The organism is Rufibacter sediminis, from assembly GCF_014269285.1.
Classification (GTDB): Bacteria; Bacteroidota; Bacteroidia; order Cytophagales; family Hymenobacteraceae; genus Nibribacter; species Nibribacter sediminis.
Map to the genome: position 1 here is coordinate 230,687 of NZ_JACOAF010000022.1, position 57,671 is coordinate 288,357.

42 protein-coding genes and 1 tRNA gene (2 of these 43 running past the window's edge) are annotated in these 57,671 nt (G+C 50.9%); 28 read left to right on the plus strand and 15 right to left on the minus strand.

Translation table 11 applies throughout. The features are described from left to right. The 3 genes from H7U12_RS10110 to H7U12_RS10120 form a co-directional block, all read right to left on the minus strand. On the minus strand, positions 1-1,383 hold the 5' portion of the coding sequence (locus H7U12_RS10110) for a T9SS type B sorting domain-containing protein (RefSeq protein ID WP_186636917.1). It extends 1,686 nt beyond the left edge of the window; only the first 1,383 of its 3,069 coding nucleotides appear in the window; the start codon lies at positions 1,381-1,383; its stop codon lies beyond the left edge, outside the window. A gap of 111 nt (positions 1,384-1,494) precedes the next feature. After that, a complete protein-coding gene (locus H7U12_RS10115; protein WP_186636919.1) occupies positions 1,495-3,318 on the minus strand; it encodes a RagB/SusD family nutrient uptake outer membrane protein in 1,824 nt (607 codons plus the stop codon). 11 nt (positions 3,319-3,329) lie between these two features. Continuing rightward, positions 3,330-6,569: a SusC/RagA family TonB-linked outer membrane protein gene (locus tag H7U12_RS10120; protein WP_186636920.1), complete on the minus strand. Its 3,240-nt coding sequence runs from the start codon at positions 6,567-6,569 to the stop codon at positions 3,330-3,332. 1,186 nt (positions 6,570-7,755) lie between these two features. Between H7U12_RS10120 and H7U12_RS10125 the strand changes: the two genes are divergently transcribed. Then, on the plus strand, positions 7,756-8,790 hold the full coding sequence (locus tag H7U12_RS10125; RefSeq protein ID WP_186636922.1) for a LacI family DNA-binding transcriptional regulator: 1,035 nt from the start codon (positions 7,756-7,758) through the stop codon (positions 8,788-8,790). A 279-nt stretch (positions 8,791-9,069) separates the two neighbouring features. Here H7U12_RS10125 and H7U12_RS10130 read toward each other — a convergent pair whose 3' ends face one another. After that, the gene (locus H7U12_RS10130; protein WP_186636924.1) at positions 9,070-9,501 is read right to left on the minus strand and encodes a hypothetical protein; all 432 of its coding nucleotides are present in this window, start codon (positions 9,499-9,501) and stop codon (positions 9,070-9,072) included. Between the two features lie 610 nt (positions 9,502-10,111). Here H7U12_RS10130 and H7U12_RS10135 point away from each other — a divergent pair. The 6 genes from H7U12_RS10135 to phoU all read left to right on the plus strand — a co-directional run bounded on the left by H7U12_RS10135 (position 10,112) and on the right by phoU (position 16,026). Continuing rightward, positions 10,112-11,314 (plus strand): porin, encoded by a 1,203-nt coding sequence (locus H7U12_RS10135; RefSeq protein WP_241749288.1) that lies wholly within the window; start codon positions 10,112-10,114, stop codon positions 11,312-11,314. 42 nt (positions 11,315-11,356) lie between these two features. Beyond that, entirely contained in the window at positions 11,357-12,247 is an 891-nt protein-coding gene (locus tag H7U12_RS10140) for a phosphate ABC transporter substrate-binding protein (protein WP_186636927.1), read from the plus strand. 25 nt (positions 12,248-12,272) lie between these two features. Next, positions 12,273-13,478: a phosphate ABC transporter permease subunit PstC gene (gene pstC / locus H7U12_RS10145; protein ID WP_241749291.1), complete on the plus strand. Its 1,206-nt coding sequence runs from the start codon at positions 12,273-12,275 to the stop codon at positions 13,476-13,478. Between the two features lie 3 nt (positions 13,479-13,481). Then, positions 13,482-14,366 carry a phosphate ABC transporter permease PstA gene (gene pstA / locus H7U12_RS10150; RefSeq protein ID WP_186636929.1) on the plus strand — a complete coding sequence of 295 codons (885 nt, stop codon included), beginning with the start codon at positions 13,482-13,484 and terminating at the stop codon, positions 14,364-14,366. Between the two features lie 81 nt (positions 14,367-14,447). After that, positions 14,448-15,200, plus strand: a complete 753-nt coding sequence (gene pstB / locus H7U12_RS10155; RefSeq protein WP_186636934.1) for a phosphate ABC transporter ATP-binding protein PstB — start codon at positions 14,448-14,450, stop codon at positions 15,198-15,200. Positions 15,201-15,327: 127 nt separating this feature from the next. Further along, complete coding sequence (phoU, locus tag H7U12_RS10160) at positions 15,328-16,026, plus strand: phosphate signaling complex protein PhoU (protein WP_186636936.1); 699 nt, start codon at positions 15,328-15,330, stop codon at positions 16,024-16,026. Between the two features lie 308 nt (positions 16,027-16,334). Here phoU and H7U12_RS10165 read toward each other — a convergent pair whose 3' ends face one another. Next, positions 16,335-16,496, minus strand: coding sequence for a hypothetical protein (locus H7U12_RS10165; RefSeq protein WP_186636939.1), 162 nt, complete (start codon positions 16,494-16,496; stop codon positions 16,335-16,337). 243 nt (positions 16,497-16,739) lie between these two features. Between H7U12_RS10165 and H7U12_RS10170 the strand changes: the two genes are divergently transcribed. The 10 genes from H7U12_RS10170 to H7U12_RS10215 all read left to right on the plus strand — a co-directional run bounded on the left by H7U12_RS10170 (position 16,740) and on the right by H7U12_RS10215 (position 30,819). Continuing rightward, on the plus strand, positions 16,740-17,699 hold the full coding sequence (locus tag H7U12_RS10170) for a YheT family hydrolase (RefSeq protein ID WP_186636941.1): 960 nt from the start codon (positions 16,740-16,742) through the stop codon (positions 17,697-17,699). Positions 17,700-18,000: 301 nt separating this feature from the next. Next, positions 18,001-18,684 (plus strand): C40 family peptidase, encoded by a 684-nt coding sequence (locus H7U12_RS10175; RefSeq protein WP_186636944.1) that lies wholly within the window; start codon positions 18,001-18,003, stop codon positions 18,682-18,684. A 378-nt stretch (positions 18,685-19,062) separates the two neighbouring features. Further along, positions 19,063-22,350: a TonB-dependent receptor gene (locus H7U12_RS10180; RefSeq protein WP_186636947.1), complete on the plus strand. Its 3,288-nt coding sequence runs from the start codon at positions 19,063-19,065 to the stop codon at positions 22,348-22,350. A 705-nt stretch (positions 22,351-23,055) separates the two neighbouring features. After that, entirely contained in the window at positions 23,056-26,193 is a 3,138-nt protein-coding gene (locus H7U12_RS10185) for a TonB-dependent receptor (protein WP_186636950.1), read from the plus strand. A 245-nt stretch (positions 26,194-26,438) separates the two neighbouring features. Next, positions 26,439-26,512, plus strand: a tRNA-Ala gene (locus H7U12_RS10190). Between the two features lie 261 nt (positions 26,513-26,773). Beyond that, entirely contained in the window at positions 26,774-27,835 is a 1,062-nt protein-coding gene (locus tag H7U12_RS10195; protein ID WP_186636953.1) for a glycosyltransferase, read from the plus strand. A 164-nt stretch (positions 27,836-27,999) separates the two neighbouring features. Continuing rightward, complete coding sequence (locus H7U12_RS10200) at positions 28,000-28,299, plus strand: hypothetical protein (RefSeq protein ID WP_186636956.1); 300 nt, start codon at positions 28,000-28,002, stop codon at positions 28,297-28,299. Positions 28,300-28,462: 163 nt separating this feature from the next. Further along, on the plus strand, positions 28,463-28,732 hold the full coding sequence (locus tag H7U12_RS10205; protein ID WP_186636959.1) for a hypothetical protein: 270 nt from the start codon (positions 28,463-28,465) through the stop codon (positions 28,730-28,732). 298 nt (positions 28,733-29,030) lie between these two features. Beyond that, complete coding sequence (locus H7U12_RS10210; RefSeq protein ID WP_241749292.1) at positions 29,031-29,885, plus strand: DUF3575 domain-containing protein; 855 nt, start codon at positions 29,031-29,033, stop codon at positions 29,883-29,885. A gap of 142 nt (positions 29,886-30,027) precedes the next feature. Further along, entirely contained in the window at positions 30,028-30,819 is a 792-nt protein-coding gene (locus tag H7U12_RS10215) for a hypothetical protein (protein WP_186636961.1), read from the plus strand. Between the two features lie 113 nt (positions 30,820-30,932). Here the strand turns inward: H7U12_RS10215 and cysK are convergent, their stop codons facing one another. Together cysK and H7U12_RS10225 are read right to left on the minus strand one after the other, a co-directional pair. Then, a complete protein-coding gene (gene cysK, locus H7U12_RS10220; RefSeq protein WP_186636964.1) occupies positions 30,933-31,847 on the minus strand; it encodes a cysteine synthase A in 915 nt (304 codons plus the stop codon). 104 nt (positions 31,848-31,951) lie between these two features. Then, the gene (locus H7U12_RS10225) at positions 31,952-32,785 is read right to left on the minus strand and encodes a serine O-acetyltransferase (RefSeq protein ID WP_186636966.1); all 834 of its coding nucleotides are present in this window, start codon (positions 32,783-32,785) and stop codon (positions 31,952-31,954) included. A 285-nt stretch (positions 32,786-33,070) separates the two neighbouring features. Here H7U12_RS10225 and H7U12_RS10230 point away from each other — a divergent pair, with 285 nt between their 5' ends. After that, on the plus strand, positions 33,071-34,924 hold the full coding sequence (locus H7U12_RS10230) for an ABC transporter ATP-binding protein (protein WP_186636968.1): 1,854 nt from the start codon (positions 33,071-33,073) through the stop codon (positions 34,922-34,924). Between the two features lie 500 nt (positions 34,925-35,424). Here the strand turns inward: H7U12_RS10230 and H7U12_RS10235 are convergent, their stop codons facing one another. Continuing rightward, positions 35,425-36,606 (minus strand): MFS transporter, encoded by a 1,182-nt coding sequence (locus tag H7U12_RS10235; RefSeq protein ID WP_186636970.1) that lies wholly within the window; start codon positions 36,604-36,606, stop codon positions 35,425-35,427. Between the two features lie 158 nt (positions 36,607-36,764). Between H7U12_RS10235 and H7U12_RS10240 the strand changes: the two genes are divergently transcribed. Then, on the plus strand, positions 36,765-38,702 hold the full coding sequence (locus H7U12_RS10240; protein WP_186636973.1) for a peptidylprolyl isomerase: 1,938 nt from the start codon (positions 36,765-36,767) through the stop codon (positions 38,700-38,702). Between the two features lie 53 nt (positions 38,703-38,755). Further along, positions 38,756-39,388, plus strand: a complete 633-nt coding sequence (locus H7U12_RS10245) for a hypothetical protein (protein WP_186636976.1) — start codon at positions 38,756-38,758, stop codon at positions 39,386-39,388. A 125-nt stretch (positions 39,389-39,513) separates the two neighbouring features. Here the strand turns inward: H7U12_RS10245 and rsmG are convergent, their stop codons facing one another. From rsmG to H7U12_RS10260, 3 genes are all read right to left on the minus strand, one after another. Continuing rightward, the gene (gene rsmG / locus H7U12_RS10250) at positions 39,514-40,155 is read right to left on the minus strand and encodes a 16S rRNA (guanine(527)-N(7))-methyltransferase RsmG (RefSeq protein ID WP_186636979.1); all 642 of its coding nucleotides are present in this window, start codon (positions 40,153-40,155) and stop codon (positions 39,514-39,516) included. A 393-nt stretch (positions 40,156-40,548) separates the two neighbouring features. After that, positions 40,549-41,157: an RNA polymerase sigma factor gene (locus H7U12_RS10255; protein ID WP_062542709.1), complete on the minus strand. Its 609-nt coding sequence runs from the start codon at positions 41,155-41,157 to the stop codon at positions 40,549-40,551. Continuing rightward, positions 41,148-42,278 carry a glycosyltransferase gene (locus tag H7U12_RS10260; RefSeq protein ID WP_186636982.1) on the minus strand — a complete coding sequence of 377 codons (1,131 nt, stop codon included), beginning with the start codon at positions 42,276-42,278 and terminating at the stop codon, positions 41,148-41,150. The genes H7U12_RS10255 and H7U12_RS10260 overlap by 10 nt, the downstream gene beginning before the upstream one ends. A 171-nt stretch (positions 42,279-42,449) precedes the next feature. On the opposite strand from H7U12_RS10260, the gene tgt reads away from it, so the two are divergent. The 3 genes from tgt (at position 42,450) to H7U12_RS10275 (ending at position 46,128) form a co-directional block, all read left to right on the plus strand. Then, positions 42,450-43,580, plus strand: a complete 1,131-nt coding sequence (gene tgt / locus H7U12_RS10265) for a tRNA guanosine(34) transglycosylase Tgt (protein ID WP_186636985.1) — start codon at positions 42,450-42,452, stop codon at positions 43,578-43,580. Positions 43,581-43,693: 113 nt separating this feature from the next. Then, on the plus strand, positions 43,694-44,770 hold the full coding sequence (locus tag H7U12_RS10270; protein ID WP_186637052.1) for an LptF/LptG family permease: 1,077 nt from the start codon (positions 43,694-43,696) through the stop codon (positions 44,768-44,770). A 434-nt stretch (positions 44,771-45,204) separates the two neighbouring features. Continuing rightward, on the plus strand, positions 45,205-46,128 hold the full coding sequence (locus tag H7U12_RS10275; RefSeq protein ID WP_186636988.1) for a DMT family transporter: 924 nt from the start codon (positions 45,205-45,207) through the stop codon (positions 46,126-46,128). Here H7U12_RS10275 and ispE read toward each other — a convergent pair. After that, positions 46,105-46,917, minus strand: coding sequence for a 4-(cytidine 5'-diphospho)-2-C-methyl-D-erythritol kinase (gene ispE / locus H7U12_RS10280; RefSeq protein ID WP_186636991.1), 813 nt, complete (start codon positions 46,915-46,917; stop codon positions 46,105-46,107). The genes H7U12_RS10275 and ispE overlap by 24 nt on opposite strands. 198 nt (positions 46,918-47,115) lie before the next feature. Between ispE and H7U12_RS10285 the strand changes: the two genes are divergently transcribed. The 3 genes from H7U12_RS10285 to H7U12_RS10295 are packed head-to-tail and all read left to right on the plus strand — an operon-like array spanning position 47,116 to position 49,501. After that, on the plus strand, positions 47,116-47,712 hold the full coding sequence (locus H7U12_RS10285) for a sugar transferase (RefSeq protein WP_317170759.1): 597 nt from the start codon (positions 47,116-47,118) through the stop codon (positions 47,710-47,712). Further along, positions 47,709-48,368: an acetyltransferase gene (locus tag H7U12_RS10290; RefSeq protein WP_186636996.1), complete on the plus strand. Its 660-nt coding sequence runs from the start codon at positions 47,709-47,711 to the stop codon at positions 48,366-48,368. The genes H7U12_RS10285 and H7U12_RS10290 overlap by 4 nt, the downstream gene beginning before the upstream one ends. Beyond that, the gene (locus tag H7U12_RS10295) at positions 48,365-49,501 is read left to right on the plus strand and encodes a DegT/DnrJ/EryC1/StrS family aminotransferase (protein WP_186636998.1); all 1,137 of its coding nucleotides are present in this window, start codon (positions 48,365-48,367) and stop codon (positions 49,499-49,501) included. Before H7U12_RS10290 ends, H7U12_RS10295 begins: the two co-directional genes overlap by 4 nt. Positions 49,502-49,901: 400 nt before the next feature. Here H7U12_RS10295 and H7U12_RS10300 read toward each other — a convergent pair whose 3' ends face one another. Together H7U12_RS10300 and H7U12_RS10305 are read right to left on the minus strand one after the other, a co-directional pair. Beyond that, positions 49,902-50,537, minus strand: a complete 636-nt coding sequence (locus tag H7U12_RS10300) for a 50S ribosomal protein L25/general stress protein Ctc (protein ID WP_317170760.1) — start codon at positions 50,535-50,537, stop codon at positions 49,902-49,904. A 113-nt stretch (positions 50,538-50,650) separates the two neighbouring features. Beyond that, positions 50,651-51,583, minus strand: coding sequence for a ribose-phosphate pyrophosphokinase (locus tag H7U12_RS10305; protein WP_186637002.1), 933 nt, complete (start codon positions 51,581-51,583; stop codon positions 50,651-50,653). Positions 51,584-52,246: 663 nt separating this feature from the next. On the opposite strand from H7U12_RS10305, the gene H7U12_RS10310 reads away from it, so the two are divergent. Both H7U12_RS10310 and H7U12_RS10315 read left to right on the plus strand, forming a co-directional pair. After that, positions 52,247-55,207, plus strand: a complete 2,961-nt coding sequence (locus H7U12_RS10310) for a SusC/RagA family TonB-linked outer membrane protein (protein WP_186637004.1) — start codon at positions 52,247-52,249, stop codon at positions 55,205-55,207. A 21-nt stretch (positions 55,208-55,228) separates the two neighbouring features. Next, positions 55,229-56,827: a RagB/SusD family nutrient uptake outer membrane protein gene (locus tag H7U12_RS10315; RefSeq protein ID WP_186637007.1), complete on the plus strand. Its 1,599-nt coding sequence runs from the start codon at positions 55,229-55,231 to the stop codon at positions 56,825-56,827. Between the two features lie 272 nt (positions 56,828-57,099). On the opposite strand, the gene H7U12_RS10320 is transcribed toward H7U12_RS10315, so the two are convergent. Then, positions 57,100-57,671, minus strand: part of the annotated coding region (locus H7U12_RS10320) for an MFS transporter (protein ID WP_186637010.1) (this coding region is incomplete at its 5' end). 159 nt of the annotated region lie beyond the right edge of the window; 572 of its 731 annotated nt are in view.

Below are 57,671 nucleotides of genomic sequence, written 5' to 3' on the forward strand. Positions count from 1 at the left end.
GGATTTGTATTGTGCCCAAAACACCTTTGCAGGCGCTAAGTATTTTGTTGCAGAACTATTATCTATGAAAAAAGAAGAACCTTCTCTCTCAGGATTGCCGTTATCTACAGAAACAGTCAGCTTGCCTCCATTATCAGTTAAATCCACCATAGCACCACTATAATTTAGCGTTCTGGTGCTACTCACGACAGAATAGCTAGAATTTAGCTCTGCTCCTATGGTTCTGACCCGATAGTAGTATTTGGTGTTTTGCGTTAAGTTTCTATCAAAGAATACTTTTGTGTTTGCGGTTACAGTGGCTATTTTGGCAAAATTAGTCCCATCTAAAGAGCGCTCGACTTCGAATCCTGTTTCGTTTACACTAAAATCAGTCCAGGTCAGATGAACTTCATCACCAGCCGTACTAAATGCAGTCAATGCTGACGGTGCTACAATTGCATCTCCCTCAAAGAGCCGCCACTCGGCCAGCTGGAAAGTGCCACCACTTTTAATGGCACTTATATTTAACCGATAATAGGCGTAAGCAGTGTTATTGGCAATTGTATATGCTTTGGTTTGAAAGCGTTCAGTAAACATTTCTCCGGTACGGGTGTCTAATACCGTCCAGTCAGTTCCGTTTTGTGAGCCCTCTAGTTTCCAGTCTTTAGGGTCTCTATTTGGATCATCGTTAGCTGAGATTAGTATATATGTTCCCACTGTGGCGGGTGCGGTTAACTGTAAGCGCATCCATTGTTCGCCTGGCCAATTCGATAGAAACTTTGAGCCAGAATTGTTGTCAATTACTTTGGGAGACCCCTCATCGGCTGTCTGGCCTCTATCGTTTTCCTTAAATACAGTCAGAACACCACCTCTGGCGGTAATATCAGGATTTTGAACCGCCTCAAAGAGCCGCCATTCGGCCAGTTGGAAAGTGCCAGCTCCATTCAGAGCCGAGATGTTCAGGCGGTAGTACGTGTAAGGAGTCGTATTACCTATATGGTAGGTTTTTGTTTGGAAGCGCTCCGAAAATGTCTCGCCTGTACGTGAATCAAGTTCTATCCAGGTTGTCCCATTGTTAGATCCTTCCAATTTCCAATTCTTCGGATCACGTTCTGGGGCATCATCTGCAGAAACGAGGGTGTAAGTTCCAACTGCAGCTGGTTCTGTTAGTTGGTACTGTAACCACTGGGCATCTGGCCAGTGCGACAAAAACTTTGTGCCTGCATCATTATCAATGACACTGGGAGATCCTTCCTTGACATCTTTCCCCCCATCATTCTCTCTAAATACCGTCAGAATCCCCCCTTTTGCCGTGAGGTCATCCTGTGCGGTGGCTTTATTGATAACGCTGAATGTAAACAGCGCACAAAGTGCCACCCTCACAATTTGTAATAATTGTTTCATATATGATTTTTTAAGGATATATGGAAAATCTAAATATTCTTTTAGAATCCTTTTGAGTTGAGGTGTGGCTAAGTTCAGGTAGGCAGTTCCTGCCTGAACCTAGCCAGTTCATTACCATCCGGTATTTTGCACCAGTAATTGGTTAATGTTCATCTCACTCTGAGGAATAGGCCACAGATAATGCCGCTTGGTAAAAACCCTAACTTCAAAAGGTATTTTGTTATAGAAGTTGTTTATGTCCGGAGCAGAAATATCCAAAGCATAAGTAGGTCCGTTGAAAGCCGTTTCAGCAATTTTCCATCTTCTAGCGTCAAAATACCTTACGCTTTCAAAGGCTAGCTCTACTCTGCGTTCTTTCCTGATGGCTTCCCTTACCGCAGACTGGCCACTAGGTGCCTCTAGCTCAGTTGAACCATATTCAGGGATGCCAGCCCGGTTCCTGATGAGATTGACGTAGGTTAAAATATCTGGGTGGCCTGGACTATATTCATTTAGTGCTTCAGCATAGTTCAGGTAAATTTCTGCCAAGCGTAGCATCACATAAGATCTGTCGTTATTGCGCCAGTCACCAAGGTTCATGTTCTTTCTCACAATGTAACCGGTAGGAGTATAATCGTTTCCGCCCCCAGAATTCTTACCAGAATTGCCGTTAAACCACGTCCTGGTTACTATGTTCCCGGCATTTCTATTTAGCCACAAGCTATTATCATAGGTGATACCCACATAAAAGCGTGGCTCTCTATTTACCCATTGGTTATAGACTTGTCTAGCCTCTATGTCATTTGGAGCCCTGAAGTTTGTAAAACCAGAGGCCATATAGCCTGATCTTGGATCATCAATGGACCTTCCATTTGCTGTAAAGTAAGCATCCACAATGTGCTGGGTAGGCCCTAGCGCTCCGCCACCCTTTGCTTCTGCTTGAGCTCCGGCATGGAAAGGTGTCATTTCATACTGCCTGGGGTTAATACTCGCACTTACTCTTGCAAAAATGACCTCCTTGTTCCAATCATCAAGGAGTACATCACGGGTAGACAGATATGGGTCAAACTGGCCTTGCGCATTATTTTTCCGGTATAAATCATAAGTACCAGGAACGTATGCATCAATAAATGCTTTGGCGGCATCAGCGGCCAACTTCCATTTGTTCACATCATACTGCTGGTTAATCAATTGTTTACCGTCTTTGTTAACCAAAGATGCATAATCAGCATTGCCGTTGAACAATGGACTAGCTGCGTACAATAACACCAGAGATTTGATTGCCTGTACATAGGACTTGGTCATGCGTCCATAATTTTGCTCAGTAGCAACATCTGGAAGATCTGCGGCGGCTGCATTAAGTTCCTCCAGCACATAGGCTACACACTCATCATAGGTATTTCTTGGTTTTTTCAATACGTCTGAGGGAGCATCTACCGGAATTGATTCATTTCCTACTAACACTACTGGTCCATACAACCGCATCAGGTAATAGTAGTAAAGACCTCTTAACGCTCTGGCTTCAGCTTTGTATCGCTTCACCAGCGCTCCATCTGCTCCACAATCTGTACATTGGTCTGCATTTTCTATAAACACGTTGGCTCTTCTAATGCCTCTGTAAAAATTAGACCAGATGGAATTAACAAACCCAGAAGTAGGGTCCCATGCCCCAATGTTGACAGCATTACTTCCCACTCCTCCCCAGACATATTCAGCCTCATCAGAAGCGGCAAGCCAAGGACCTACGTTCCCGTCTCCACCTAATCCTCTCTGGCTTACATCATCCGGAATCTGAGAGTACACATTGGCTAAATACTGCTCAAGTGTATTTCTATTCCTAAAAGTAGACTCCAGCGTTAAACGGTCATCTGGCACCTGATCCAGAAAATCATCGTTACACGAGAAATTCAGGCCTGTAAGCAAGCCTACAAGTATGATTGATTTTATCTTCTTCATTTTTCAGGAAATTAGAATTGGAGATTAAAGCCTAAGGAATAGACTGAAATGTTAGGATATCTTGCCCCGTTTCTGGTAAGCAACTCAGGATCCCATAATTTGAAATTGCTGAAGGTTAGCAGGTTTACCCCTCTCAGGTAAACCCGAGCGTTTCCTATTCCTATCTTACCGGAGATGGCACTTGGAATAGTGTACCCAATCTCAGCAGTTTTCAACCGCAGGAAATCTATGTCTTTCACCCACCAGCTGCTGAACTGATTGTTATTACTGCTTCCAATGGCTCCAGAGCCGTAGGATAATCTTGGGTAAAAAGCGTTTGGATTGGGGTTCTCTTCCGTCCAGCGGTCTAAGGCTATCTCATACAGGTTTTCTCCACCTCCGTCTCCGCTGAATGCTCTGATGCTGCGTCCATCCAGCACAATATCTGCCTCTGCCTGACCTTGGAAGAAAAAACTAACGTCCAATCCTTTATACCCCAGGCTTGTTCCAAAACCATAGGTTAGTGCAGGCACATCCCCTTGTCCAATCTGAGAGATATCATTGGCATCAATGCGGCCATCACCATTTAAATCTTTAAATCTGATGTCACCGGGCTGAATTCTACCAAACTGCACCGGATACTGATCTCCATCTGCAGGCGTGATAAATCCATCGCCGTTCACGTCATCCTCAAAGCCGTAAAGCCCCTCAGCGGTATAACCCCAATTGGCTAACAGAGGAGCGCCTCTTCTTTCTAACCAAGGATAAAGTTGGGCTGGCTGGTCATTCTCTATAATTTTATTTCTGTTGTAAGAGAAGGTACCTCTGAAGCCCATAGAGAAATCACCTATATTTTTATCGTAAGTGATAGTACCATCAAACCCTTTATTCTCTACAATCCCTAAGTTACCAGACGGAATTGAGGTAAGCCCAACATAGGCAGGCACATCACCTCTTGTAACAAAAGCTCCTTCTCTGCGGTCTTTGAACACATCAAAAATAATTCCTAGGCTGCTATTGAAAGCATTGATTTCAATACCTATGTCTTGTTTACGGGCTTCAACCCAAGTAACTGCCACGCCATACGTTTGCTCAAGTATACCCCTAACCCCTGCTCTGTTTCTACCAAAAGTATACCCTCTTATGTTATTGTCAGTAACATTTCCTAAAAAGGCAAACCTACCTGCTCCAGAATCAGAGCCTACTTTACCGTCTGTGTATCTTAGCTTTAAGAAATTGATGGTATTGGACAAGGGCTCAAAGAATTTCTCATTTGACATCACCCAACCTACCCCAAAGGCAGGGAAGAAGCCGTATCTGTTTGCTGGGTCAAAGTTTTCAGAACCATTGTACCCTATATTGACCTCAGCAAAGTATCTGTCATCAAAAGAATAGGTAGCACGAGTGGCAATCCCTTCATTTCTGTAGGGAATTGATGCCGTAAAGTCTCCGGCAAAAGCGTCTGAATAATCTGATCGGTTCCCTAAAATAAGGCCGCTAACCCGGTGCTTGCCAAAAGCTCTGTCATAGTTCAAGGCTCCTTCCATGTAGAACCTTCTATTTCCTCCGTTCTCCCGACCATAAGACAGGAAATTCTGACCTGAGAAGGTTGGCGCAGTTCCCAAGTTCAACGTTCCGTCTGGGTTTCTTGGGTTTGCGGGATCTACAATCCAGGTGTCTTCCCTCTTGCTTCTTCTAATAAAATGCTGATTAAAAGCATCAAAGGCGAACATGGCGGTGGCAGAGAGCCCTTCAGTGACACCGTCCAATTTCTGCGTTAGCCTTAAGTTAGAGAAAAGCTGGTTCTTGTTTTCGTTCTGATATCCCCTAAGTGCTGCATCAGCATATGGATTTCGAGATCCTCCATTAGAGCTTCTGCCTGGCACCAGCCCGCCTGGGTACATAACAGGATATTCAATTGGGCTAATTTCCAGTGCTGCACTATAAATGGTAGCGGCATTCTCTGCGGGGTAATTTCCGGTAGCAATGTATCCCTGAATTCCTAAGTCTACTTTGGTAGACTTTGTCAGGTCCAGCGTTACGTTAGAAGTAACATTGTAGCGGGTAAACCTTGTGGTAGCGTTGTATTGCGCGATAGCATCTGTATTGAACAAACCTGTTTCATCATAATACCCAAGGGAAACATAATATCTTGCTTGCGGAGAGCCGCCGCTCACATTTAAGTTTGCATTACGGTTGCGGCCATATTTCTCAAACACCTCATTTAGCCAGTTTACATTTGGGTAAACAAATGGATCTTCGCCACTGGCAGTTCTATCAATAACTTCCTGGCTGTATCTAGGGGTTGGAATACTTCCGCCCTGCTCACGTCTGGTATAGATTGCCTCATTGGTGAGTTTCATGTAATCTATCCCGTTGATTAGTTCAGGAACCTTGGTGAATTGGGTGATGCCTTGATTGTAATCAAAGGTTACCCGTGGCTTTCCTTCTTCCCCCCTCTTGGTCATAATCAGGATTACCCCGTTTGCTCCTCTCACCCCGTACACCGCCGTGGCAGAAGCATCTTTCAAAATGGTGAAGGACTCAACGTCTTGCGGGTCAATGTTATTCATGGAGCGTTCTACCCCATCTACCAACACCAGCGGAGCACTTGAACCACTCAGAGAGGCAATCCCCCTGATCCAGATGTCTGCACCATCATAACCAGGTTGTCCCGAGCGCTGCACGCCCGTAACGCCCGCTACCCGACCGGCTAACATGGTGCTGATATTGGCAACTGGCTGATCCAACTCTTTCACCGAGACAGAAGCTTGAGCACCCACGTTACTTATTTTACGCTGGGTACCATAAGCAACCACCACTACCTCATCTACTTTGGTCTGATCTTCTTCTAAGGCTATGTTCAGGGAAGCTCTTCCATTAATAGTTACCTCCTGAGGAAGATAACCCAGATAAGACACTACTAAAGTGCTATTGCCATCAGGGGCATTCAGGGTGTAATTTCCATTCACATCAGTGATTGTCCCTAAAGAGGTACCCTTCACGCTGACGGAGGCACCGATCAGGGCATCACCCTTTTTATCGGTCACCTTCCCCTTCACCTGGAATTCAAAGGCAGACGCCGCTTTAATGGACCGCTTAGCCTTGACAGGGTGGCCGGAAGATTTATGAGGGCTTTTTCCGCCACCCGCTAAGGAAGGAACCGCACTTGTCACAAGGCAGAACCCTGCCAGAAAAACCTTAAGCCAAAGCGTACGGCTCCTCTTTGTATAATGACCGAGCAGGAATTTAAGTGGTAAATCTCGTTTCATATGATCCTTTTTAGTTTGAGTATAGCTGATAGAAAGTTTGGCTTAGTAGAAATAGCTCAAAGGCACCTCCCAATTGTCCCTCTCACCTTCCAGAGGAATATTGTCATAAGTAGAACCTATTCTAGTAAATCGTTTTAGCAAATTGAAATAATTCACTTTTCATATCTTAAAATTTATCTATTCAGAATTGTGATGACTGATAAAACCAAATCCTTCTTTTCTATAGTGATTATTGTATAATTCATCCAACTCTTGCCAATCAAACTGATTGACAGCCAAGGCAAGCAGTTTTAAACGAGCTCTTTGTTCATTTCCGCATCTATGAAGATCTATTTGACAACTTCGCTATACAAGTGCTAAAACGTTTTAGCAAAATGTGATAAATAAAGAGCTTTGATTTAAGCATTATGGAATTATAAAACAAAAGCGATACTTGTGGTAAAATCCCCCAGAATAGCTCTGTGGTTAAAGTAAGAAAAGGATGCAGAAGACTATTTGTATAACAGATCAACCACTCCCCAATTTGTTAGGCAAAATATATCTGAACCTGTAATTCTTGTTTGCCTAGAAGCATGTCAATATAAAGAAGAGAATCAATTTTGGCAATCAGAACACCTATGACATTCCCTTCATTAACATTATGATAAAATAACAAACATAAAATTAAAAAAGCAAGAACGTGCTACGAAATTATTTTTACAGTTGTTGCAAGAGTGTTAATTTAGAGAGTTGTTCATAAGAGATACCTTACTATATGATGTCCAAGAGCCACCTCCTCTCTTTTATTATCATGTAAAGAATTCTTAGCCAGAACAGGTAATCCACTTTTTCTTTCAAATCCTCTTCGTTAAGCAAGCGCAGCACTTAGGCCGGTAATAGGCAACTTGTACTAAACTTAACTAGTAATCTAATTCTATGGCTTTCGCTTGCCCTCTTTCTATATTCTTTTGAAGGCATTCTGTTTCTCTGCCATTTTCTTAAAAGAAGGCTTAAAAGGCAACCACATTCACCTCCCGGTTGAGAATCAGCCCCCCTTTACTCCGCTTCACAATAGAACACTAGACCTCCTTTTGATTTCTTTCACCCGTAGGAGTAGTTTTGCCTTTAAACTAGTAGCTTTAAACCTGGATTTGGCATCTCCCCTATTGCCTTCCTCCTTTGCTTACCCTTAACTTTTGAAAACAGGATGAAGAAACGGCTTTCGATCCGGGACATTGCCCAGCAACTGGATATCTCTATTACCACGGTCTCTTTCATCCTGAACGGGAAAGCCAAGGAAAAACGCATCAGCGAGCAGGTAACCGAGCGGGTGCTGAAACTGGTGGAGGAACTGGATTACAAACCCAACCAGATTGCCCGGAGTCTGCGCACGGGCAAATCGAAGATCATTTGCCTGATGGTGGAGAACATCTCCAACGATTTCTTCTCCAGCATCGCCCGCCACATAGAAGAGAACGCCTTTGAGCAGGGCTACAAGATTATCTACTGCAGCACCGAGAACAAGCCCGAAAAGACAAAAGAGTTGATCAAGATGTTCCGGGAAAGGAACATAGACGGCTACATCATTTCCCCGCCGGAGGGCATCAAGGAAGACATCCAGGCCCTGCTGGACGACAACCTGCCCGTGGTACTGTTCGACCGCCTCATACCAGGTCTGCTCACCCACCATGTCATGATTGACAACCTGGAGGCTACCTACAAGGCAACCCAGCACTTAGTGGAACAGGGATATAAAAACATCGCCTTCATCACCCTCAACTCGGGCCAGACACAGATGAACGACCGATTGGCGGGATACCAGAAAGCCATGGGGGAGCACGCCCTAGAAACGCACTTGCTCCAGGTAGACTACGCCGTCACCGGTGAGAAGCACGTCAGCAGCATTGCCGCCTTCTTGAAAGCAAACAAACAGATAGATGCGGTTCTATTCTCCACCAACTACTTAGCCACGCGGGGCATTGAGGCGCTCAACCACGTCAACCTCAGGATACCAACCGATATTGGGGTAGTCGCCTTTGATGACCTCGACTTTTTCAAGCTGTACCAGCCTCCCATCACGGCGGTAGCCCAACCCGTGGAGGAAATGTCCAAGAAGCTGATCGAGATCATCCTGAAAAAGCTGGAAGGCCTGCCGGAAGACCAAGATAGATCAGACGTGATTGTGCCCACCCAGTTAATCATCCGCAGCTCTTCTCCGGTAAAGGAGGAAAAGCCCTCATAGATTCGTTTTTGGCCTGATTTAGTGATTTCAAGCCCAAAACAGATTCAAAGCCATTGCCTTCGTCCACTTTGTTTCTAAAGTAAAAGGAGTCCTATATTTAGAGCCGAGATAGCAGGCGATGCTTCCCGGAAAATGCGCAGAAACCAGCCCTCGCTCATCCTGAAGGCATTCTATTGCCGGCCGCTAGCTTATACAAGCGGACCAAAAGTCTAGCTTTTCGGCTCCTCCAGCCACACCAGGATAAAGACTGTAAACTCTCAGGTATTCTGATTAGCGTTATCAGGCCGCTGCCGCGTCTTTCACCTGACTTGACTTGCCGCGCACGGAAAGGAGCCATTTTTCGGCGGCTAACTGGCTTTCAAAAATAGCCACTTTCACGTTCTGGACCTCCAACCGGATGGCGTACCCCGAGGACAGGTTGCTTTTAGGAGGTTTCACCCAGGCAAAGTAGGCACAGGTGGTTCGGTCAAGTTCCAGAAAACCTACCGAGGCGGTCCAGATGGCCGTTGACTTCCAGTGAGAAGAGACATTCGTGTTGTTGTTGAGGATCATGTTGCATTTTTCCTGGTGCAGCATGTTTAAAACCAATTGACATCCATCTACCACATTCTGTTTGGTGATGTCTCCCCACCAGTCTACATGAAGGATGTCGGTTTCGTTATCTAACCAGATACTAACATAAGGTTCTATTGACAAGATTGTTCTACTCATAGCAGCCACACGTTACGGTTACACACTCCTTTAGAAAGTATTATTAAATCTAAGATACATTACCAGAATCAACAAGTTTATACAACTATTTCTTATAAAAAGACAGACATCTGCTAAGCGGCAGCGCTATCTTTCATTTTGAGGCTACTTTCTCCAAAACGGGCCTAAAACGCGGCCATGGCTATTCGCTCTCACTTGGGGCAGGCACACCCCGCTTCTCAGAAACAAACTTGCGGTGATATAGAAAAGCATACGGGAGTTTCCGGTTTTGAGGTGAAGAATCTGGCTTGTTTCTTCTTAACAATTCCATAACACAGCAGTAATATTCAGGCAATACGCCCCCTCTACTTTTGCAGCATAAAAGGTAACTGCTTCAAACCTGCAGACTACAGTTTTGAAGCAGTTTCTCTTTTATGGCAGAACGAGCAGCATCGGTTCTATCCAGCGCCTTTATGCTACCTGCCGCCCGCCTTTCTTGCAGTCTGACTAACTACAGGAAATGCCACATTTTTAACGATGTAACTACTTTCACTTTTTGCTTATGTTCTCACCCATAAACAAAAAAGTAACAAGAACTTATTTCCAAAAAATAGGTGCAATTGCTGCTTTTATGCTTTCCGCTTCTATGGTCCAGGCACAGGTTGCTGTTCCTTCTGCCCAGGACTCCGTGATTGCTTTGCCTAAACCTCCGGAAGCTCCCAAAGCACACTGGTATGACAAGATATCCTTGCGCGGGTATGTGCAGATACGCTACAACCGCCTACTGGAAACCAACTCCGGTTTGAAAACGGACTATGACCGCTCCGTGGGCGACAATGGCGGCTTTATCATCAGACGGGCTCGCCTGGTGTTCAGCGGAAACGTGCACGAACGGGTGTACATCTACATTCAGCCAGATTTAGCTTCTACCCCCTCAGGAAGCTCCACCATCCACTTCGCGCAGCTCAGAGACGCATATTTTGACCTGTCACTGGACAAGAAAAAGGAATACCGCCTGCGGGTGGGCCAGAGCAAAGTGCCATACGGGTTTGAGAACATGCAATCCAGCCAGAACCGCCTCACCCAGGACCGGAACGATGCCCTGAACAGTGCCTTGCCCAATGAGCGAGACCTGGGCGTGATGTTCTACTGGGCGCCGGAGCACATCCGGAAAAGATTCAGCGAACTGGCCAATAGCCGCCTCAAAGGCTCCGGTGACTACGGGGTGTTTGGTCTGGGTATCTACAATGGCCAGACGGCCAACCGCTCAGAAGCCAACAACAACCAGCACGTGGTAGCCCGGGTTTCTTATCCGTTCGCGTTTAAAAACGGCCAGATTGTGGAGCCCGGCGTTCAGGCCTACACCGGGTTGTACACCGTTACGGCAGACCAGTTAAGCAGCAGCGCCATAAAAGGCGGCAACTTCACCGATCAGCGGGTAGCCGCCAGTTTGGTGCTCTATCCGCAGCCTTTCGGGTTTCAGGCAGAGTACAACGTGGGCAAGGGCCCCGAGTTTGATCCGGCCACCAACTCCATCCAGAGCAAGTCTTTGCAGGGCGGGTATGCGCAGGCCATGTATGCCTTCAAGATAGGCGAGCAGAACTTCATCCCCTTTGTGAAAACTCAATACTTTGACGGCGGCAAGAAAGCCGAGACCGATGCCCGCTCCAGCCTGGTGTACGAGACCGAGATCGGCCTGGAATGGCAGCCCATCCCCAGCTTTGAGTTCGCCACCCAATACACCATCACAGACCGCACCACCAAAGACGGACGCAATCTCAACAACCGCCAGCACGGGCAACTCCTACGGCTACAGGCACAATTCAACTTCTAGACAAATCGTCAAAACAGACGTAAAAGCTTAAAAACCAAAACCATGAACTTCATCAGAACCCAGGTAAGCAGCTTATTGGTAGCCACCCTCTTATTGAGTGCCTGCGGCAAAGGCGGCGATGCCCAAAAAGAAAACACAGAATCTGGCAACGCCACTACTGCGGCCTCTACCTCCATCACCATTAAAGGCAGTGACACGGTTCTTCCGTTGGCGCAGCAGGAAGCCGAGAAATTCATGGCTAAAAATCCAGGCGCCTCCATCACCGTGGTGGGCGGCGGTACCGGGGTTGGCCTTTCGGCCATGCAGGAAGGCACCACTGACATCGCCATGGCTTCCCGCGGCCTCAAAACCGAGGAGAAACTTAAGCTAAAGACCGCGAAAAAAGACGTGAAAGAAGCGCTCATCGCCTATGATGCCCTTTCGGTGATTGTGCACCCAAGCAACAAAGTAAGCCAGCTCACCCGCGAGCAACTGGAAAGCATCTTCACCGGAAAAGTGTCGAACTGGAAAGAAGTGGGCGGTGCCGATGAGAAAATTGTGGCCTACTCCCGCGAGACCAGCTCCGGCACCTATGAGTTCTTCAAAGAGCACGTGATGGACAAAAAGAACTACGCCAACGGAATTTTGATGATGCCCGCCACCGGTTCTATTGTGCAGTCCGTGAGCCAAACCAAAGGCGCCATCGGGTACATTGGCCTGGCTTACGAGACCGATGCCGTAAAAGCACTGTCTGTGTCCTATGACCAGGGCAAGTCCTTTGTGGCCCCCAGCCTGGAATCAGCGAAAGACAAGACCTATCCTATCTCCCGTCCGTTGTACTTCTTCTATGACGCCACCGCCGAAGCCAAGGTGAAACCCTTCATAGACTACGTACTTTCTGCCGAGGGCCAGCAGATGGTGCAGGAGATCGGCTACATTCCTTTGAGCAAATAAGTTCTCACCGCTTACAGAACGTCTCTTGAAACGCTACTTCCACAATCTGGGTGAACGCATCATTGAAGGACTCATTATGATCAGCGGCACGGTGACCAGCATCACCGTGCTCCTGATTGTGTTCTTCCTGTTCAAAGAAGGCCTGGGCATTTTCAGCCAGACGCCGGTAGCGGAAGGCTCCGTGATCTCCGTGCATCCGCAGAACCCGGTACAGGAACTCACGGCCAACGAGGTGAAAGAGATCTTTGACCAGAACATCACCAACTGGAAAGAGGTGGGCGGCGCAGACGCCCACATCCAGCTTTTCCAGATAGACGACATCACCGACTATTACACCGAGGAGCAGATTGGTGCCAACTTTGAGTACCTGCCCCAGCGCCTGAACGAGCTGGTGACCAAAGATCCCAACATGCTGGCCTTTTTCCCCGAGGAATACCTAGCCCCTGATTTCAAAGGCAAACGGGTAGAACTAGCCAAAATCTCGTTAGGCGGATTCCTGGGCGGCCGCGAATGGTACCCTACCATTCAGCCAGCCGTGCAGTTGGGCGTTCTTTCGCTCATTTTGGGTACGCTTTGGGTAAGCCTGGGCGCTATCATCATCGCTTTGCCGTTGGGCCTGGCCACCGCCATTTATTTAGCCGAGATCGCCAATCCTAGAGTCCGGAATATTCTGAAACCGGTCATTGAACTGTTGGCGGGTATTCCGTCAGTGGTCTATGGTTTCTTTGGCCTGGTGGTGATTGTGCCCCTGATCCAGGATGTGTTTGGCTTGCCCGTGGGCGAAACCGCTTTGGCGGGTAGCATCATCTTAGGCATCATGGCGCTTCCCACCATCATCTCGGTGTCTGAGGATGCCATGCGCACCACGCCGCGGGCCATGAAAGAAGCCAGTTTAGCCTTAGGAGCCAATAAATGGCAAACGATCTACAAAGTGATCATCCCGTACTCCATGTCCGGGATTTCTACGGCGGCTATTCTGGGGATGGGCCGCGCCATTGGTGAGACCATGGCCGTACTCATGGTGACGGGAAACGCCTCGGTGATTCCGCATACGTTTCTGGAGCCGGTGCGCACCATTCCGGCCACCATTGCCGCCGAGTTGGGCGAGGCTCCGCAGGGCGGCATCCACTACCAGGCGCTCTTCGCGTTAGGCTGCATTCTGTTTCTGATGACGCTGCTCATCAACCTGACCGTGGATTTTGTATCGGCTAAACGAAAAGAAAACAGGTAAGCTATGGCCTTCGGAACGACTTCTTCTCAGCATAAAAGCAAAAAGCGCTCGCAAAGCGCCGCGTTCTTCATCTTCCGGTTACTCAGTTTCTCGGTGGTCGCCATCCTGATCGTCATTCTGGGCTTTATTTTGATCCAGGGCATCTCCGTCATCAGCTGGGATTTCCTCACCGAGATGCCCCGCGAAGGCATGACTGCGGGCGGGATTTACCCGGCCATCATTGGTACGCTGTGCCTGGTGGCGGGCAGCATGATCTTCGCCTTCCCCATCGGGATTCTGTCAGGCATTTACATCAACGAGTACGCCAAGGACAGCTGGTTTAAGCGGTTTATCAAACTGATGACCAATAACCTGGCCGGGGTTCCGTCCATCGTTTTCGGGTTGTTTGGGATGACTTTGTTCGTGAACCAGTTCGGGTTCGGGGACTCTATTCTGGCGGGATCGCTTACGCTGGGGCTGCTGGCCTTGCCGGTGGTGATCAGGACCACGGAGGAAGCCTTGAAATCCATTGATGATTCTTTCCGGATCGGGTCGCTGGCGCTGGGGGCCACCAAATGGCAGACCACCAGCCGCGTGGTGCTGCCCATGGCGTTCCCCAACATCATCACGGGCTTGATTCTGTCCATCGGCCGGGTGTCGGGCGAGACGGCTCCCATCCTGTTCACGGTGGCGGCGTATTTCCTGCCCAAACTGCCCAACAGCATCTTTGACCAGGTCATGGCCCTGCCGTACCATTTGTACGTTATCTCCACCAGCGGCACTAACATTGAGGCCTCGCGAGCCATGGCGTACGGCACCGCCTTCGTGCTTATCATGATTGTGTTGCTGGCCAACTTACTGGCCAACTGGCTGCGCCGCTACTTTGGCAAAAAAGTAAAAATGAATTAACTTCCTTTTTAGGCCCGTTTTCCTGAAACAGGCTTAAAACTCCCTTTCCATTTCTCTTGACGCTGTCTTCCTTAAATTGATATGAATAGTGTAGAAACCAAAGACGTTCACCTCTACTACGGCGATTTCCATGCCCTCAAAGGCATTACCATGGCCATGAAGAAAAACCAGGTAACGGCTTTCATCGGACCCTCGGGCTGCGGCAAATCTACGTACCTGCGGTGCTTCAACCGCATGAACGATCTGATTGACGGGGTCCGGATTGAAGGCGACATCCTCATAGACGGGGTAGACATCTACAAAACGAACATCCAGGTAGATGACCTGCGCAAGCACGTGGGCATGGTGTTCCAGAAACCCAATCCTTTCCCCAAGTCCATCTTTGAGAACGTGGCTTATGGGCTGCGCGTGAACGGCACAAAAGACAAGAAGTTTATTGAGGAGCGGGTGGAGCGCTCGCTGCACCAAGCCGCCCTCTGGGACGAGGTGAAAGACAAACTCAAGAAAAGCGCCTTTGAGCTTTCTGGCGGGCAGCAGCAGCGGCTTTGCATTGCGCGGGCGCTGGCCATTGAACCATCGGTGTTGCTCATGGATGAACCTACGTCTGCCCTTGACCCGCTGTCCACCGCCAAAACCGAGGAGCTCATCCATCAGCTGAAGGAGAACTACACCATCGTGATCGTGACCCACAACATGCAGCAGGCCGGCCGGGTGAGCGACCACACCGCCTTCTTCTACCTGGGCGAGCTGGTGGAATACGCCAAGACCAAAACCCTGTTCACCAACCCCAAAGACCAGCGCACCCAGAACTACATCACCGGTCGTTTCGGTTGATACCCGTTTTAGGGCCGATTATAGAAAACCGGCCCTAAAACGCAGAGCAGCCCGGCGCAGTCTTCATTCCTCAAAGCAGCACGAAACGTTACTTCAATCATCTTCCCTTAGCAGAACCAGGTTAGACATGAATCAATTAGACAAAGAACTTCTCCGGATCAAAACCAAAGTGGAGGCCATGTGGGATTTGGTGGACTTCCAGTTAGCCGCCGGCAAAGAGGCGCTGCTCACCTCCAACGCCGAGCTGGCCAAGAAGGTGATCAAGAGCGGGAAGAAAGTGAATGCCTATGATATCAAGATTGACCGCATGTGCGAGAACATCTTCGCGTTGTTCAACCCGGTGGCCGTGGATTTGCGCTGGGTGCTGGCCATCCTGAAGATCAACGCCAACCTGGAGCGCATTGGTGACTACGCCGAGAGCATCGCTTTTATGCTGAAGGAAGTGAATCCGCCGCTGGAGCCCACGCTGCTCGCCCAGAGCCGTTTACTGGAAATGTATGACGCCTCCGAGACCATGCTCAGAAACGTGCGGCAAGCGTTTTTGGAAGAAAACACCGAACTGGCCCGGCAGGTGCTCAAACAGGACAAGCTGCTGAACAAAATCCACGCGAAAACCGATCAGGTGCTGATGGCCTATTTCCAGACGCACCCCGATAATATCTACCAAAGCCTGAAAGTATCGGGCATTATCCGGAAACTGGAGCGGATTGGCGACCATACCACCAACATCGCCGAAGAGATTGTATTTTACGTGGATGCCAAGGTGGTGAAACACCAACAGAAAAAGAAGAAAAACAAAGGCTCCGATCAAAAATCTGACGGGTGAGTTTTCCATCAGGCACATCACGGAGTGCTACTGATTCCCGCAGCAATTTCCCGCGGGCTGGAGAAGGTACATTTTAGGGTCGTTTTCCTGAAAACAGGCTAAAAACCCGGCACCGTTATCCAGCAGCCTGTGCCTGTCTGTCCGCTTTTACTTAAAATACCTCTAGAGAGGGAATAGTGGCTCAGGAAACGTCAGTTCCTGCAAAGCGGCTGTGTTGCGATCCAAAGTTTTTTCTCAAAGAGGCAGGCCAGTTATAAAGACCAGAGTTTATCAAAACCAGTACTGCAGGCCTCTGCCCCTGGAAAATACTATCTGTCAAAGCCTAGCTGCTTCCGGTAGATCGCTTTCAGGTATTCCAGTTTGGCGTACGACATTTGTATCAATTGCTCTGGCAAAAGGAAGCCATTCTCTATTTCCTCGGCAAACTGGCTTTGAGGAGTGATATTTTCAACTAAGTCGATGTTCTGCATTTCTTTGATGATTTAGAGGGTAAGTATGCTCTACCGTAAGATTTCTATACAAACATAGCAGCTTATCTCCCTCTAAGCGGGCATTTTAGTTCTACCTTCCTTTGTTCACGGTGAACCCACGAAAAGAACCGATGAATTGTTATATTACAATTCTACCGCCTTCCTCCCCCTTGATTTGCGGCCGCTTTTGAAAAGCCGTACTTTTGTACTCTCCGGCTACTTTTTCAGCTGGCCCAGAAACTTATGCCGCTTCTCCCCTCCCGCTTCCACAAACGCCCGCGCTATCTTTTCAACGGGCACTTGCAGACTATTCTGCCCAGCACGCTGCGGCGCCTGCCCTCGGTTACATACTCCCGGGAACGGATTGTTACCCCAGATCAGGACTTCCTGGACCTGGATTGGTCTACCATAGGGTCAGCGAGTTTAGTGGTGCTGTCTCATGGGCTGGAGGGCGACACCAAACGGCCTTACATGCAAGGCATGGTGCGCGCCATGAACCGGGTGGGCTGGGATGCCCTAGCCTGGAACTTCAGGAGTTGCAGCGGCGAACCCAACCACCTGTTGCGGTCTTACCACATGGGGGCCGTAGAAGATCTGGACCTGGTGGTGCAGCACGCCATGAAAAAGGGGTACCAGACCATCTACCTGGTGGGCTTCAGCATGGGCGGCAATCTTACCCTCAATTACCTGTCTCAGTGGGCCGACAAAGTTCCCCGGCAGGTTGCCCGGGCGGCGGTTTTCTCGGTACCCTGCCACATGGAGAGCGCCTGTGTGCAACTGGCCAAACCCGCCAACCGCATCTACATGAAGCGGTTTCTGCGCTCACTGCACGAGAAACTGAAAGAAAAGGCCCAACGCTTTGACCTGGACCTGACCGACTACGAGAAAATCACCACCTTTGAGCAGTTCGATGACCGCTACACCGCCCCGCTCCACGGCTTTGCCAACGCCGCCGACTATTACGAGCGCTGCAGTTCTGTCTCCCACCTGCACAGCATTCAGGTGCCTACCCTGCTGGTGAACGCCCAGAACGATCCCTTTCTGTCTAAGGAGTGTTTTCCCGTGGAACAGGCCCGCCAGAATCCTTATTTCTACCTGGAAATGCCCAAAGATGGCGGGCACGTGGGCTTCTCAGAAGATTTCCTGAAAGGCCGCTATTATTCTGAAAGACGCGCGGTGGAGTTCCTCCAAGGCATCCTCTAGCCGTTTTGGGCTTCTTTTCTGAAAACAGCTTTAAAACGAAGGACATCTATTTGAATGGGAAATGGGTTGATGGAAAGAAAATTTCAAACTGGAAAGAACTGATGCTCAATCGCCTAGTTAGCCCGCCGGCTTGGGTTGCATTTTTTCAGATACTGCCTTATCATTGTAGCCGTTACCATAGGGGTTAGCTGGTAGTAAGGTGTCTACTGATTACCTTTGAATGAATTTGGTTGAATGTAGGAAAGGGGATAGACTCCGCTTTGTTTGGATGTTAAATGCCTTCTCTTTGATTGATATGGAAATGCGCAGACATAAGACCGCTTTGAACAACGTACACAAAACGTCTTCCCTTCTCTTTTTAAGCCTGGTACTTTTCCTAAGCTCCTGCGGCAAGTCTTCTTACTCCACCTTCAGTAAACCAAACGAGAAGTACCGCTCAGCCCGCGAGATTGCGGAACTGAAAAAAAGAGAACGCATGGAACGCCGCCGTTCCGGTTCCTCTGGCAAACCCCTCAAGGAGATCCATATCTCCAGCCGATCAAAGAAACCTTCCCGTTCTATCCGTATTTCGGGCAACAGCAACCGGGCCGTACGCCGCGACATAGAGACGGTTATCTCCACCGCGCGGTCATTCACCGGCACTCCTTATCAACTGGGTGGTACCTCCCGCGTAGGCATGGACTGCTCCGGCCTCCTGTGCACCTCTTTCCAGGCCATTGACGTGTTGCTGCCCAGGACTTCCTCGGAGCAAAGCCAGTTTGGTCCTGCCATCTCCACCCAGGAGTTACAGGCCGGCGATCTGGTCTTCTTCAGCTCCTCCAGAAGTGAGTATAACATCACGCACGTGGGGTTGGTCACCGAGGTGAAGAACCAGGGCGAAGTCTGGTTTATCCACGCCTCCACTTCTCTGGGCGTGAAGGAAGACAACCTCTACTCTCCTTACTACCAGAAGATATTCGTGAAGGCCGTGCGGCCTGCCATCTAAATTTATTCTTTTTGCGCACCAGCGCACTTTTTAAAAATCGCTAGAAGTATTACGTATTTTTACTAATACTTTAATGATCCTAGGTGTAGGATAAGTGCTAATTAACAACTTGGAAAAAGTGTTAGCAAAACCTTAACTCAAAGGGGCTAACTATATTATTTTCTTGCGGCTAAGTTTGATTTGGCTTGCAAAACAAAGGAATTAAGTCTCTATCTTTGCGGCGTCAATCCACTGACCGCCAACAAAATGTTTTCCTCCTTCAGGAATTTTGCATTTTCTTCCTCTCAAAATTCTGTTAGCATTCTTAATGTTAACTTAACGGTAGCCTTACCTCTTTTTCTTTTCACCTTTTATACTTTTGCACAAAAAAAACCCTTTATGAAGAAGTTTTTACTTTCTGCACTTCTCATGTTACTCTGTACGGCAGGTCTGTTTGCACAGGTAACTACGAGTAGTATCACCGGATCTGTCAAAGATTCAAAAGGTGAGCCGCTGATCGGGGCAACCGTGAAAGCAACTCACCAGCCTTCAGGTAGCCTTTATGGAGCGTCTACCAATGTTGAAGGTCGTTTTACAATTCCTAATACCCGGATTGGTGGGCCTTATACCATTGAAGTATCTTACATTGGATATCAGACCCAAACCTTTGCTAACGTAAATCTGAAATTAGGGGAAACCTACATCGTCAACTCAACCCTGGCCCAGTCTGGTACTGCCTTACAGGAAGTGGTGGTTGAGACTGACAGAGTAACGCTCCTGAACTCTGCCAGAACAGGTGCCGCCACTAACGTGGGTACCCGTGAGATTCAAACCTTGCCTACTATTTCAAGAAGCATTACAGACTACACTCGCCTTACTCCGCAGGGTAACTCTAACGGTAACAGCTTTGGTGGACGTGACAACCGTTACAACAACCTGCAAGTAGACGGCGCTAACTTAAACAACAACTTCGGGTTATCCAGCGATCCGCTTCCCGGCGGTGGCGCCCAGCCTATCTCAATTGAAGCATATGATCAGATTTCTATCAACATTGCTCCATTTGATGTAAGACAATCCGGCTTTACTGGTGCGGGTATTAACGCCGTAACCAAGAGTGGTACCAACACTTTCCATGGCTCTGCTTATACATATTACAGAGACCAGAGCTTCTTAGGTACTCACGTGGGAGACCAGGATATCAGCAGCCAGATCGTAGACTCAAAAACGGTAACGTATGGTGCTACATTGGGTGGCCCAATCATTAAAAACAAATTGTTCTTCTTCCTGAACTATGAGCAGGAAGAAGGTACCAGACCAGGAGTAACCTGGAACCCTACTGGTGGCACAGGCTCAGGAAACACTTCTGAAGTACCTGTAGCTGACTTGCGGTCAGTTTCTGAATATCTTTCCTCTAAATTTGGGTATAACACTGGGGCATATCAGAGCTTCCCTAACTTCCGGAGTGAGAACAAGAAGTTCTTGGTTAAATTAGACTGGAACATCAACCAAGCCCACAGATTAACGGCCAAATACAGTGATTTAAGTGCTCTGGAAGATGTTCAATTGAACAACACCAGTGTGCCTAATGGCGGTGGTTTCTCTGTAACAGGCAGAACGGGTACCCTCTCCAGATTACCTTACAACCGTTTCAGTACGCAGGCGATGAGCTTTGAGAACTCAAACTACTACTTTGACAACACTGTAAGAACTGGAACCCTGGAATTGAACAGCACCTTTGGTAGCCGGTTTTCAAACCAATTATTGGGTGCTGTTACTAAGACGGGTAGCCCACGTAGCTGGAACAGCAACTTCTTCCCATCTGTTGACATCTTTGACGGAGAAGGAAACAACTACATCCACGTAGGTACAGACCCTTACACCTTGAACAACAATGTTAGCAATGATACTTACAGCATCACAGATAACTTCACGTACTATGCGGGTAATCACACGTTCACTGCTGGCGGTACCTATGAGTACCAATATGTAGGAAACCAATACATGCCTGCCGCGGGTGGTTATTATGTCTTCAATAGCCTGTCTGACTTCTTAACCGATAAGTCTCCTGTCTATTTTGCGCAGACTATCTCACAAACCAGCGACCCGGCTCCTTTTGCCGCTGAGTTAAAAATTGGTCAATTGGGATTATATGCTCAGGATGAAATCAACTTCCAGAAAGGCCTGAAAGTAACAGTAGGCATCCGGGCAGATAAACCTTTTTATCATGAAGATCCATCAGAAAACTCAGCGGTATCTGCTCTGAGTTTCTATGACCAAGATGGTAACCTTAAAAACTACTCAACTGGTATTTGGCCAAAAAGCCGCATGCTGGTTTCACCTAGACTTGGTTTCAGATGGGATGCCTTTGAAAACAACAGCCTTATCGTTCGCGGGGGTACTGGTATCTTCACTGGTAGAATTCCTTTTGTATTCCTCACCAACATTCCTTCAAACTCAGGTGTAATCCAGTACGGTGCTGCCATCACAAACGCAGCAACTTTGGCAAAGATCAAATTGAGCTCTGATCCTAACGCGTACGCCAACTTATTGACTACCCCAGGTACTCCTTCTGTTCCATCTAACGTAGTTTTTGCTGATCGCGACTTCAAATTTCCACAGGTTTGGAGAAGTAACTTAGCCATAGAGAAAACGTTTGGCAACGGCTTTAATCTGACCTTAGAAGGTTTATACACCCGTGATGTGAATGGCGTTAGAATGCGCAATGCCAACATGAAAGCTGCTAATGGTGTTATTGTAGAGGGAGATCATACCCGCGAGCGTTTTGTAGCTACTGCAGATAGAAGCTTGAACCCTAGAGTGACCACTGCCATTGTACTGGAAAACACAGACAAGCCAGGCTATGCCACTTCATTAACTGCTCAATTAAGCAAAAACTTTACGAGCGGCTTCTATGGTATGCTTGCTTACACCTACACCAATGCCAAAGACATCACGGCCAACCCAGGTAGCACCGCTTCTTCTGTTTGGAACTCCAACCCTAACGTAGGAACTTCAAACGCGCAGGAATTAGGTTACTCACAATATGCAGTTCCTCACCGTATCATTGGAGCATTCTCTTACAGAAAAGAATACCTGAAGCATTTTGCCTCTACCCTTTCGTTCTTCTATGAAGGCTCACACTTAGGTAACTACAGCTTTGTAGTGAATGGTGACTTGAACAATGATGGAAACAGCTCAGCTGACCTCATGTACATCCCAAGAAATTCTTCTGAAATAAACTTTGAGGCTTATACTTCTAATGGTGTAACCTACACTGTACAGCAGCAAGAAGAGGCTTTTGAGAAATTCATCAACAACACACCTTACTTGAAAAATCACAGAGGTGAGTATGCAGAAAGAAATGCTGCTTTGATTCCATGGTTCAACAGGGTAAGCATGCGTTTCATGCAAGACTTCTTCATTGAGACAGGTGCCAACAACACCAAGCACACCTTGCAACTTTCTGTTGACGTGCAAAACCTTCCTAACCTGCTAAACAGATCATGGGGTATTCAGGAGCGTTACATCACCAACAACCCACTTGTTTACAGAAGCATCAATGCTGAAAACGAGCCTGTTTATCGTTTGCAGAACATCAATAATACGTTAGTAACCAATCCATATGAAAACACCATAAGCACTTCTAGTACTTATAGTATTCAAGTAGGAGCTCGTTACTTATTCTAATCACAACGTTGAACTAATAAAAAAGGGTGAGCCAATTGGTTCACCCTTTTTTATTAGTTCCTTTTCCAGGACAACATCAGTATTGGAGGCGCCAACCTGACTACAATACCAGCAAGGTAGGATGGGGCAAACCTCCAATCCTTCTCTTCTTTCAAAAGAAAGCCAGACGGATCTAAGTCTGGCTTTTTTGCGTTTTAGGCCTATTTTTTAAAAGCAGTTGAAAAACAGCAGAAGCTAAGTTCTTTGCACTCACCAGGCTAAAGACTATTTTAAAAATTCATCTTGTCCGTCAGCTAGAATCTCGCGGGCAGCCAGGAAAGCTCTTCTGCACCTTCTTACTATTAATTGTTAAAACCTTTCAGGATGGTACTAAAGCATGTCTTGTTTTGGCTTCTGTCCCTCCTCACCTATTCCTCTGCCCAATACCCGCCGTTACAAAAAGATAACAAATAAGTTCCTTTCCGGTACTAACCTGAAAGGAAAGCCACCGTAAAGGGAAACAGCTAACTAAATGATTCCCTTTTAGTTAGTATCTCATAAAAACTATATTAAGAGCGCCCCTCTTCCTGCCTTTCCTGTCAGGAAGCCTCCACTACTACTTTCTCCCGGAGGAGCACATCTGCCTTACGTCCAATCATCTCATCTTTTGCTTTTAGTACTCTCCAGTTTTCAGTTCATCCTCCAGCGTTGACTAAAGGAATTTTTATGAAAAAACTATTTACCAGAGTATTTCTTCTTTTCTTGATGTGGGTACCAATGCACCTTAGTTGGGGCCAGGGCGCTACCACCGCCTCCATGACCGGGGAAATCACAGATGCGAGCGGGGAAGGCCTGCCCGGCGCTACCATCGTGGCGGTGCATACGCCTTCCAATACGCAGTATGCCGCCAGTGCCAACGAAAACGGACGGTACAACCTGCAGAACATGCGGGTAGGCGGCCCCTATACCATCACGGCCACTTACATCGGGTACCAGGACCAACGCCGTGAAAACGTTTTTCTGTCATTAGGACAGACCCTGAGATTGGACATCAACCTGGCGGCCAGTGCCGTAGGGTTGAGCGAGGTACAGGTGGTCTCTGAACGGGGCGCCGTCATCAACGCCGATAGAACCGGGGCCGCCACCAACGTCTCCCGGGAACAGATAGAACGGCTGCCCACCCTCAATCGCTCCCTCCAGGACTTCACCCGCCTCACGCCTCAGGCCTCTGGCAACTCCTTGGGGGGCTCCAATAATCGTTACAACAACATCACCATTGACGGGGCCGTGAACAACGACGTGTTTGGTTTGGCCAGTTCCGGTACTCCTGGCGGAGGCGCGGGCACCCAGCCCATCTCCCTGGATGCCATTGACCAGATTCAGGTAGTGCTGGCGCCATACGATGTCAAATTCGGGAACTTCACCGGCGGGGGCATCAACGCCGTTACCCGGTCGGGCACCAACAACTGGGAAGGTTCCATCTACGCGTTCGGCCGGAATGAAAACACCGTGGGCAAAGACCCCGTGACGGAGCAGGAAACCGCCGAGTTCAAAGACTACCAGACGGGCTTCAGAATAGGCGGCCCCGTGATCAAAGACAAACTGTTCTTCTTCCTGAACGCGGAGATCACCCGCCGTACCGAGCCGCTTTTGTTTAATTTAGGCGACCCCAGCTCCATTGTGCCCGCGGAGGACGTGCGCCGGGTGGCCGATACCCTCCGGATTAAATATGGCTATGATCCCGGCACGCTGGGGTCTATCAACCGCCGTACCGAAAGCAACAAGATCTTCGGGCGTTTAGACTGGAACATCACTGACCGGCACCAGTTGACCCTGCGCCATAACTTCGTAGACGCTTTTGATGACAACATCACCCGCACGAACACCACTTTCCGGTTCGGAGGGAACGCCTATGAGTTCAACAGCACCACTAACAGCACCGTGGCCGAGCTTAGGAGCCGTTTTTCAGAAAACCTCTCTAATAGCTTGATCGTGGGATATTCCAGAATCAGGGACAGACGAAATACTCCCGGGGCCCTTTTTCCGCAGATCACCATCCGGTTCCTGGGCAGCGGCAGCAACACCATTACAGCCGGCACGGAGCGCAGTTCTGCCTTCAATGAACTGGATCAGGACATCTTTGAGTTCACCGATAACCTCACCATCTTCAGAGGGCGCCATACCTTTACCATAGGTACCCACAACGAGTTCTTCAACTTCCGGAACCTCTTCATCAACAACTACAACGGGTACTACCAATTCAACAGCGTGGAGGATTTCTACGCCAGAAGGCCGTTCCAGATTGAGCAGACCTATTCAGCGGACCCGGCTAACCCCATGCCAGAGGCTGACTTCAAGGCCGCCCAACTGGGCTTCTATGTACAGGACGAAATGGATGTACTGGACAATCTGCGGATAACCTTGGGCCTGCGCGTGGATATGCCGGTTATTCCGGATGAACCCGCCCGCAACGCAGCGGTGGAAACGGCTTTCGCGAACACCCAATACGCCAACCTAAGAACCGATGTGACGCCCGGAGGCCAGGTGCTGTGGGCTCCTCGGCTGGGGTTCAACTGGGACGTACGCGGCGATAAGACGTTCCAGGTGCGCGGCGGTACCGGTATCTTCACGGGTAGAGTTCCGTTTGTGTGGCTCTCCAACCAGTTCACCAACAACGGGGTCACGTTCAGCTCGCTGTTTCTGCGCAACCAAACCACTCCTGACCGGTTTGAGACCAACATAGATGCAATCAGAAACCTGGGGCCCGCCTCTTCTACCGCTGAGATCAACCTCATTGCAGAGGACTTCAAAATTCCGCAGACCTTCCGGACCAACCTGGCCCTGGACTATACCCTTCCGTTTGGGGTCATCGCCACGCTGGAGGGGATTTACTCCAAAACCATGAACGACATCCTGTACCAGGACATCAACCTGCTGGACCCCACAGGAACCCTTTCGGGGCCAGATAACCGGGCGCTGTACTCCTCAGGCAGGGTCTCCAGTAGTTTCACCAACGTCATCTTGCTGGACAATACCAACCGGGGCTACACCTACACCTTAACGGGCCAGTTGCAGAAGAACTTCACCAGCGGGCTTAACACCATGGTGGCATATACCTATGGTAAATCAGAAGACGTGAACAGCGGCACCAGCAGCACCGCCCGGTCTAACTGGCAATTCAACCAGGTGTACCGAAACCCCAATAACCCGGAGCTTTCCTATTCCCGTTTTGATATCCGGCACCGGGTCATTGCGTCTGGCGGCTATACCATCAAATGGCTGAACAACTTCGCTACCACCGTTTCCCTCTTTTATGAAGGGCAGTCAGGTTTACCGTTCACGTACCTGTATGCGGGCGACATCAACAACGACGGCAGCAACGCCAATGACTTGCTGTACGTGCCCCGCACCTTTGAAGAAAGCGGCCTGATTGACGCCACCAACACTGCTGGTGCGGTGACCCGTACCGCAGCCCAGCAGTGGACAGATTTGAACGCCTTCATTGAGAACGATGACTACCTGAGAAGCCGCCGCGGCCAGTACGCCGAACGGCACGGGGCCCGTACTCCCTGGACCCACCGCGTGGACATGCGTTTAACCCAGGACATCTTCGCGAACTTTGGCGGCAAGGACCACACGCTGCAACTCACGTTTGACGTCTTCAACGTAGGCAACCTGTTCAACCGTGACTGGGGCCGCAATTACTCCGTGAATAACTCGGCGGTTGAACTGATCCGCTTGCAGCGCCGCGACGCAGATAACCGGCCTCTGTACACCTTCAGCAACCCATCGTCCACGGTGTGGACCACTAACTTCGCCTCCAGATGGCAGGGGCAAGTAGGTTTGCGGTACATTTTCGAGTAATCGTTTAAGGGCTACTTTTCAGAAAATCGGGCGAAAACGCATTTCACCCGATTTTTTTATTGCTTTTGTGGCTAGGGCAAGGGTTGGTCATTTTCAGCAACAAGCCTAACGTAATCAACTACTTACAGCTAACCACCTACGTTTCTTTGGGACCAAAATGAAGCGCACAAGCGGCGAAAGGAAGAAAAGCCTGAAAAAAGATTTTGCAGTTACCAGAAAGGCTATTACTTTTGTAGCATCAAAACGGGGGATTAGCTCAGCTGGCTAGAGCGCTTGCATGGCATGCAAGAGGTCATCGGTTCGACTCCGATATTCTCCACTCCTTTTAAAAGCCCTTACAACTCATTGTAAGGGCTTTTTTGTACCTCTCTCTCTTTCTTCCCCAGACACGCTCTATCAAGTAATTCACAAATAAAACAGCGTCTGTGAAATAATAGCTGCGTTTTTCGCTTCTTTTAAGTAAAGAAAGGTAAAATCACTTAGAGGCTATTTCCGCTGTATGTTACTCACCGGCTATGCGCTACTGATCACCTTGGCATGGGTGGTTGTTTGCATCTACTTACTAATCAATTGCCGAAGAGTGAAGTATCTGAAGGATATTTCGCCTGAGCTTGCTGGCGCGGAGCCGTCCGTTGCGATCATCATTGCCGTGAGAAACGAAGAGGCGGAACTGGAGCAGGCCCTGTCCAGCATCTGCCAGATTGATTACCCCAAAGCCCGGATACTGGTGGTAAACGACCGTTCCACGGACCGCACCCCAGAGATCCTCCGCCGGATGGCACAGGCCAACCCCGCCATCACAGTGATCACCATTGAAGAACTTCCGGCCGGTTGGCTGGGGAAAAACCATGCCTTGTACCAGGGCTATCTCCACACTTCTGAGGAATGGATGCTGTTCACGGATGCCGACGTGATGTATCACCGCCTCGCCTTGAAGAAAGCCATGCACTACGCAGCGGCGCACCGGTTAGACCACCTGACGGTGATGCCCGAGATCACGTCGCCTTCGGGTCTGTTCAGGAGTGTGATGACCACATTTTCCATTATGCTGGAACTGCGGCAGCGCCCCTGGGAAATCAGCAATCCCAAGTCCAATGCCTCTATCGGGATTGGAGCCTTCAACCTGCTGAAACGAACTGCTTATGAAAAAACCGGCACCCATACCGCCTTCTCCCTACGCCCCGACGATGACCTGAAACTGGGGGAACGCATCAAAGCCGCCGGCTTACGGCAAGATGTGGTGTACGGCCAACAGGAGGTGTCGCTGCACTGGTATACCAGCCTGCGGGAGTTCATCAACGGCTTAATGAAGAATACCTTCTCAATTGCCAATTACCATTTACCCACCGCCATGGGCATGGCGCTGGCCACCATTCTGGTCTTTGTGCTCCCGTTGCCTTTGCTGCTTTTCCTGGGAAGCTTCGGTCTAGCTTTGGCAGCAATTCTGCTCACTTTCCAGCTCTTGCTGATGCAGTTTAAACCCGGAATCCACGGCAGATGGTGGCACGCGTTTTTGATACCCTTCGCCGGGGCGGTCATGGTCTACATCCTGCTGAAATCGGCTTTCAAAACCATCCAGCAGGGCGGCATCTACTGGCGCGACAGCTTCTATCCGCTAGAAGAACTTAAGAAGCAACGCTAACCACCTAGCATTTGCTTTCAGGCACAAGAGGTTTCCTCCCGGGAAACGCTGTCGGGCCAGTGCTCTCTCCATGAACCAAGCCTACGGGAACACGTAAAGCATGGCTGACAGGGCATTCCTGCTCCAAGAGATCAGATACTTAGATTCCACCCAGAGACAACATCATGGCTAAGAAAAAGAAGAAAGGCAAGAAGCACCAAACCTTTTACAAAGCGGTGAAGCCGTATATCAAAGACAACCGGGTTCTTCTGGCCCTGCTGGGAGCTGTGGGCGCTGGGGTGGCCTTGGGGAAGGCCTTGGGCCATGACAGAGCCGGAAATCTGGTAGACGGGATTACGGCGGCCGTGAAGCATTTGACCCACCACCATACCGCAGATGCGGCCCTTCATAGCAAACCTCCCAAAAAAGACAAACCACACAAAGAAGAGGAGGCCCAAAAACCTTTTGCCATAGAGAACATCTAAAACGAAACGCCGCAAGGCACTGGTTTTTTGCTCCATAGTTCAGGCTTACTTTCAAGAAAACAGAACATAAAAGGAGGAGAGGCGTAGGTTCTTAGGGAAAGGATAAACCACATCTTCCCTTCGTATTAACCGATATACATCAACTATTTAAAACGCAACAGTAATGGCTAAGAACAAAAATAAAAAAAACAAAGAGGCTAAAGGCACCAAGAACAAGTCTCTACTCAGCGGAGTGAAATCTTTGACGAAGAATAAGAAAGTCTTGTATTCCCTTTTGGGCGCGGCAGGGGCTGGCATTGCCATTGCGGCCTTGGGCAAAGACAAAAGACGCTCCCTCACGGATAGTGTCACCAACTCCGTAAAAGGATTGGGTAGCTCACTGGGAGTAGGCGCTACTGGAGCTTCTTCTGACACTTCGGCCAACAACCAATAAGGCCACCGCCTAAGCCCCTCTTAACGGAAGGCTATTCTATTTTAAGCCTCTTTTAAGAAAATCAGGCCCAAAACAAAGCCGCCCCTGCGTTTGCAGGGGCGGCTTTGTTTTGGGCCTGATTCAAGATCTTAACTGATCAGGTTTACAGCTTACTCTGCCAAAAAAGGCCATTTAATACAGAGCAGTGCGGCTTTGTAGAAGTAAATAATGACCATGAATAAGGGAAATACCAACTTGTGGGTATAGGAATAACCCACCCATCTATAAACCTTTAAATAAATTATATAAATGTTTGTATATGAAAGTATTCTTTACTCTTCTCCTGATTATTTCCAGCTTCCACAGTTTCGGGAACACGCCCCCAACTAAAGGTCTTTCAGATAGCGTGAAGCTGGATTCCCCGCCACCTCTCAGCCAAAATAGCCCGGGGCTGAAGAATATTGCTCAGGACGAGGTCTTCCGGAAAAACATCATCAAAATCAACCTTACGTCTTTGGCGCTGGACAACTACAGTTTCAGCTATGAACGTTCCCTGACCCGCAAGATCACGTTGGTGGCCGGCTATAGCTTTATTCCCAAAACCAACACCTCCTCCATCTTCTTGGTAGAGAAAGCCATGGATAGGCTCTTAGAAGAAGACGATGACCTGAGCGACTATCTTAACCGCTCCACCATCGCCAATAAGTCTTATACCGGGGAGATCAGATTCTACACGGGCAAAAAGCCGGGTGCCCGGGGATTTTACTTGTCACTGTACGGCCGCTACATGAACCTGGACGCCACCTACACCCACGAATATGAAACCGACTCCAGAACCTACATGATCCCGATTGACGGAAAGATCAAAGGCTTGGGCGGCGGGCTGATGATCGGCTCCCAGTGGCTCATCGGTAAGCGGGTAGCCTTTGACTGGTACATCCTGGGCGGGCATTACGGCAAAATGAAACTTGACCTGGATGGCACAACCGACCTAAGCGACATGACCCCGCAGGAAAGAAGAGAATTAGCCGATGATATTGAGTCTATCAACGATGATCTGCCCGGCGACTCCAAGGTAGACGCCACCGTCACCGACCAAGGCGTAACGGTGAAAGGCAACGCTCCCTTCATCGGCATTAGAGGCCTCGGCTTTAGTCTGGGGATAGCCTTTTAGCCATTCCCACCATCTCTTGCTGCCTTTTTTCCCGGCCCGAGCTTCATCGACTAGCCTAAAGACATAATGGCTATTCATCCAGTTTTGGCCTTTCCACAGCCTGACCTCACTTCTCCATTTTCTTACCCTTCAAAAACTCCTTATGAAACATTTTCTACGTCTTTTACTTTGTTTCCCCATTTTACTAACGGCCTGTATAGAGGACTCTGAGATGGAACCCAATGAAACCATTTGCCAGGAGCTAAGGCAATCCAATAAAACAGGCGGCTCCATAGAGCAAATCTACGAGAGCGACAGGATCTCAGAAGTTCAGTATTTCCAGAATGGAAACCTACTAGATTATTACCGTTTCACCTACGGCAGTGACGGCCGCATTGAGGAAAGCCAGTACGTGAACGAGCAGACGGGCACCAGGCAAGTACCCGACAGAATCACGTACAATGACAAAGGGAAATGGATTGAGGTAAGAGGAACGAACCCTACCGGAAACATCTTTTTCTACGAAGCAGAGTACAACGGCCAGAACCAACTTACAAAGTACACGGCAAAGATGGAGAGAGCCGGCACGGTCACCGTTCGGTATACAATTGACTACGAATGGATAGGTGGTAACAATACCGTCAGAACGTATGTCTCCCCTACCCAGCGCACCGTTACTCGCTACAACTTTGACCTGAACAAGGAAAACAAACGCCGTCAGGACCAGGAGGCTATTGGGTTTCTTTCTACGGTGATCAACTTCAACAAAAACATGCGCACGCGTACCGCCTTTTCTTCTACTGATGTAGCAAGTGGCACTACCACAGAATCGGTGACAGAGTACAGTTACGAGTACAATGAGGCGGGCTACCCATCTACGGCTACTGTTACCAGCGCTGCAGCAGGTGCTGCCCCCACGGTCTCTACCACCACGTTTGAGTATTCCTGCTACTAAGACTAGGCCTTCTGCACTATCCGTTTTAAGCCCGTTTTCACAAAATCAGCCCAAAACAAAGCCGCCCCTGCAAACGCAAGGGCGGCTTTGTTGTAATAAGCAAGCGGATGCTGCTATACAAACAAGCCTTCCACTGATAAATAACGCTCGCCGGTGTCATAGCAGAACGTGAGAATACGGGCTCCTTTTTCAACTTCGGCTAATTTCTGCGCGACGGCGGCCAGTGAACCACCAGAGGAAACCCCGATGAAAATCCCCTCTTCGCGGGCCGCCCGGCGGGCGTAATCAAACGCGTCTTTGGGGTCTACCTGAATGATGCCGTCCAGCACCGACATGTCCATGATCTTGGGGATAAAGCCGGCACCTACGCCCTGGATGGGGTGCGGCCCCGGGGCCCCGCCACTTAATACGGGAGACAGAGTAGGCTCCACGGCAATTACTTTCAGGTTAGGGAATTTCTGCTTCAAAACCTGGCCTACGCCCGTAATGTGTCCGCCGGTACCAACGCCGGTAATCAGGTAATCAAGGCCATCGGGGAAGTCTCTGAGTACTTCCTGGGCGGTGGTTTCTATGTGGATGCGGGTGTTGGCTTCGTTGTCAAACTGCATGGGAATCCAGGCGTTCTCGTTTTCGGCGGCCAGTTCGTGGGCGCGTTCAATGGCGCCTTTCATGCCTTTTTCCCGCGGGGTCAGTTCCAGTTTGGCTCCGTAAGCGGCCATCAGCCGGCGGCGCTCAATGGACATGGACTCCGGCATCACCAAGGTGATGTCATAGCCTTTTACGGCAGCCACCATGGCCAAACCTACGCCGGTGTTGCCCGAGGTGGGTTCAATGATATGGCTGTTCGGTTTCAACAAGCCGCGCTGCTCGGCGTCTTCAATCATGGACAGGGCAATCCGGTCTTTGATGCTTCCGCCGGGGTTGGCGCGCTCCAGTTTCATCCACACCTGGGCATCGGGCCCAAATAATTTATTGATGCGCACGACAGGGGTTTCCCCGATGGTCTGTAATATACTTTCTGCTTTCATATCAAGAGATTAACGTTAGAAGAAGTACCGCTTCAAGCAAAGGACCTTGCCCGTGAAGTGATACAAATGTAAAATTATTTCCTAAATCCCATAGGGGAAGTAGATTAGATAGAGAAATCCAGGATATCTTCGGGGGCCTCAGACCGGCTTACCTTGATTTGAGCCCGGTGATAGAGCCTTGAATACGCAGGTACGCTCTCGGTGAGCCATACGTTACCGCCAATGATGCTGTGCGCGCCAATGACGGTGTTGCCGCCCAGAATGGTGGCCCCGGCGTAGATAATCACGTTGTCTTCCAGCGTAGGGTGCCGTTTCAAGTCCATCATGTATTTGGCCACGCTCAAAGCGCCCAAGGTTACGCCCTGGTACAGCTTCACATTTTTGCCGATGACGGTGGTTTCGCCAATCACAATGCCGGTGCCGTGGTCAATGCAGAACGGAAAATCAATCTGGGCACCGGGGTGAATGTCAATGCCGGTGCGGCTGTGCGCGTACTCGGTTAAGATGCGGGGCAGCAACGGCACGCCCTCCTGGTACAGCAAATGCGCGATGCGGTACACCGCAATACCGTAAAAGCCGGGATAAGACCGCATCACTTCCTCTATGTGCCGCGCCGCCGGGTCTTCCTGCAAGATGAACTGGGCATCAGAAATCAGCCGCTCATGCAAATGGGGCAACTGGCTCATGAACCGGTCTACGGTCTCGGCCGCCGAGAAGGTGCTGATGTGCTGCACGCCTTCCAGCAGCGATTCCAATTCCTGCTCCAGAAACGTGGCTTCCTGCTCCAGCGCGGCCGCGCTTTTAAAGGGCTGTTCTGCCAACGGCGGGAAAAGCATCTGCAGCAAGCGGTTCAGAAACTGGCACAGGAGGTGGGTGGGTATCCTGAGCTGGTTCTGCTGGTGCAGGGTCCAGAGCCGTTGTAAAAATAATTCTTCCATAAACTGTCCTACGAATTAATACAGACGAAGGAAACAAAAACCTTCGCTCTTTCAACAGGTGCAAAGGTACAACCCACTTGCCGGTAGGCCGGTTCTCCTTTGGTTACCTTAAGTATAGTACTTCTATGGGTTTACGCATGTTTTCAGAAAAACAGCCGTAAAACGCCCTCCGGAACCTGATAGCCCGCTCTCTAATCTCCTCTTTTTACGGCGGCGGCCGGATTCTGGCAGGACGTTTCCCCGAAAACCGCGTAAGTAAAAGGCTTTTCAATAAATTCGCTGCCTATGGCATTCTGGGATAATCTATTCGGTAAGAAAGTACCACGCGAGGGGCAACCCCAACTATCGGTGAAACAGCGGGTCAGCGCGCTCAAGCACCTGCCGCCGTTCCTGAAAATGGTCTGGAAAACCAATCCGCGCATGGCGTTCATTAACGTGGTGCTACGCTTGTTCCGGGCGGCCGTTCCGTTGGCCATGCTGTACATTGGGCAGCTCATCATTGACGAAGTGGTGCGCCTGACCCAAACCAATGACAAACTGCTGGGCTATCTGCTTACCCTGGTGGCGCTGGAATTTGGACTGGCGATTCTGTCTGATTTCCTGAACCGGGGCATCGCCCTGATTGACGGACTGCTAGGCGATTTGTTTGCGAACCAGTCTTCCATCCGGCTCATGGAACACGCCGCCGAGCTGGACCTGGACCAGTTCGAGGACTCGGCCTTCTATGATAAGCTGGAACGCGCCCGCCGCCAGACCCTCAGCCGCACCATTCTCATGAGCCAGGTCTTGGGCCAGATGCAGGACATCCTCACCATGATTTTCCTGGCCGCCGGTCTCATCGCTTTCTACCCCTGGCTGTTGCTTTTACTCTTAGTGGCCGTTCTACCGGCTTTCCTGGGCGAGTCGCACTTCAACGAACGCAGCTATTCCCTGGTGCACGGCTGGACGCCCGAGCGCCGCGAGCTAGATTACCTGCGGCAAACCGGCGCCAGCGACGATACGGCCAAGGAAGTGAAAATCTTTGGGTTGTCTGGTTTTCTAGTTGACCGTTTCCGCACGCTTTCGAACCAGTTCTACAAAGACAACGAGAAACTGGCCATCCGGCGGGCCGGGTGGGGCAGCGTGTTTGCCGCCCTGGGCAGCGCCGGGTACTACGGCGCGTACGTGTACCTGCTTATGCAAACGGTGCAAGGGCAGGTTTCCTTGGGTCAGTTGACCTTTCTCTCGGGCTCGTTCATGCGCCTGCGCGGCTTGTTGGAATCGGTGCTGAACCGGTTCACCAGCGTGGCCGAGGGCGCCTTGTACCTGCAAGATTTCTTTGATTTCTTCGAACTGCAACCCCGCATCCGGCGCCTGGCCTCTGCTCCTCCCTTTCCCAAACCAATCCAACACGGCTTCACCTTTGAGAACGTGGGTTTCCAGTACCGCAACTCCGAGAAATGGGCGCTCCGTCACCTCAACTTCACCCTGCACGCCGGCGAGAAACTGGCGCTGGTAGGCGAAAACGGGGCCGGCAAAACCACCATGGTGAAACTGCTTTCCCGCCTCTATGACCCCACCGAAGGCCGGATTCTGCTGGACGGCATTGACCTTAAGGAGTATGACCCCGCCGATTTGCGCCGTGAGATTGGCGTCATTTTCCAGGACTTCGTGCGGTTTCAAATGACGGCGGGCACCAACATCGCCATCGGCCGGATTGAGGAAAAAGAGAACCAACCGCGCATCCAGACCTCCGCGCAGCAAAGCCTCGCCGACAGCGTCATCGCGAAACTTCCCGAGGGATATAACCAGGTCATCGGTCGGCGTTTCAACAAAGGCGTGGACTTATCAGGCGGCGAGTGGCAGAAAATAGCGCTGGGAAGAGCCTACATGCGCGATGCCCAACTCCTAATTCTGGACGAGCCCACCGCCGCCCTGGACGCCCGCGCCGAGCACGAAGTCTTCCAACGCTTCGCGGAGCTGACCCAAGGCAAAACCGCCGTCCTCATCTCCCACCGCTTCTCCACCGTCCGCATGGCGGATAGAATTCTGGTCATCGAGAACGGCCAATTCGTGGAAATGGGCTCCCACGAAGAACTCATCGCCAAAGGCACCCGCTACGCGGAGCTGTTTAGGTTACAAGCGAAGGGATACTTGTAAAAGGAAGTCCTGAGTTCTGAGTATTTAGTCCTGAGTTGAAATTCTTAGTTTGAAGTCAGAGCCTCAGACACCCTTGTTGGTGTTATCACCAACAACCAGAACTGCGTTTCGGGCTCCTTTTTACTAAAACAGGCCTAAAACACATGCAGCTACCTGTAATTCTCTGGCGCGAGACTGAGGTCTCGTGCCACAGGATGATGCGAGTCTCCAGACTCGCCGGGAACCACAAGTAGGATATTGGCGCAGACGCTCGCAGGTCTTTCAGACACTACGAGGTCTCTTGAGTAAGCGGTATAGCGGTGGCAGCCAACCACTCCCCTCCTATGTTAGGAGGGGTGCCCAGCGGGCGGGGTGGTAAACGCCAGACCAGCAGTCCCGGTTTCGCTGCGATGCAGCGAGGGTATTCTGGAGACTACCCGGCATCATAGGCACGAGTCAGAGACTCGCGCCAGCGACAAGGGATAACACCAACAACGGCATCCCGACTCAGAACTCTAGACTCAGACCACAGAACTCCTCTTCGCAAACTTGCCTAACACCACAAACAGAAACGCTGCAAAACACAGCGCGGCGGCACCCCAGAACACGTAGGGAATAGCGCCTATCTCATTTCCGTAAATCCAGCCGGAGGCGAAGGCCCCGATGCCGATGCCGGCTTCCAACGCGATGTACACGGTGGCCATGGCGCGGCCGCGGCGCTCGGGGTGGCTCAGGTCGATGGCCCAGGCGTAGAGCGTGGGCGAGTTCATGCCCGTCCCGAAGCCGTACAAGACGGCTGCCCCCAGGAACATGGCTTTGTTTTCGGCTAGGCCGAGGACCACCATGGAGATGGCCATGAGCAAGGTGGAAACCCGGAGGATGGGCACCCGCCCGAAGCGGTCTGAGGCGCGGCCCGCCAGAAACCGTACGCCAATGGACGCCACGGTGTAGAAGGTGAAGAAAAGCCCTTTGTTCTGGATGCCCAGGTGCTGGCTGAAATCGGGCGTGACGGTGAGCACCGCCCCGTAGCAGGACAGCGTGAGCAACATCACCACAAACGTAGGCAGCACGCGCGGCTCAAAGATTTCGTCCTTCTTAATGCGCAGCAAACCTAACTTGAATTTCTGCGGGTTGGGCAGCGTCTCCTTCAGGTTCACCAACACCAGAATAGACAGCAAGGCCATGCCGGACGAGGAATAGAAAAGCGCGTTCAAAGAGAAATACCGGCTGAACTCCCCGCCAATAGCTGGTCCGGCCGCCAGACCCAGGCTGCCTGCCAGCCCGAAAATACCGATGGCGGCCCCTCTCCGCTCCAGCGGCACAATGTCCGCGATGTACGCCGATTCGCCGGTAGGCGTGAAGCCCGTGGAAAAGCCGTGGATGAGCCGCAGCAGCAGAAACGCAAACACAGTGGTGAGCAGCGGGTACAGCAGACTACACAAGATGCAGACCGCCACGCCAAAGTACATGACCGGTAGGCGGCCGATGGTATCGGTGAGTTTGCCGCTGAACGGGCGCGAAAGCCCGGCCGTGAGGGTGAACAAGCCAATGATGTAGCCTTTGTAATCGGCTCCGCCGAGGTGTGTCAGGAAATTGGGGAGTTCCGGGATAATCATGTTGAAACTGGCCGAAAAGAGAAACGAACTCAGGCACAGCATCCAGAAACGGAACGAATAAGTAGTGGCGGGGGCAGCGGTAATCATAACGGGCGCAAAGGTCTGCATTTTGCAAGACAATCTGGTGCTCGTTTTAGGGCCATTTTCCTGAAAACAGGGCAAAAACAGCGATTCGGCTTTCTGCAGATAAAAGGCTTTGCTCAGACTCAGGACAGTTTTGTATCTTCCGTGCTTCAATGCTCTTTATGAAAAAACAACTCAGAAACGCCGCCGCGCTGCTCCTGCTGGCCGTCGCCTGCAAACAACCCGCCCAAACGAGTGCCCAAAACGGCGTGAATAAATTCAGCGACGCAACGCTGCGCAAAATCTACACGCTTCAGGACGAACGCAAAACCCAGGAGTTACTTTCTTACCTGGAACGCCCCGAAACCATGTACCGCCGCGAGGCGGCCCTGGCGTTTGGGTCAGTGCAGGACAGCATTGCCATTCCGGCGCTCACTTCTTTGCTGCAAGACCCGGAAGCCGACGTCCGGAAAGCCACCGCTTATGCCTTGGGCCAGATTGGCAGCACCAAAGTCGAAGCTGCGCTGATGGAAGCCTACGGGAAAGAGCAACACGTCCTCACCCGGGCCGAAATTTTGGAAGCCTGGGGCAAATGCGCTACCCAAAACGGGTTGGACATGATAGCCAGGTACACGGCGCAGCCTGAGATGCAAGCCGCCCAAGCCTGGGCCATTTACCGCGCCGGGCAACGGAAACTCAACTACACGGGCACCATTCCCAAGGCAGCTGCGCTGTTAACCTCCGGCCAGGAGGAAGCCCGCCTAGGCGCGGCCCACTTCCTGGGGCGTACCGCCAAGCTGGACCCTAGCCCCGCCAAAGTAGAGTTATTCAAAGTAGTGCAGCAGGACCCCAGCGCCAACGTGCGCATGGCGGCGGCGCTGGCCCTGAGCAAAATGACCGATACTGCGGGCGTGGCTCCGGTGGTGAACGCGATTTTCCGGAAAGAAGCGGATTACCGCGTCCGGATTAACGCTGTGCGCGCCCTATACCAATTGCCGTACGCCGCCGTGCAAGCCGCCGCCTGGAACGCATTGTCAGACAAACATCCGCACGTGGCGCTCAGTGCCGCCGAGTACCTCACGGCCAAAGCTCCGGCCGAAGAAGCGAACCGGCTGCTGGAGGCCGCCAACAAACAAAAGGATTGGCGCGTGCGGGCCACGTTGTTCGGCGCAGCCCTGGCCTCGGCAACACAAAAGCAAACCGTTGGGCAACAGATACAACAGCGGTTTGCCGCCGCCAAGAATCCGTATGAGAAAGCGGCCTTGCTCACGGCGTTGAGCAAAGACCAGGCGAATTCCCGCTTTATTGAACAGCAAACGTTTCAGGCGGCGCATCCGGCCATCAGCACCTCGGGCATGGAAGCCCTTGCCGCCATCAGAGGGCAGAAGAATTTTGACGCATCGACCGCTCCCGTTTTTAGCTCGATTTTCCAAAAAGCCATTCAATCTGGCGATGTGGCTCTGGTGGGCATTGCCGCCGGTGCCATCCGGAATCCGGATTTGAACATGAAGAATGCTTACGCGGACCGCGCTTTCCTCATTCAGGCCCGCGACAAACTCACTCTTCCCCGCGACATAGAAACGTACCTAGAGTTGCAGAAAACCCTGGATTACCTGGAAGGCAAAACCTCGGCCCCAACCCCGGCTACTCCGTTCAGTCACCCCATCAACTGGGCCACGGTCAACAAGCTGCAGAAAAACCAGAAAATCCGCCTGCAAACCTCCAAAGGCGACATCACCTTTGAACTGCTAGTGGAAGACGCGCCGGGCTCCGTGGCGAACTTTGTGGAGTTGCTGGAGAAAGGCTTCTACAACGGCAAGAACTACCACCGCGTGGTGCCCAACTTCGTGGCGCAGGGCGGCTGCCCCCGCGGCGATGGCTGGGGCTCCACCGACTACGCCATCCGCTCTGAACTAGCCGACCTGAACTACCTGGAAGGCTACGTAGGCATGGCCTCGGCGGGCAAAGACACCGAGAGCTGCCAATGGTTCATCACCCACTCCCCCACCCCGCACCTGGACGGCAAATACACCATCTTCGCCCGCGTAGTCAAAGGCATGGACGTGGTGCATCGGTTGAATATTGGGGATGCTATTGAGAAGGTGGAGTTGGTGCGGTAGCAGCAGGATACACGTATCAAGTAGCAAGACTTCCTTACCTCTACTAATTCAATATGGAAATCAATCTATTTGGCCTCATTAAATTTGGACAAAAAGTTCATATGGAACAACTCTACAAGAGTGGAGTAATCTATATGAATCATTTGAGTGAGTTCGTCAAAATTGAGGATAATGAATTGAGAGGCGATAAGCATGAAAGTCTTTCTGAAATCAAAAAGATAACCAACATTGAAATTTCTCATAGGGGAAGAAAGATAGGCTATGCCGAGACGGGAAGACTTTCCTTATGGCATAATGAACTTATGGGGAATATTTATTCCATGTATACTTTGTACAATGTGCAAAGGCCAGAAGAGATATTGATTGACGCTAAGTGTAAAGACTTTGGAGACACCTTCATCATTATCACGAATGTAGAAGAGTTTATTTCAAGGATAAAGAAAGAAGCCGCAATTCACTCTGTTGAGGTAATATATGGGCCAGTTGAATATGTGAATACAAAGGAATACTTAGGAAGTTGGTCGGTTTTCAAAAAGCCTTTAGAATATTTATATCAACAGGAGTTCCGTTTCTTCGCAAAGAAAGACAATTCAGGTCCTTTTTGTCTTACTATAGGTTCCTTAGAAGACATTTCAATAATGCTGGATAGTGATAGTTTAGATAAACTAAGTTTTGAAAGAGGGTAGAGAATACTCCTACCGCTTATCTACTGGCCCAACTACAGACCTATAAAAGCAGAAGCCGCTCCAAATGAAGCGGCTTCTGCTTTTATACTTTAACCCTGTTTTCTAAAAAACAGCCCCAAAACACTTTACGCCGTGGGATGCAGCGGCACGTACACCACCTTCTTCGTCTCGAAGAACTCTTCCTGGAAATAAGAATTCAGGTCATACACCTCGTGCACTAAGCCAGACTCCGCCAATTCCTCAGACAAATCACCGCCTTTGAGATAATATAATCCCTGCCCGGGCACCGAGTCTTTTTTGTAGCTGAACTGAATCCACTGGTAGAATGTAGCTAACCTTGCCACGGCGCGGCTCACAATGAAGTCATACTTTTCGTGCACCTGCTCGGCGCGGGTGTGGGTGGCTTTCACGTTGTGCAGGCGGAGTTCCTGCGCGATCTCCTGCACCACATGAATCTTCTTGCCAATGGAATCCACCAGATGGAACTTCACCTCGGGAAACAGAATGGCCAGAGGTAAACCCGGCAAGCCGCCGCCGGTGCCTACGTCCATCACCGAGGTTCCCGCCGGGAACTGCACCACCTTGGCAATGCCCAAAGAATGCAGCAAGTGGTTCACCATGAGGTTATCCATGTCTTTGCGGGAGATCACGTTGATTTTGGAATTCCACTCCCCATACAACTCCGAGAGGCGCGCAAACTGCTGCTGCTGCTCTGGCGTTATGTCTGGGAAGTAGTGAAGTAGGATATCGGTGGATGTCGGGTTCATAGGCGCAAAGATAAGGAAAGGAGTTCTGAGTCTGGAACTCTGAGTCCTGAGTTTGTGAGAATGCCGGGGCACCAGTTTCTGTTTTGGGTGTGTTTTCAAGAAAAGGGCCAGAAAACGCATCTGCCGCAAGTTTGAGCGCAGCGGTAACTTGTGGCTTTATTTGATAGCCAGTTTGCAACTGGCGACAAACTGGACTTGATCAGAATCTAAGCCAGTTACAAACTGGCAATATGCTCCCCACAAGTTACCGCTGCGCTCAAACTTGTGGGATTTCAGTTTTGCGTTTAGAGACAGTTTTCTGCAAAACAGGCTCTAAACGCAGAAAGCAGCCACATGGGCTGCTTTCTACTAACATTTCAATTTAAAATCTCGCTATGTGATACTTGCTACTAGCTAGATCAGGTGCTTTTTGTTTTTCACCATGTCATAGAGCAACTCGCGGGCGCGGTGCAGTTGGGCTTTCACGGTCCCCAACGGGGCGCTGAGTTCGGTGGCAATCTCCTCGTAAGACAGCTCGTCAAAATACCGCAGGGTGACCAGGCGCTGGTACTTATCGGGCAGTTTGCTCACGATGTACTGCATGATCTCGATCTTCTGGTTTTTGATGGCGCTCTCCTGCGGGTTCAGGTTGTTGTCTTTGAAATCAATGGTGATCTCATCGCCGTTGTCGATCTTGATGGCTGAGTCAATGCTCATGGTCTTGATCTTGTTCTTCCGGATGAAGTCAATGCAGTTGTTCGTGGCGATGCGAAAGAGCCAGGTACTGAAGGCGTACTCGGGGTTGAATTTGTGCAGGTTGCGGAAGGCTTTCGCGAAGGCTTCAATGGTGAGATCCTCAGCGTCATCGGCGTTGCGCACCATCTTGAGGACCACGTGGTAAACTGGCTTTTTGTATATCTGCATCAGTTCGGCGTAGGCCTTCTCATCCCCGTCTTCCACCGCTGACTGAATCAGTTTGAAATCGTGTTTCGCTTTCGCGGAGAATTGTTTGTTTACTTCCATCTTACCTTTTTAGTCGTTAAAACAGAGATCCCGATCCCTATGTAATTGAGGTAATATCCTAGTTCCAGTACCGGCAGCAACCACCATTTGAGCGGATCTTGCAGGCGGCGGGCCACCGGGAGGTACGTGCCATACAGGCCGGCATACCTCACCCCAATAATGAGGCCAACCGCTAGAGTTTGATACTGTATGCTTAAAAGAACGAGTGATATTACATAAAATAGCCCATTCGACAAGACAAAAAGTCCGAGTCTGAACTGTTCCTTCTTCTGGTACTGCCGCCCTGCCGCCATATGTCGCCTTTTCTGGCGCCACCAGTCGCGCCACCGGTTCTCCGGGGCACTGCTTGTCTGGGCGCCTTGGTCAATGACAATCTGGACGGCAGAGTGTTTGGCAGCTTCCTGCACAAATAAATCATCATCCCCTCCCAAGGACCTGATATGGGAGGCAAAGCCTTTATTACGTAAGAACGTTGATTTGGTATACGCCAGATTTCTCCCCACTCCCATGTACGCCTGGCCCCTCTTGGCAAACGACAGATACTGCATTGCCGTCAAGAAGGTTTCAAACCGGATTAAATGATTTAATAATCCATATATCTGCATATACGGAGAAACGCCTAAAATGATGTCTTTCCCGCCAGAAAACCCGCCTGCTATCTGCTGTGCCCACTGGTCAGAAAGGGGCCGACAGTCGGCGTCGGTGAGCAGTAAGTGCTCATATTGAGCGGCTTTAATGCCCAGGAAGAGCGCGTATTTTTTGGGACTCATAAGCGGCGGCGTTTCCTTTACCTGCAGCAGGCGCACATTGGAATGCTCCAGGGCATATTCCTTCACCAGCACATGGCTGCCGTCCCAGGAGCGGTCATCTATCACAATAATCTCAAACGGCTGCGGATAGTCTTGTTGTATCAAGAGCGGCAGCAGCTCCTGCAGGTTTTCCACCTCATTGTGGGCGCACACCAGGATGGACAGCGGCGGTAACTGAGCGGGGTTAACTTCTTCCTGCTTCGGGTGGAAAGCGAGCGGCAGGAAATAGTAGAGTTCATAAAACAGCTGCACCAGCACGCAGGTGCCCAGCAGGTAGAACAGCGAAGCAGAAAGGGAATATGTAAGGTCCAAGGCAAAAGAAAACTGAGTCCAAAAATAGCATAAATAGTTGGGAGCAGCCTACCCGCGGAGCGGCAGAACGAAAGGTTGTTTGTATCTTTGCCGTTTGGAGAAGCGCCGGTGGCTGCAAGACAGCCCGCCCCTGTTCTAAAGAAGGCTTCTCCAGCACTTTACCCCTTGTTCATGACGTTTGATTTAGTAACAAAAGATCCCGCTTCCAAAGCCCGCGCCGGGGTCCTCACCACGGCCCACGGCACCATACAAACCCCTATTTTCATGCCGGTGGGCACCGCCGGCACCGTGAAAGCCGTGCACCAGCGCGAGCTGAAAGAAGACGTAAAGGCGCAGATTATCCTGGGCAATACCTATCACCTGTACCTTCGGCCCGGCCTGAACGTGCTGGAAAAAGCCGGCGGACTGCATAAATTCAACGGCTGGGACCGTCCCATTCTCACCGACAGCGGCGGGTATCAGGTGTTCTCGCTTTCGGGCACGCGCAAGATCATAGAAGACGGCGTGAAGTTTAGGTCACACATTGACGGCTCCAGTCACCTGTTCACCCCTGAGAACGTGATGGACACGCAGCGCACTATTGGCGCCGACATCATCATGGCCTTTGACGAGTGTACGCCGTATCCCTGTGATTACAACTACGCCCGCAACTCCATGGAGCGCACGCACCGCTGGTTGCAGCGTTGCATTGACCGCTTTGACTCCACTGAGGGCAAGTACGGCTACGAGCAGACGCTTTTCCCCATTGTGCAGGGCAGCACCTACAAAGATCTGCGCATCCAGAGTGCAGAGACCATCGCTTCCAAAAACCGGCCCGGAAACGCCATCGGTGGTTTAAGCGTGGGTGAGCCTGCGGAGATGATGTACGAGATGACCGAACTGGTCTGCGACATACTGCCCAGTGACAAACCACGTTACCTCATGGGCGTGGGCACGCCGGCCAACATTCTGGAGAACATCGCCCTGGGCGTAGACATGTTTGACTGTGTGTTACCGACCCGTAATGCCCGGAACGGCATGCTGTTCACCACGCAAGGCATCATCAACATCCGGAACGAGCGCTGGAAAGAGGATTTCTCGCCCATTGACGCGGAACTGGGCGGTTACGTGAGCACGTTCTACTCCAAGGCGTACCTGCGGCACCTCATGCACGCCACCGAGATGCTGGGCGCGCAGATTGCCAGCGTGCACAACCTTACGTTTTACCTCTGGTTAGTGGGCCAGGCGCGCGAGCAGATTCTGGCGGGTACGTTTAGGGCCTGGAAAGACCAAATGGTGCAAAAACTGATGACACGTTTGTAAGTGAGAATTCTGAAGCAGGAAAAGGAATTGGAGAGGAAGTTTTACTCTGCATTCCGATGTAAAAGTCTTTCCTGCTTCTCGCTTCTTATTGCTTAATCTAAGAATCTGTGAAACTGAAGCTATTAGATAATTACATCCTCAAGAAGTTCCTGACCACGTTCGTGTTCGTGGTGATCATCCTGATTGCGGTGATCTGCGTGATTGACTTCGTGGAGAAGAATGATGACTTCATTCAGCACAACCTCTCCGTGAAGATCATTCTGGTAGATTACTACATGAACATGATCCCGCATTACATCAACATGCTGAGCCCCATCACGGTGTTTATTGCCACGGTGTTTGTGACGGCCAAACTGGCCTCGCACACCGAGATTGTGGCCATTCTGAGCAGCGGGGTTTCCTTTAAGCGGATGCTCGTGCCCTACGTCATCGGGTCAGTGATCATCGGGATTTTCATCTTCTTTTTCGCATCGTACGTGATTCCTACCGCCAACAAAACGCGGGTGGCCTTTGAGATCAAGTACGTAAAGAACCCGTACACCTTTGAGGGCCGCAACGTGCACTTCCGCATCGGGCCAGACTCGTACGTGTACCTGGAGAGCTATAACAACCACGCCGATGTGGGCTACAAATTCACGCTGGAGACCATCAGAAAGCAGGAGTTGATCAGAAAACTTTCCTCTGAGTCCATCCGCTGGGACAGCACCAAGCAGAAGTGGCACATGGACAGCTACACCCTGCGCACCTTCAACGGCGACAAGGAAACCGTCTTCAACGGCGGGGCCATTGATACTACCCTCAACCTGTTGCCCAAAGATTTTGCCAGCACCTACCGCCTGAAGGAGACCCTCACCAACGCCGAGCTGAACAAGCTGATTGACGAGAAAATCCTGCGCGGTGCCACCGATGTGGAGATGTACATGACCGAAAAATACGAGCGCATGAGTTATCCCTTTGCCATCACGGTGCTCACCATCATCGGGGTGATCCTGAGTTCCCGCAAAGTGCGGGGCGGCGTGGGTCTGCAGATTGCCTTAGGCTTCGTGCTGGCGTTTATCTTCATCATTTTCGTGATGATGAGCCGAAGCCTGGCCTCCGTGGGTGGTATTCCGCCGCAGCTGGCCGCCTTTGTTCCCCTCGCGGTCTTCACAGTCATCGGCATTGTGCTCTATCGAACGGTACCTCGCTGATTGCTGATTGTTTATTGTTGGTTGTTGATTGATTTCTGGCGCGAGACTCCGGTCTCGTGACATGGGATGAAGCGAGTCTCCAGACTCGCCGGGAACCACGAACTTAATTGCAGAGACACTCGGAGGTCTTTAGAGCTGGCGGTATAGCGGTGGCAGCCAACAACTCCCCTCCTAATTTAGGAGGGGTGCCCGCAGGGCGGGGTGGTGAAAAGCAGCAGACATAAAAGACCAGCAGTACCGGTTTCGCCGCAGGGCAGCGAGGGTAGTCTGGAGACTCCCCGGCATCAAAAGGCACGAGTCTGGAGACTCGCGCCAGCGGTGAGTCGGCGGTGAAGAAAGCGATCAACAGCGCCTCAAGACGCAGTTTCCGTTTACCGGCCATTTTCCTGAAAACAGCCCTAAAACACTCCTCTATTTTTTAATTTATCATTCCCTTGCAAACACCACGGTTCAAAGACTTTCTGGAACTCCACTTTATCATTCTGCTGTGGGGTTTTACGGCCATTTTAGGGAAATTCATCACCATTCCGGCGGTGGAGCTGGTGTTTTACCGCACCATTCTGGCGGCGGTGGCGCTGGCGGTAGTGATCAAACTCCGGAAGCAGTCGTTGCGGATTGGGCGGCGCAACATTGCCAAGATCCTGAGTGTGGGGTTCCTGATTGCGGCGCACTGGATTCTGTTCTTCGCCTCGGCGCGGGTGTCCTCGGTGTCTATCTGCCTGGCGGGCATGGCTACCTCCAGCCTCTGGACCTCCGTTCTGGAGCCTATCTTCACGAACAAGAAAATCAAAGCGCACGAGGTGGCGCTGGCGCTGCTCATCATGGTGGGGCTGTACATCATCTTCCGGTTTGAGTTTGACCATGCCATTGGCATCTCCATGGCGGTGGCCTCGGCGTTTCTGGCCTCCTGCTTCACCATCATCAACAGCAAGCTCACCAAACAGCACGCGCCGGCCACCATCACCTGCTATGAGATGGCGGGTGCCTGGTTGGCGACTTGCCTGTTCCTGCCGTTCTACCGCGAGTGGATGACCTCTACCGGTGAGTTGCAACTGTCCCTTACCTGGGTAGATGTACTCTGTATTGCCATGCTCGCGCTGGTGTGCACGGTGTACGCCTACACGGCCGCTGTCCGGCTGATGAAGAAGTTCAGCGCTTACACCATGAACCTGACCGTGAACCTGGAGCCGGTGTACGGCATTCTGCTGGCGTTCTTTATCTTCAAAGAGGGCGAGATGATGTCGGCGGGTTTTTACTACGGGGCGGCTATTATCCTGTTCAGCGTGTTTCTGCACCCTATTCTGGAAAGCATCCAGAACCGGCGGCAGCGCAAGTTAAAGGACGCCCTGCCAAACTGAGTACTCCCGGGGGAAAGGCAGCGGTCCGGCAGGCGGGGTCTGAAATAGCCCATACATCGTAGACCCGGAACCGGACATGGACGCGTACACGGCTCCCATTTCATATAACTGGGCTTTCAGTTCTGCCAGCACCGGGTATTTAGGGAAAAGGCTCTCCTCGAAGTCATTTACCACTTCAGTTTTCCAAGTGCTGATGTCCTGCGCCAAAATCGTTTTGAGGCTCTTTTCCGGAAAACGGGGCGAAACCCCGGCGTAGGCCTGGGCAGTGCTGATGGCCAGATTGGGGTAGACCAGCAGAAGATGCCAGCCTTTCAGATTTACCTCGATGGGTGCAAAGACATCGCCCTTCTCTACCGCCAGCACGGGCTGATTTTGGATGAAGAAGGCGCAGTCACTGCCCAGTTGGCGGGCGTATTCAATCAGATTTTCGTCTGATAAACCTAACTCAAATTGCTGGTTCAGTAGTTTAAGGGTGAACGCGGCATCGGCGGAGCCGCCGCCCAGGCCCGCGCCCATGGGAATGACCTTGTGCAGGTGCATCTGGATGGCGGGCAATTCAAAATCCTTCCGCAGCAGTTCATAGGCTTTCCAGCAGAGGTTGGCGGTAGGCGCACCGGGCACCGGCAATCCCGAGAGCGTGAAGGAAGCCTCACCTTGGGCCGGGAGAATCTCCAGCGCATCGGTCCAGCCCACGGGGTAGAAACAGGAAACCAGGTTATGGAAGCCATCGGGGCGCTTTTCCACCAGTTGCAAGCCCAGGTTTATCTTCGCGTTCGGGAATTGAATCATGCGCGCAAATTAACAGAATCTGCGCAGAGAATCGTACTTTCGTTTCGAGCCTGTTTCCTTAAAAACAGGCCCAAAACGTCTCGCTTGATACGCTATCATTCCTTAATCACGTTATTGCCTGATTTGTCAATCCATTAGCACATCAGCACATTTACAAATTAGCACATTACCCCCATGTATCAGCCGCACGGAAAACGTTTGCTTGATCTTCTGCTGGCCGGAGGCGCGTTGCTGCTCCTGTGGCCCGTGATGGGGCTGGTGGCGACAGCGCTGTGGGTGGGGTTCAACGGGAAGGTCTTGTTCAAACAGCAGCGTCCGGGGCTGCACGGCAAACCGTTCTGGTTCTACAAATTCGTGACCATGACCCAGGCCCGGGACCTGCACGGCCAGCTCCTGCCAGATGCGCAGCGCCTCACCCCCTTGGGGAAATTCATCCGGAAAACCTCTTTAGACGAACTACCGCAGCTCCTGAATGTGTTACGAGGTCAGATGAGCGTGGTGGGCCCCCGGCCGCTGCTCATGGATTACCTGCCCCTCTACTCCCCGGAGCAAGCGCGCCGGCACGAGGTGAAGCCCGGCATCACGGGTTGGGCGCAGGTGAACGGCCGGAATCTGCTGGCCTGGGAAGAGAAATTCGCGTACGACGTATGGTACGTAGAGCATGTGTCTCTGCGGGTTGATTTGCTGGTTTTAGGGCGCACCTTAAAACACTTGTTGAAACCCGAAGGCATCTCGGCCCCGGGCACGGCTACCATGGAGCGCTTCACCGGCTCCTCCAACACCTCTTCCTCATGACTCTTGAAAAGCAACGAATTGCCATAGTAGGCGCCGGCGGATTGGGCCGCGAAGTGCTCATGCTCCTCCACCAGATCAACCACGTGACGCCCAAATGGGAAATGGTCGGGTTTTACGACGATGCTCCTCCCGCTGATTCGCACGTTTGCGGATGTCCTTACCTGGGCACCGTGGACGAGCTGAACGAGGTGGACAGCCCCCTGAACGTGGTGATTGCCATCGGGAACTGTCCCGCCAAAACCGACGTGGCCGACCGCCTGATCAGTCCGTTGCTGCATTTCCCGGTGCTCATCCATCCATCGGTGCATCTGTACCCCGAGCAGAAGATCCATCTGGGCGAAGGCACCATCATCTGCCAGAACTGCATTCTCACCACCAACGTCACGCTGGGCCGGCACGTACTGCTGAATCTGGCTTGCACCATCGGGCACGATACCGTTCTAGGCGATTTCTGTTCCCTGATGCCGCAGGTGGCGGTAAGCGGCGGCGTCACGCTGGGCATGGGCGTGTACGGCGGCACTAACTGCTGCATTTTGCAGAACATAGAAGTGGGCGCTTTCACCACCATTGGCGCGGGCGCAGTGGTTACCAAGGAATTGCCTTGTTACTGCACCGCCGTGGGGGTCCCGGCCCAGATCATCAAACAGACAGCATGAGCGTACCAGAGGAGTTTCTTTACCTATCGCCTCCGCACATGGGCGGCCGGGAACAAGCGTATGTGCAACAGGCCTTTGACCAGAATTGGATCACCACTGCCGGGGCCAATGTGACCGGCTTTGAGCAGGAACTCGCCACTTACCTGGGCGTACCGGCGATGGCGGCGCTGGCATCGGGCACGGCGGCCTTGCACCTGGGCTTGCTGGCCCTAGGCGCAGGCCCCGGCGATGAGGTTTTCTGTTCTTCCTTCACCTTCGTGGCCAGTACCAACCCTATCCGGTACGTAGGCGCTACTCCGGTTCTCATTGACAGCGAACCTATAACCTGGAACCTCTGCCCCAAAGCGCTGGAGGCCGCCTTACAGGACCGCCAGAAGAAAGGCCAACTCCCCAAAGCCCTGATGCTGGTGCACCTTTACGGCATGCCATCCAGAATGCAGGAGATTCAGGAACTCACTCAACACTACGGCGTGCCCATCCTTGAAGACGCCGCCGAGGCTCTCGGCTCCAGATACCACAACCGTTTTGTGGGTACTTTCGGGAAAGTAGGCGTTTTTTCGTTTAACGGGAATAAGATCATCACCACCTCTGGGGGCGGCGCACTGGTCTCCGATGATGTTGCTTTGGTGGAGCAGGCGCGCTGGCTGGCCATGCAGGCCAAAGACGATTTGCCATACTACCACCACACCACCATGGGCTACAATTACCGCCTGAGCAACATCAGCGCGGGCATAGGCCGTGGGCAATTGGAAGTCTTGGAAGAACGGGTGCAGCAGCGTAGAACGGTCTTCGAGAATTACCTTCAGCTGCTGCAAGACGTGGAGGAACTGGAATGGCACCAAGAGCCCGACGGCTTTTACTCGAACCGCTGGCTCAGTTGCTTTACTCTCAAGAAGAACAGCGGGGTTAACCCGGAGAAACTGCGGCTCCATCTTTTAGCCGCTAACATAGAAAGTCGGCCGCTCTGGCAGCCCATGCACCGCCAACCGCTCTACAGCTCCTGCGACTATTTCGGTGACCAGGTGAGCGATGACCTGTTCGCCCGCGGCTTGTGCCTTCCTTCCGGCTCCAGCCTCTCCTTCTCTGACCAGGAGCGGGTGGCCTTTATCCTCAGAAAAGCGTTTCGGGGCTGATTTCTGGAAAGTGGCCTCAAAACGGATGTGGTTAAAGCAGCGCCTGATTGGCAGTTCTTCCCAGTTCCGGCTTCATCACAAGAAAGGGCAACCACAAGGGTTTGCCTTACCCATTCCTGCAAGAATTTTATCATCACACTTTCGCCTGACCTTCCGTTTTACCGCAGGTGGTTCTCGGCGAGTCTGGGGACTCGATTTATCTTAAGTCACGAGACTGGAGTCTCGCGCCAGTCTGCTTGCCGTGTTACTGCCTGCTCCAAAGATCTTGTAGCGTCTTTAGACCTGCGAGCGTCTGCGCCAAGGCCGTTTAGAACCTGTTTTTCCCAAAAGAGCCTGAAAACAGAAAATCCTGCCCTGCCGAGGCAGAACAGGATTTTCAAAGACTTGCAGAAGCCAAAGACTATTTCTTGCCTTTTTTCTCTTCGGTCTGAGCGCTTTTCAGAGCTCTTGGGATGGTTACCGTAGCCACTGGTGAAAGTGGGTTCGTCAGGATCGTGTAGTTCTCAGGAGTGATTCTGTTCACTTTGATAGACTTACCTAACTCCAGTTCAGAGATATCCACCGCGATGGTGTCTGGAAGGTTGGCTGGAAGGGCCTTCACGCGCAGTTTACGCAGTTTGGTCACCAATTTACCACCGGCCATTACACCTGGTGAAGTACCCACGAAACGTACCGGTACATCAACTTTCACTTCTTTCTCGTCTTGCAGTAACAGGAAGTCCACGTGCAGCAACATTTCATTTACCGGGTGGAACTGCAGGTCTTGCATGATGGCTTTGTAGTGTGTGCCTTCAATGTTCAGGTCAACCTGGTAAACATCTGGAGAGTAAACCAAGTCACGGAACAAGATAGCAGGAGAAGAGAAGTGAACTTGCTCTGAACCGCCGTACAACACACATGGAACTTGAGCTTCCTCACGAAGCGCTTTGGCTTCGGATTTACCGAGATTTGCTCTTTTAAACCCTATAATCTCTAAGCTTTGCATAAAAATGAATATAAATAAAAAATGAAAAAACGCTTTAGGAGACACAAGCATCAAGATTCATGACACAAGACCTCTTTAATATATTTTAGCCTTTTACGCTTGTTGGTGAGAACACCAACAAGGGCGGCGACTTCTTTTAGCAATCAACAATTGACAATCAGCAATTAGATAAACAATGAGCTGATGGAGTCGTGGGTTACCACATTGCTGATAGCCCGGGCAAACAGGTCAGAGAACGTCAGCACCTTGATTTTAGCGCTCTGGTGCTTCAAAGGAATGGTGTCTGAGATCACCAACTCCTCCAGCACTGAGTTCTCCACGCGTTCAATGGCCGGACCAGACAGTACCCCGTGGGTAGCAATGGCCCGCACACTCTTCGCGCCTTTGTCACGCAACAACTCCGCGGCTTTGGTAATGGTTCCGGCGGTATCCACCAGGTCATCCACCAATACCACGTCCATGCCTTCCACATCGCCAATCACCTGCATAGAGGCAATCTCGTTGGCGCGTTTACGGTGCTTGTCGCAGACCACCATCTCCACTCCAAATACCTTGGCAAAGCTTCTGGTTCTCACCACGCCTCCCACATCCGGCGAAGCGAAGATCAGGTCCTGCCCTAAATTCAGGCTCCGCAGGTAAGGCACAAAAATGGCCGATCCATCCAGGTGATCCACCGGAATGTCAAAAAAACCCTGAATCTGACCCGCGTGCAGGTCACAGGTCATGAGCCGGTCAGCGCCCACGCACTGAATGGCATTGGCCATTACCTTGGCTCCAATGGAAACCCGGGGCTTGTCTTTCCGGTCCTGGCGGGCATAGCCGTAGTACGGCATCACCACAATCACTTTATGTGCCGAAGCCCGTTTGGCCGCATCTACCAGCAGCATCAGCTCCATCAGGTTATCAGCCGGCGGAAAGGTGGACTGGATCAGAAACACCTCGCAGCCCCGCACTGATTCATTGAAATGGACAGAGATCTCTCCATCAGAAAAATGCTGAACCGTGATATCGCCCAGCGGCAAGCCGTAGGCATCTGCTACTTTTTCAGCGAAATATCTAGACGATGTGCCAGAGAAAATCTTAACCGTTGGGTTCATGGAAAGAAGAGGTTGCCGAATGAAGTCGCAAAATTACGCCTTATTTCTGTAGCCTCAAACGAAGTAGTCAAAAATTAAGAGGTACTTTTTCAGGAACTTACTAGTACAATTACGGAGATACCTGGCCGCTTACAGCTCCCATACTACATTAATAATCAAATCTTTAATTCTCAACAAGGCTATACAATCCTTACTAAGCAGCTCGGGAAAACAGATTATCCAGTTGGAACCACTGCCTCTCTTTATCCAAAGTGGCTTAGCGTTTTCCATCATCTTTTGAAGGCTAATCTCCAACATGATGCCTTTAGGATTCAGAACTCCCGTGCCCAGTTTTTACCCTTGCCTTTAGAAGCAAGCTATATAGTCCTGCAAACTAATGGTTGTTATAGCTTTTACAATAAGAACAGGACATCTATAAAAATTTCTCAAAATAGTGTCTAATTACCCCAACTCCCCTCTCTATTCCTAAAAAAGCAATCATCCCTGAAAAAGGGTGACTCCAGGTGTCTTCTGGCTGAAGAGTGAACACACTTTTCTCAGGCACCTCTGACCATCATCCCATAGACTTGTATGACCCTTGTATTCAATGTTCCGCAGCAAACATGAGTTTTCACCACTTGACAAACAGCTTTTAACTTATCACTAATCTTTTACTGAGACTATATGCAACACTTTTTAAGCAGAGGGATAAGGTATCTACTCTTCATTCCCGTTTACTTCCTGGCCCTCTCCATGGCTATGGCTCAAAACATCACCGTTACGGGCAAGGTAACCGATGACACCGGCTCAGGTTTACCCGGAGTAACCGTCCTCCTGAAAGGCACCACTACTGCTTCCCCTTCAGATGTAAATGGTAACTACAGCATCAATGTGCCCTCCGGGAACGGAACTTTGGTTTTCACGTACCTTGGCTTTCTGCCGCAGGAAGTTCCTATCAATAACAGAACAACCATTGATGTTCAGTTAGGAACGGATTCCAAGGCATTGGACGAAGTAGTGGTCGTGGGGTACGGTACCCAGAAGCGTTCTGACATTACCGGCTCCGTGGCTTCTATTCCCAAAGACAGGCTATCCAACCTACCCGTAACCGATCTTACCCAAGCCATTCAGGGCACTACTGCGGGTCTGAGCATCTCCCAGGGCTCTTCTGTTCCCGGCAGCTCCGGCACTATTCAGGTTAGGGGTATCAATTCCCTTAGTGCCGGCACCGGCCCCTTAATTGTAGTAGACGCAGTTCCCTTCTTTGGCGCTATCAACGACCTGAACCCCAATGATATCGCTTCTATTGAAGTTTTGAAGGATGCTTCCTCCGTGGCCATATACGGTACCCGCGGAGCGAACGGGGTCATCCTGATCACCACCAAACGCGGAACATCGGGCAAGCCTAGAGTAAGTTACAGCGGTTATTACGGGGTGGAAGATATCGCCAACAAACTGGAACCGATGTCACCGGAAGCCTATGTACAGAAGTACAAGGACTACATGATCGCGCAGAATTTAACGCAGACCCAAGTCCTGCCTAACAACAGAGAAGTGGATGCCTATAATGCAGGTCTCACCACTGACTGGTTGGATGAAGCTTCGCAAACCGGCAAGATTCAGGAACATAACCTCAGCGTAGCGGGCGGAACCGAGAACATCCAGTATTATGTGGGCGGTGGTTACCTGAAACAGTCTGGCGTGGTGAAAGGGTATGATTTCACGCGTGGTAGCATACGGGCCAACCTGGACGCCACCATCACCAAGTACCTGAAAGCAGGAACCTCCCTGTTCATCGCAGACAAGAACTCTGACGGCGGCAGAGCCAACCTGCTCAACGCCACGGCCATGAGCCCCTACTCCGTACCTACGAATGCGTTGGGCAACTATGAAATCTTTCCCATGTTCCCAGAGTTGCTATTCGCCAACCCGCTGTTGGGCTTAACAACAGACCGGGTAGACAGAAGTAAAAACCTAAATGGCAATGTCTATGCAGAAGTATCTCCCGGGTTTATAAAAGGTTTGAAATACCGGATAAATGCTTCCTCTGTCTATACAATAGGCAGACAGGCTGGTTACACCGGGCGTCTGGCCAATGACTTGGTAGGATCCGCCTATGCCAATAACAATGAAACCCATAACTGGGTGGTGGAGAACATCCTCTCTTACAACAAAGATTGGGAAAAGCACCACGTAGATTTCACGGGTTTGTATAGTGCTCAGGAAAACGAGTACACTTCCTCTGGTGCCTCGGCGAATACCTTTATTAATGACGAATTATCTTACTTTAACCTTGGGGCCGGTACTAACAGAACCTCTTCCTCTTATGGTGACAGATCTGCTTTGGTTTCGCAGATGGGACGGATCAATTACTCCTATGACAGCCGTTATCTGTTAACGGTTACAGCTAGAAGGGACGGATACTCCGCTTTTGGGGCCAATACAGATAAACATGCTGTTTTTCCTTCCATCGCTTTGGGTTGGAACATTGCCAACGAAAGCTTCTTCCAGAATGCCAGCTTTATGAACCAATTGAAACTTAGAGTTTCTCATGGTAAGGCCGGAAATCAGGCAGTTGCACCATTTCAGACCTTTACTCTTGCCGCTCCTGTGCGCATTCCCTTTGGCGGGAGCAGTGCTATTGGGGTTCTCGCCTCCGCGCTGGGAAATGCGAACCTGAACTGGGAAACCACCACTTCTACTAACATTGGCGTTGATTTTGGCTTCTTCCAGAACAGAATCAATGGTACTCTGGAAGTATATCATTCCCGCACCGAGGACCTTTTAGTACAGAGAAATATTCCGGTAATCTCTGGTTATTCCAGAATCTGGGACAACTTAGCTGAAATGCAAAACCGAGGGATTGAACTCACGCTGAATACCATTAACATTGATGCTGGTAAATTCAGATGGGAAAGCAATATTAATTTCTCCTCCAATAAGAACGAGATCGTAAGTCTCTACGGAGAGAAGAAAGACGACCTTGCCAACGGCTGGCTGATTGGCAAACCAGTGAGGGCCATCTATAATTACCGCATGATCGGCATCTGGCAGGAAGGCGAAGACAACTCCGCGCATGACCCTACCGCCAAACCCGGTGACATCAAATTTGAAGACATCAACAAAGACGGGGTCATCAATGACAATGACAGAACTTACATTGGCACCACTTTACCGAAATGGTACGGTGGCCTCACCAACACCTTCCACTACGGCAACTTCCACCTGAGTGTGTTCCTGCAAACCTCACAGGGATCCTTGAAAGGCAACCCAGACATCTTCTACGGAGACGAGGTGGGCAAGAGAAACATACCGGCTGCCGTGGGGTACTGGACTCCGGAGAACAGAAGCAATGAGTGGCCTTCGCTGGGCTACAGAAACCCCAGAGGTTACAACTTTGCCAGAGACAACAGCTACGTCCGCATCAAAGACGTGCGCTTAAGCTATACTGTACCGGGCACGTTTATGGAAAAATATAACCTCAGCGGCCTGACCTTATATGTAGCAGGCAGAAACCTATACACTTTCACCGATTGGATAGGCTGGGATCCGGAGAACAACCACTCTTCCCGAGGATCAGGAGATTGGACCAACAATTATCCACTCACCAGAGCTGTCTCCTTTGGTCTCAACCTCACCCTTTAATCAACCCCAATAAGAACGACCATGAAAAAGTATATAAAAGTGTTGATTGGCGCATGCATCAGCCTTCAGACGTTTACCGCATGTGATAAATCTTTCCTGGAGGAGGAGGTGTTAAGTTCCTACTCCCCTTCCACCCTGACTGACCCTGCTGGTTTTGAAGCCTCCTTGATAGGTCTGTACAATCACCAAAGCACGCTCTACACCATGAGCGATGCTCAGGGGTGGATCTCGGTTTGGCAGGTGGGCACAGACATTACCTGGGCCACCCAACCCCAAGGGATAGAGTTGCCCTACGTCAACTACGCGACCCTCACTCCTCTGGACGGAGCCGCGCGTGATGCCTGGAGATGGGCGTATATCATGGTGAACAACACCAACGTGATCATCAAGAATATCGAAAATCCGGCGGTGACTGGCTTAACAGACGATCAGAAAGCCAAGATAAATGCCGAGGCCCGCTTTTTCAGGGGTTTCGCCTATAACTTCCTGGCTACCGCATTCGGGAGGGTTCCTTTGGTGACCGAACCCCTCTCTACCCCCAAGACGGACTTCGTGCGGGCTCCTCTAGAGCAGGTGAACGCACTGATTGAAGCCGACCTGTTGTTTGCCGCTGCCAATCTACCGGAGATCAGAGACGCGAAAGAAGTTGCTGCCCGGGCAAACAAATACATGGTGCATCAGCTTTTAGCCGAGGCCTACCTGAGAATGGGTAAAAACCCTGAGGCGGAGGCCCAGGCCGACAATGTGATCAACAGTGGCAAATTTAGCCTGGTTAAGAACCGATACGGGGTAAAAGCCAACCAACCGGGAGACCCATTCTCTGACATGTTCATCTACGGAAACCAACGCAGATACCAGGGGAACACGGAAGGAATCTGGGTGATGGAAGCCGAGAACCCCAGAAATGTACCGGGCGGCATGACCAATAACCCCCAGCAACGCCGTAACTGGCAAGCCTCTTACCACAGCAGAAGGGGAATGCTGGCTGCTGACTCATTAGGCGGGCGCGGCATTGGTAGAATGCGCCTGAACAACTTTGTCTTGTATGGCTTGTATGACGCCAATGACATGCGGAACTCAAAATACAACATCCGCCGGGATTTCTATTACAACGACCCTACGTATGTAGACTACAAGAAGAAAGTGCCATACACAGGCCCAGACACCTTGTTCATCATCAACCCCTACATTACTAAATGGGGACATTTCGATCCGCAGGATGTGTTCGGGTTCGGAATGTGGAAAGACTTTATCTTGATGCGCCTGGGTGAAACCTACCTGCTAAAGGCCGAGGCTCAGTTCAAGCAAGGCAAAATGGGTGAGGCGGCCGCCTCCATCAACGTGTTGCGGGAACGGGCACATGCACCCTTGGTGACCGCCGCAGACATTACCCTTGATTTTATCCTGGATGAACGCGTCAGGGAACTGATTGGCGAGGAAAACCGCCGCTTAACCCTCATGCGCACCGGTACCCTGGTAGACAGAGCGAAGCGCTTGAATGGCAATCCGCCGGTCAACCCCATTGTAGGGCTGTCTCAGACGCACTTGTTAATGCCAATCCCCAGAAATGAAATCGACCTGAACAAAGATGCCGTGCTGGAGCAAAACCCAGGCTATTAATTCATCGGCATTCCTTCTTACAGCATTATTTTAAAAGCCAGGTCTCTCTTAAGGGAGGCCTGGCTTTTCCATTTACAAACAGATTGCTCCTGATTTTCCGCCACGTTTTTCCTCCCGTAAAAACCTATAATCAACTCCTGCCTACCTGATATTTTCACGAAATTGAGATCAGCAACGGCCTTTCTGCAAAGTCCTTCACGGCCCCAAAAATCAGATATATGCCCAATGGAAAGCGTATCAAAAAGGTATCAACAAGATGGATTTCTGACCAACTAAACAACGAAGTGTTTGGCCTCTGACTCGTCCAGCCCCGCGATCTGCGGCAGTTTGAAGTAGTTGATGAGCATGCTGCCCACGGCCACCTCGCCGCCCACGTACATGAAAATACAGATAATGCCCAGCACCAGGTGCCGGTGCTGCAAGGCCCCTGAGCCAGCCACCACGGTGGTGCTTTCGCCGGTGAGGCGGGGCAGGCGGGCCAGTTTGATGATCACCGCAATCACGATCAGGGTGATGGCCAGCCCCACGTACGGCATCTTCACCGAGTCGGCGGTGGCGGCATCGTTGCTCACCTGGTCAAAGATGAGGTACCCCCCGATGATGGGGGCGATGGTGGTCCCGAAGGAGTTCAGCGCCTGCGTCATGTTCATGCGGCTGGACGAGGACTCCGGCGGCCCCAGGATGGAGACGTACGGGTTGGCCGTGATCTGCAGCACCGTGATGCCCGAGGCCAGCACGAACAAGGCCCCCAGGAACAAGCCGTAGGAGTGGGAATCGGCCGCCGGCAGGAACAGGAGGCAGCCCACCGCCGTCACCGCCAGCCCCACGATGATGCCGTTCTTGT

Excerpts from the sequence above, each read along its gene's own strand:
- cysK (WP_186636964.1), bottom strand. The coding sequence starts at position 31,847 with ATGAAAGCAGAAAGTATATTACAGACCATCGGGGAAACCCCTGTCGTG.
- H7U12_RS10305 (WP_186637002.1), bottom strand. The coding sequence starts at position 51,583 with ATGAACCCAACGGTTAAGATTTTCTCTGGCACATCGTCTAGATATTTC.
- rsmG (WP_186636979.1), bottom strand. The coding sequence starts at position 40,155 with ATGAACCCGACATCCACCGATATCCTACTTCACTACTTCCCAGACATA.
- phoU (WP_186636936.1), top strand. The coding sequence starts at position 15,328 with ATGAATCAATTAGACAAAGAACTTCTCCGGATCAAAACCAAAGTGGAG.
- H7U12_RS10180 (WP_186636947.1), top strand. The coding sequence starts at position 19,063 with ATGAAGAAGTTTTTACTTTCTGCACTTCTCATGTTACTCTGTACGGCA.
- H7U12_RS10230 (WP_186636968.1), top strand. The coding sequence starts at position 33,071 with ATGGCATTCTGGGATAATCTATTCGGTAAGAAAGTACCACGCGAGGGG.
- H7U12_RS10215 (WP_186636961.1), top strand. The coding sequence starts at position 30,028 with ATGAAACATTTTCTACGTCTTTTACTTTGTTTCCCCATTTTACTAACG.
- H7U12_RS10130 (WP_186636924.1), bottom strand. The coding sequence starts at position 9,501 with ATGAGTAGAACAATCTTGTCAATAGAACCTTATGTTAGTATCTGGTTA.
- H7U12_RS10185 (WP_186636950.1), top strand. The coding sequence starts at position 23,056 with ATGAAAAAACTATTTACCAGAGTATTTCTTCTTTTCTTGATGTGGGTA.
- pstA (WP_186636929.1), top strand. The coding sequence starts at position 13,482 with ATGGCCTTCGGAACGACTTCTTCTCAGCATAAAAGCAAAAAGCGCTCG.
- H7U12_RS10125 (WP_186636922.1), top strand. The coding sequence starts at position 7,756 with ATGAAGAAACGGCTTTCGATCCGGGACATTGCCCAGCAACTGGATATC.
- ispE (WP_186636991.1), bottom strand. The coding sequence starts at position 46,917 with ATGATTCAATTCCCGAACGCGAAGATAAACCTGGGCTTGCAACTGGTG.
- H7U12_RS10165 (WP_186636939.1), bottom strand. The coding sequence starts at position 16,496 with ATGCAGAACATCGACTTAGTTGAAAATATCACTCCTCAAAGCCAGTTT.
- H7U12_RS10140 (WP_186636927.1), top strand. The coding sequence starts at position 11,357 with ATGAACTTCATCAGAACCCAGGTAAGCAGCTTATTGGTAGCCACCCTC.
- H7U12_RS10235 (WP_186636970.1), bottom strand. The coding sequence starts at position 36,606 with ATGATTACCGCTGCCCCCGCCACTACTTATTCGTTCCGTTTCTGGATG.
- H7U12_RS10115 (WP_186636919.1), bottom strand. The coding sequence starts at position 3,318 with ATGAAGAAGATAAAATCAATCATACTTGTAGGCTTGCTTACAGGCCTG.
- H7U12_RS10205 (WP_186636959.1), top strand. The coding sequence starts at position 28,463 with ATGGCTAAGAACAAAAATAAAAAAAACAAAGAGGCTAAAGGCACCAAG.
- H7U12_RS10240 (WP_186636973.1), top strand. The coding sequence starts at position 36,765 with ATGAAAAAACAACTCAGAAACGCCGCCGCGCTGCTCCTGCTGGCCGTC.
- H7U12_RS10120 (WP_186636920.1), bottom strand. The coding sequence starts at position 6,569 with ATGAAACGAGATTTACCACTTAAATTCCTGCTCGGTCATTATACAAAG.
- H7U12_RS10310 (WP_186637004.1), top strand. The coding sequence starts at position 52,247 with ATGCAACACTTTTTAAGCAGAGGGATAAGGTATCTACTCTTCATTCCC.
- pstB (WP_186636934.1), top strand. The coding sequence starts at position 14,448 with ATGAATAGTGTAGAAACCAAAGACGTTCACCTCTACTACGGCGATTTC.
- H7U12_RS10170 (WP_186636941.1), top strand. The coding sequence starts at position 16,740 with ATGCCGCTTCTCCCCTCCCGCTTCCACAAACGCCCGCGCTATCTTTTC.
- H7U12_RS10225 (WP_186636966.1), bottom strand. The coding sequence starts at position 32,785 with ATGGAAGAATTATTTTTACAACGGCTCTGGACCCTGCACCAGCAGAAC.
- H7U12_RS10255 (WP_062542709.1), bottom strand. The coding sequence starts at position 41,157 with ATGGAAGTAAACAAACAATTCTCCGCGAAAGCGAAACACGATTTCAAA.
- H7U12_RS10315 (WP_186637007.1), top strand. The coding sequence starts at position 55,229 with ATGAAAAAGTATATAAAAGTGTTGATTGGCGCATGCATCAGCCTTCAG.
- H7U12_RS10295 (WP_186636998.1), top strand. The coding sequence starts at position 48,365 with ATGAGCGTACCAGAGGAGTTTCTTTACCTATCGCCTCCGCACATGGGC.
- H7U12_RS10300 (WP_317170760.1), bottom strand. The coding sequence starts at position 50,537 with ATGCTTGTGTCTCCTAAAGCGTTTTTTCATTTTTTATTTATATTCATT.
- H7U12_RS10200 (WP_186636956.1), top strand. The coding sequence starts at position 28,000 with ATGGCTAAGAAAAAGAAGAAAGGCAAGAAGCACCAAACCTTTTACAAA.
- H7U12_RS10245 (WP_186636976.1), top strand. The coding sequence starts at position 38,756 with ATGGAAATCAATCTATTTGGCCTCATTAAATTTGGACAAAAAGTTCAT.
- H7U12_RS10210 (WP_241749292.1), top strand. The coding sequence starts at position 29,031 with ATGAAAGTATTCTTTACTCTTCTCCTGATTATTTCCAGCTTCCACAGT.
- H7U12_RS10175 (WP_186636944.1), top strand. The coding sequence starts at position 18,001 with ATGCGCAGACATAAGACCGCTTTGAACAACGTACACAAAACGTCTTCC.
- tgt (WP_186636985.1), top strand. The coding sequence starts at position 42,450 with ATGACGTTTGATTTAGTAACAAAAGATCCCGCTTCCAAAGCCCGCGCC.
- H7U12_RS10290 (WP_186636996.1), top strand. The coding sequence starts at position 47,709 with ATGACTCTTGAAAAGCAACGAATTGCCATAGTAGGCGCCGGCGGATTG.
- H7U12_RS10135 (WP_241749288.1), top strand. The coding sequence starts at position 10,112 with ATGCTTTCCGCTTCTATGGTCCAGGCACAGGTTGCTGTTCCTTCTGCC.